Annotated in this window: 53 protein-coding genes and 1 pseudogene (2 of these 54 running past the window's edge); 40 read left to right on the top strand and 14 right to left on the bottom strand. The window is 65.9% G+C overall.

The window, feature by feature from the left end; translation table 11 throughout:
• From QQS52_RS00540 to QQS52_RS00485, 12 genes are all read left to right on the top strand, one after another.
• Window positions 1-49 carry the 3' portion of an ATP synthase F0 subunit C gene (locus QQS52_RS00540; protein ID WP_472772086.1) on the top strand. It extends 191 nt beyond the left edge of the window, so 49 of the gene's 240 nt are visible here — the last part of the coding sequence; its start codon lies beyond the left edge, outside the window; its stop codon occupies window positions 47-49.
• A gap of 44 nt (window positions 50-93) precedes the next feature.
• On the top strand, window positions 94-663 hold the full coding sequence (locus QQS52_RS00535; protein ID WP_472772085.1) for a F0F1 ATP synthase subunit B: 570 nt from the start codon (window positions 94-96) through the stop codon (window positions 661-663).
• Between the two features lie 6 nt (window positions 664-669).
• Window positions 670-1,488, top strand: a complete 819-nt coding sequence (locus QQS52_RS00530) for a F0F1 ATP synthase subunit delta (protein WP_472772084.1) — start codon at window positions 670-672, stop codon at window positions 1,486-1,488.
• Between the two features lie 81 nt (window positions 1,489-1,569).
• On the top strand, window positions 1,570-3,210 hold the full coding sequence (gene atpA, locus QQS52_RS00525; protein WP_472772083.1) for a F0F1 ATP synthase subunit alpha: 1,641 nt from the start codon (window positions 1,570-1,572) through the stop codon (window positions 3,208-3,210).
• A gap of 57 nt (window positions 3,211-3,267) precedes the next feature.
• On the top strand, window positions 3,268-4,257 hold the full coding sequence (locus tag QQS52_RS00520) for a F0F1 ATP synthase subunit gamma (protein WP_472772082.1): 990 nt from the start codon (window positions 3,268-3,270) through the stop codon (window positions 4,255-4,257).
• Window positions 4,258-4,260: 3 nt separating this feature from the next.
• Window positions 4,261-5,706: a F0F1 ATP synthase subunit beta gene (gene atpD / locus QQS52_RS00515; protein ID WP_070769004.1), complete on the top strand. Its 1,446-nt coding sequence runs from the start codon at window positions 4,261-4,263 to the stop codon at window positions 5,704-5,706.
• A 10-nt stretch (window positions 5,707-5,716) separates the two neighbouring features.
• Window positions 5,717-6,088: a F0F1 ATP synthase subunit epsilon gene (locus QQS52_RS00510; protein ID WP_472772081.1), complete on the top strand. Its 372-nt coding sequence runs from the start codon at window positions 5,717-5,719 to the stop codon at window positions 6,086-6,088.
• 222 nt (window positions 6,089-6,310) lie between these two features.
• Window positions 6,311-6,829 (top strand): DUF2550 domain-containing protein, encoded by a 519-nt coding sequence (locus QQS52_RS00505; protein WP_472772080.1) that lies wholly within the window; start codon window positions 6,311-6,313, stop codon window positions 6,827-6,829.
• Between the two features lie 122 nt (window positions 6,830-6,951).
• Window positions 6,952-7,644, top strand: a complete 693-nt coding sequence (gene nucS / locus QQS52_RS00500; RefSeq protein ID WP_472772079.1) for an endonuclease NucS — start codon at window positions 6,952-6,954, stop codon at window positions 7,642-7,644.
• Window positions 7,645-7,692: 48 nt separating this feature from the next.
• Entirely contained in the window at window positions 7,693-7,977 is a 285-nt protein-coding gene (locus tag QQS52_RS00495; RefSeq protein ID WP_472772078.1) for a hypothetical protein, read from the top strand.
• 39 nt (window positions 7,978-8,016) lie between these two features.
• Window positions 8,017-8,322, top strand: coding sequence for a thiamine-binding protein (locus QQS52_RS00490; RefSeq protein ID WP_070768999.1), 306 nt, complete (start codon window positions 8,017-8,019; stop codon window positions 8,320-8,322).
• A 44-nt stretch (window positions 8,323-8,366) separates the two neighbouring features.
• Entirely contained in the window at window positions 8,367-9,350 is a 984-nt protein-coding gene (locus QQS52_RS00485; RefSeq protein ID WP_472772077.1) for a co-chaperone YbbN, read from the top strand.
• 37 nt (window positions 9,351-9,387) lie between these two features.
• Here the strand turns inward: QQS52_RS00485 and glgB are convergent, their stop codons facing one another.
• Window positions 9,388-11,553 (bottom strand): 1,4-alpha-glucan branching protein GlgB, encoded by a 2,166-nt coding sequence (glgB, locus tag QQS52_RS00480; protein ID WP_472772076.1) that lies wholly within the window; start codon window positions 11,551-11,553, stop codon window positions 9,388-9,390.
• Between the two features lie 77 nt (window positions 11,554-11,630).
• On the bottom strand, window positions 11,631-13,649 hold the full coding sequence (locus QQS52_RS00475; protein ID WP_472772075.1) for a maltotransferase domain-containing protein: 2,019 nt from the start codon (window positions 13,647-13,649) through the stop codon (window positions 11,631-11,633).
• 58 nt (window positions 13,650-13,707) lie between these two features.
• Between QQS52_RS00475 and QQS52_RS00470 the strand changes: the two genes are divergently transcribed.
• The 12 genes from QQS52_RS00470 to QQS52_RS00415 all read left to right on the top strand — a co-directional run bounded on the left by QQS52_RS00470 (window position 13,708) and on the right by QQS52_RS00415 (window position 24,538).
• Window positions 13,708-14,625 carry an ABC transporter ATP-binding protein gene (locus QQS52_RS00470; RefSeq protein ID WP_472772074.1) on the top strand — a complete coding sequence of 306 codons (918 nt, stop codon included), beginning with the start codon at window positions 13,708-13,710 and terminating at the stop codon, window positions 14,623-14,625.
• 63 nt (window positions 14,626-14,688) lie between these two features.
• Entirely contained in the window at window positions 14,689-15,516 is an 828-nt protein-coding gene (locus tag QQS52_RS00465; protein ID WP_472772073.1) for an NUDIX hydrolase, read from the top strand.
• A gap of 85 nt (window positions 15,517-15,601) precedes the next feature.
• Entirely contained in the window at window positions 15,602-16,789 is a 1,188-nt protein-coding gene (locus QQS52_RS00460; RefSeq protein WP_472772072.1) for a THUMP-like domain-containing protein, read from the top strand.
• 80 nt (window positions 16,790-16,869) lie between these two features.
• On the top strand, window positions 16,870-17,667 hold the full coding sequence (locus tag QQS52_RS00455; protein WP_472772071.1) for an electron transfer flavoprotein subunit beta/FixA family protein: 798 nt from the start codon (window positions 16,870-16,872) through the stop codon (window positions 17,665-17,667).
• Between the two features lie 40 nt (window positions 17,668-17,707).
• Window positions 17,708-18,655 (top strand): electron transfer flavoprotein subunit alpha/FixB family protein, encoded by a 948-nt coding sequence (locus QQS52_RS00450; protein WP_472772070.1) that lies wholly within the window; start codon window positions 17,708-17,710, stop codon window positions 18,653-18,655.
• A 1-nt stretch (window position 18,656) separates the two neighbouring features.
• On the top strand, window positions 18,657-19,793 hold the full coding sequence (locus tag QQS52_RS00445; protein ID WP_472772069.1) for a cysteine desulfurase family protein: 1,137 nt from the start codon (window positions 18,657-18,659) through the stop codon (window positions 19,791-19,793).
• A gap of 60 nt (window positions 19,794-19,853) precedes the next feature.
• Window positions 19,854-20,135: a hypothetical protein gene (locus QQS52_RS00440; protein ID WP_472772068.1), complete on the top strand. Its 282-nt coding sequence runs from the start codon at window positions 19,854-19,856 to the stop codon at window positions 20,133-20,135.
• Window positions 20,129-20,980, top strand: a complete 852-nt coding sequence (locus QQS52_RS00435) for an alpha/beta hydrolase (RefSeq protein WP_472772067.1) — start codon at window positions 20,129-20,131, stop codon at window positions 20,978-20,980. The genes QQS52_RS00440 and QQS52_RS00435 overlap by 7 nt, the downstream gene beginning before the upstream one ends.
• Before the next feature lie 81 nt (window positions 20,981-21,061).
• A complete protein-coding gene (locus QQS52_RS00430) occupies window positions 21,062-21,310 on the top strand; it encodes a hypothetical protein (RefSeq protein WP_472772066.1) in 249 nt (82 codons plus the stop codon).
• Window positions 21,289-21,855 (top strand): hypothetical protein, encoded by a 567-nt coding sequence (locus QQS52_RS00425; RefSeq protein WP_472772065.1) that lies wholly within the window; start codon window positions 21,289-21,291, stop codon window positions 21,853-21,855. The genes QQS52_RS00430 and QQS52_RS00425 overlap by 22 nt, the downstream gene beginning before the upstream one ends.
• 632 nt (window positions 21,856-22,487) lie before the next feature.
• Window positions 22,488-23,330 (top strand): bifunctional lysylphosphatidylglycerol flippase/synthetase MprF, encoded by an 843-nt coding sequence (locus tag QQS52_RS00420; RefSeq protein ID WP_472772064.1) that lies wholly within the window; start codon window positions 22,488-22,490, stop codon window positions 23,328-23,330.
• 56 nt (window positions 23,331-23,386) lie between these two features.
• Window positions 23,387-24,538 carry a glycoside hydrolase family 25 protein gene (locus tag QQS52_RS00415; protein WP_472772063.1) on the top strand — a complete coding sequence of 384 codons (1,152 nt, stop codon included), beginning with the start codon at window positions 23,387-23,389 and terminating at the stop codon, window positions 24,536-24,538.
• On the opposite strand, the pseudogene QQS52_RS00410 reads toward QQS52_RS00415, so the two are convergent.
• Window positions 24,519-25,363: pseudogene (locus QQS52_RS00410) on the bottom strand (spermidine synthase). The gene QQS52_RS00415 and the pseudogene QQS52_RS00410 sit on opposite strands and share 20 nt — an antisense overlap.
• A gap of 159 nt (window positions 25,364-25,522) precedes the next feature.
• Between QQS52_RS00410 and mnmA the strand changes: the two are divergent.
• Together mnmA and QQS52_RS00400 are read left to right on the top strand one after the other, a co-directional pair.
• Window positions 25,523-26,608 carry a tRNA 2-thiouridine(34) synthase MnmA gene (gene mnmA, locus QQS52_RS00405; protein ID WP_472772062.1) on the top strand — a complete coding sequence of 362 codons (1,086 nt, stop codon included), beginning with the start codon at window positions 25,523-25,525 and terminating at the stop codon, window positions 26,606-26,608.
• 87 nt (window positions 26,609-26,695) lie between these two features.
• On the top strand, window positions 26,696-27,616 hold the full coding sequence (locus tag QQS52_RS00400) for a uroporphyrinogen decarboxylase/cobalamine-independent methonine synthase family protein (protein ID WP_472772061.1): 921 nt from the start codon (window positions 26,696-26,698) through the stop codon (window positions 27,614-27,616).
• Here QQS52_RS00400 and QQS52_RS00395 read toward each other — a convergent pair.
• Both QQS52_RS00395 and QQS52_RS00390 read right to left on the bottom strand, forming a co-directional pair.
• Window positions 27,613-28,767, bottom strand: coding sequence for an AAA family ATPase (locus QQS52_RS00395; protein ID WP_472772060.1), 1,155 nt, complete (start codon window positions 28,765-28,767; stop codon window positions 27,613-27,615). The two genes, QQS52_RS00400 and QQS52_RS00395, sit on opposite strands and share 4 nt — an antisense overlap.
• 128 nt (window positions 28,768-28,895) lie before the next feature.
• Window positions 28,896-29,567 carry an exonuclease domain-containing protein gene (locus tag QQS52_RS00390; RefSeq protein ID WP_472772059.1) on the bottom strand — a complete coding sequence of 224 codons (672 nt, stop codon included), beginning with the start codon at window positions 29,565-29,567 and terminating at the stop codon, window positions 28,896-28,898.
• Between the two features lie 107 nt (window positions 29,568-29,674).
• Between QQS52_RS00390 and ligA the strand changes: the two genes are divergently transcribed.
• Window positions 29,675-31,753, top strand: coding sequence for an NAD-dependent DNA ligase LigA (gene ligA, locus QQS52_RS00385; RefSeq protein WP_472772058.1), 2,079 nt, complete (start codon window positions 29,675-29,677; stop codon window positions 31,751-31,753).
• Between the two features lie 58 nt (window positions 31,754-31,811).
• Window positions 31,812-32,582, top strand: coding sequence for an HAD family hydrolase (locus QQS52_RS00380; RefSeq protein WP_472772057.1), 771 nt, complete (start codon window positions 31,812-31,814; stop codon window positions 32,580-32,582).
• Here the strand turns inward: QQS52_RS00380 and QQS52_RS00375 are convergent.
• Complete coding sequence (locus QQS52_RS00375) at window positions 32,579-33,265, bottom strand: ACT domain-containing protein (protein ID WP_070768979.1); 687 nt, start codon at window positions 33,263-33,265, stop codon at window positions 32,579-32,581. The two genes, QQS52_RS00380 and QQS52_RS00375, sit on opposite strands and share 4 nt — an antisense overlap.
• 208 nt (window positions 33,266-33,473) lie before the next feature.
• On the opposite strand from QQS52_RS00375, the gene QQS52_RS00370 reads away from it, so the two are divergent.
• The 4 genes from QQS52_RS00370 to QQS52_RS00355 all read left to right on the top strand — a co-directional run bounded on the left by QQS52_RS00370 (window position 33,474) and on the right by QQS52_RS00355 (window position 37,266).
• Entirely contained in the window at window positions 33,474-34,283 is an 810-nt protein-coding gene (locus QQS52_RS00370) for a sulfite exporter TauE/SafE family protein (RefSeq protein ID WP_472772056.1), read from the top strand.
• Window positions 34,284-34,446: 163 nt separating this feature from the next.
• The gene (gatC, locus tag QQS52_RS00365) at window positions 34,447-34,743 is read left to right on the top strand and encodes an Asp-tRNA(Asn)/Glu-tRNA(Gln) amidotransferase subunit GatC (protein WP_070768977.1); all 297 of its coding nucleotides are present in this window, start codon (window positions 34,447-34,449) and stop codon (window positions 34,741-34,743) included.
• Window positions 34,744-36,237, top strand: coding sequence for an Asp-tRNA(Asn)/Glu-tRNA(Gln) amidotransferase subunit GatA (gene gatA, locus QQS52_RS00360; protein WP_472772055.1), 1,494 nt, complete (start codon window positions 34,744-34,746; stop codon window positions 36,235-36,237).
• Between the two features lie 102 nt (window positions 36,238-36,339).
• Window positions 36,340-37,266: an META domain-containing protein gene (locus QQS52_RS00355; RefSeq protein WP_472772054.1), complete on the top strand. Its 927-nt coding sequence runs from the start codon at window positions 36,340-36,342 to the stop codon at window positions 37,264-37,266.
• Between the two features lie 126 nt (window positions 37,267-37,392).
• On the opposite strand, the gene QQS52_RS00350 is transcribed toward QQS52_RS00355, so the two are convergent.
• Entirely contained in the window at window positions 37,393-38,409 is a 1,017-nt protein-coding gene (locus QQS52_RS00350) for a formamidase (protein ID WP_472772053.1), read from the bottom strand.
• Between the two features lie 168 nt (window positions 38,410-38,577).
• On the opposite strand from QQS52_RS00350, the gene QQS52_RS00345 reads away from it, so the two are divergent.
• Complete coding sequence (locus QQS52_RS00345) at window positions 38,578-39,645, top strand: siderophore-interacting protein (protein WP_472772052.1); 1,068 nt, start codon at window positions 38,578-38,580, stop codon at window positions 39,643-39,645.
• A gap of 75 nt (window positions 39,646-39,720) precedes the next feature.
• On the opposite strand, the gene QQS52_RS00340 is transcribed toward QQS52_RS00345, so the two are convergent.
• The gene (locus QQS52_RS00340) at window positions 39,721-40,044 is read right to left on the bottom strand and encodes a hypothetical protein (RefSeq protein ID WP_472772051.1); all 324 of its coding nucleotides are present in this window, start codon (window positions 40,042-40,044) and stop codon (window positions 39,721-39,723) included.
• 94 nt (window positions 40,045-40,138) lie between these two features.
• Between QQS52_RS00340 and QQS52_RS00335 the strand changes: the two genes are divergently transcribed.
• Together QQS52_RS00335 and QQS52_RS00330 are read left to right on the top strand one after the other, a co-directional pair.
• A complete protein-coding gene (locus QQS52_RS00335) occupies window positions 40,139-41,575 on the top strand; it encodes an MFS transporter (protein WP_472772050.1) in 1,437 nt (478 codons plus the stop codon).
• Between the two features lie 10 nt (window positions 41,576-41,585).
• Complete coding sequence (locus QQS52_RS00330) at window positions 41,586-42,617, top strand: ATP-dependent 6-phosphofructokinase (protein WP_070768971.1); 1,032 nt, start codon at window positions 41,586-41,588, stop codon at window positions 42,615-42,617.
• A 55-nt stretch (window positions 42,618-42,672) separates the two neighbouring features.
• Here QQS52_RS00330 and QQS52_RS00325 read toward each other — a convergent pair whose 3' ends face one another.
• Window positions 42,673-43,464: a DUF4261 domain-containing protein gene (locus QQS52_RS00325; RefSeq protein WP_472772049.1), complete on the bottom strand. Its 792-nt coding sequence runs from the start codon at window positions 43,462-43,464 to the stop codon at window positions 42,673-42,675.
• A 66-nt stretch (window positions 43,465-43,530) separates the two neighbouring features.
• Here QQS52_RS00325 and gatB point away from each other — a divergent pair, with 66 nt between their 5' ends.
• A complete protein-coding gene (gatB, locus tag QQS52_RS00320) occupies window positions 43,531-45,036 on the top strand; it encodes an Asp-tRNA(Asn)/Glu-tRNA(Gln) amidotransferase subunit GatB (RefSeq protein ID WP_472772048.1) in 1,506 nt (501 codons plus the stop codon).
• A gap of 359 nt (window positions 45,037-45,395) precedes the next feature.
• Window positions 45,396-46,820, top strand: coding sequence for a YkvI family membrane protein (locus QQS52_RS00315; protein WP_472772047.1), 1,425 nt, complete (start codon window positions 45,396-45,398; stop codon window positions 46,818-46,820).
• 47 nt (window positions 46,821-46,867) lie between these two features.
• Here QQS52_RS00315 and QQS52_RS00310 read toward each other — a convergent pair whose 3' ends face one another.
• Window positions 46,868-47,578 carry a LysE/ArgO family amino acid transporter gene (locus QQS52_RS00310; protein ID WP_472772046.1) on the bottom strand — a complete coding sequence of 237 codons (711 nt, stop codon included), beginning with the start codon at window positions 47,576-47,578 and terminating at the stop codon, window positions 46,868-46,870.
• A gap of 69 nt (window positions 47,579-47,647) precedes the next feature.
• On the opposite strand from QQS52_RS00310, the gene QQS52_RS00305 reads away from it, so the two are divergent.
• Window positions 47,648-48,523, top strand: a complete 876-nt coding sequence (locus tag QQS52_RS00305; RefSeq protein WP_472772045.1) for a LysR family transcriptional regulator ArgP — start codon at window positions 47,648-47,650, stop codon at window positions 48,521-48,523.
• Between the two features lie 6 nt (window positions 48,524-48,529).
• Here QQS52_RS00305 and QQS52_RS00300 read toward each other — a convergent pair whose 3' ends face one another.
• Window positions 48,530-49,615, bottom strand: a complete 1,086-nt coding sequence (locus QQS52_RS00300; protein WP_472772044.1) for a glutathione S-transferase C-terminal domain-containing protein — start codon at window positions 49,613-49,615, stop codon at window positions 48,530-48,532.
• A gap of 149 nt (window positions 49,616-49,764) precedes the next feature.
• On the opposite strand from QQS52_RS00300, the gene QQS52_RS00295 reads away from it, so the two are divergent.
• On the top strand, window positions 49,765-50,994 hold the full coding sequence (locus tag QQS52_RS00295; protein WP_472772043.1) for a DoxX family protein: 1,230 nt from the start codon (window positions 49,765-49,767) through the stop codon (window positions 50,992-50,994).
• Window positions 50,995-51,158: 164 nt separating this feature from the next.
• Here QQS52_RS00295 and QQS52_RS00290 read toward each other — a convergent pair whose 3' ends face one another.
• Window positions 51,159-52,037: an HNH endonuclease signature motif containing protein gene (locus tag QQS52_RS00290; protein ID WP_472772042.1), complete on the bottom strand. Its 879-nt coding sequence runs from the start codon at window positions 52,035-52,037 to the stop codon at window positions 51,159-51,161.
• A 23-nt stretch (window positions 52,038-52,060) separates the two neighbouring features.
• Here QQS52_RS00290 and QQS52_RS00285 point away from each other — a divergent pair, with 23 nt between their 5' ends.
• Window positions 52,061-53,404, top strand: coding sequence for an IS256 family transposase (locus tag QQS52_RS00285; RefSeq protein ID WP_472772041.1), 1,344 nt, complete (start codon window positions 52,061-52,063; stop codon window positions 53,402-53,404).
• Window positions 53,405-53,795: 391 nt separating this feature from the next.
• Here the strand turns inward: QQS52_RS00285 and QQS52_RS00280 are convergent, their stop codons facing one another.
• Window positions 53,796-55,082: a glycosyltransferase family 87 protein gene (locus QQS52_RS00280; protein ID WP_472772040.1), complete on the bottom strand. Its 1,287-nt coding sequence runs from the start codon at window positions 55,080-55,082 to the stop codon at window positions 53,796-53,798.
• Between the two features lie 49 nt (window positions 55,083-55,131).
• Window positions 55,132-56,863 carry the 3' portion of a dihydroxy-acid dehydratase gene (gene ilvD, locus QQS52_RS00275; protein ID WP_472772039.1) on the bottom strand. It continues 122 nt past the right edge of the window, so only the last 1,732 of its 1,854 coding nucleotides appear in the window; the start codon falls outside the window, past its right edge; it ends in the stop codon at window positions 55,132-55,134.

Genomic DNA, 56,863 nt, shown 5'->3' with positions numbered 1-56,863 from the left:
CGTTGAGGCCCTGGCCCTGATCGGCCTCGTCGCTGGCTTCCTGTTCTAAAAGCGCGCGTTTCACACACAAACCCCTTTTAAGACTGGAGACTTATGAACAACGTCTTTTACTACCTTGCGGCGGAGGGTGAGGAGCTGCCAATGGAGGGCGGCAACTCGATCCTCCTGCCCAAGCTCTATGACATCGTCTGGTCTCTGTTCCCGTTCATCATCATTCTCTTGGTCTTCTGGAAGTTCGTTCTTCCGAAGTTCCAGGAGCTGTTGCAAGAGCGTGAGGACCGGATTGAGGGTGGCCTGAAGCGCGCCGAGGCCCAGCAGGCCGAGGCCAAGGCAGCCCTCGAGAAGTACAACGCGCAGTTGGCAGATGCCCGTGCAGAGGCAGCTGAGATTCGTGAGCAGGCGCGCGAGCGTGGCAAGCAGATCGAGGCCGAAGCCAAGGAGAAGGCCGAGGAGGAGTCCCGCCGCATTATCGCCAATGGCGAAAAGCAGCTGCAGGCTTCCCGCACCCAGGTCATCTCCGATCTGCGTTCCGACATCGGACAAAACTCCATCAACCTGGCTGAGAAGCTGTTGGGCGGCGAGCTTTCTGACTCCGCCAAGCAGTCTTCCACCATTGATAACTTCCTGTCCGAGCTCGACACTGTGGCACCGGCCGGAAAGTAGGAGGCTATGAAGGCAGCTAGCCGCGAAGCACTCGCTGGTGTGGAGTCGACCCTGGATAAGATCTTGGGCGAGTCCACCGCCGTAGCGATTGCCGCTCAAACCGGCCTCGAACTCTTCGAAGTTGTTGACGTGTTGGACGGGGAGCGCGAACTGCGCGCCAACCTGTCCGACGCCGCGGCTTCGGAAGACAGCCGCAAGAAGCTGGTCGCTGACCTCTTCGGCGGCAAGGTGGCCCCCAGCACCCAGCAGGTGCTGGAAGCGGCTGCCTCCGCTAAGTGGTCTTCGGGCCGGGACCTGGTTCGGGGCCTGGTGGCCCTGGGCCGGCGTTCCCTTCTGCGCGGCGCAGAGTCCGAGGGGAAGCTCGGCCAGGTGGAAGACGAACTCTTCCGCCTGTCGCGCATCCTGGACCGCGAGGGCGAGCTGACCCAGCTGCTTTCCGACCGCACTGCCAAGTCCGCCAAGAAGCGCGGGCTGCTGGCTAACGTGCTCTACGGCAAGGTCACGATGTTCACTGAGGCGCTCGCGCTGCAGGCCATCGGACGCCCGGAGCAGAACCCGATCGACGACGTTGCCAATCTGGCGTCGCTCGCAGCCGAGCTGCAGGGACGTGAGGTCGCACACGTGGTCAGCGCGGGTGAGTTGAACGAAGGCCAGCAGGCAGGGCTCGCTGAGAAGCTGGGCAAGATTTATGGTCGTGCGATGTCCATCCACTCTGAGGTTGACACCAGCCTCCTCGGTGGCATGACTATTCGTGTCGGCGACGAGGTCATCGACGGTTCCACGGCGGGCAAGATTGCCCGCCTGCGCACCGCGATGGCCAAGTAGAGTCGTTGACGGTCACTACGTGAAGACTACGACACAAACTTTAAGTAATTGCTGGACGATACTACCGAGAGTAGGAAGAACATGGCGGAGCTGACGATCTCCTCCGATGAGATCCGTAGCGCGATTGCGAACTACACCTCGAGCTACTCCGCGGAGGCCTCCCGTGAGGAGGTCGGCGTGGTCATTTCGGCAGCTGACGGTATTGCACAGGTTTCTGGCCTGCCGTCTGTTATGGCGAATGAGCTGCTCGAGTTCCCTGGCGGCGTAATCGGCGTTGCACAGAACCTGGACACCAATTCCATCGGCGTTGTGGTGCTGGGTAATTTTGAGACCCTCAAAGAGGGCGACGAGGTTAAGCGAACTGGAGAGGTCCTCTCCATTCCCGTGGGCGAGGGCTTCCTCGGCCGCGTTATCAACCCGCTGGGCCAGCCGATTGACGGCATGGGCCCGATCGAGAGCGAAGAAGACCGCGCTCTCGAGCTGCAGGCACCGTCCGTGCTGCAGCGCCAGCCGGTCGAAGAGCCGATGCAGACGGGTATCAAGGCTATTGACGCCATGACCCCGATCGGTCGCGGTCAGCGTCAGCTGATCATCGGTGACCGTAAGACCGGTAAGACCGCGGTCTGCATCGACACCATCCTGAACCAGAAGGCCAACTGGGAATCTGGCGACAAGAACAAGCAGGTTCGTTGTATCTACGTGGCCATCGGTCAGAAGGGTTCCACCATCGCTGGTGTGCGCCAGACCCTGGCCGACCACGGTGCGCTGGACTACACCACCATCGTGGCTGCCCCTGCTTCTGATTCCGCCGGCTTCAAGTGGCTGGCACCGTTCTCCGGTGCCGCTCTGGGCCAGCACTGGATGTACCAGGGCAACCACGTCCTGGTTATCTACGATGACCTCACCAAGCAGGCCGAGGCCTACCGTGCCATCTCCCTGCTGCTGCGCCGTCCGCCGGGACGCGAGGCATATCCGGGCGATGTGTTCTACCTGCACTCCCGCCTGCTGGAGCGTGCCGCTAAGCTCTCCGACGACATGGGCGCTGGCTCGATGACCGCACTGCCGATCATCGAGACTAAGGCAAACGACGTGGGCGCGTTCATTCCGACTAACGTCATTTCCATTACCGACGGCCAGGTCTTCCTGGAGTCCGACCTGTTCAACCAAGGTGTGCGCCCGGCTATTAACGTCGGTGTCTCCGTCTCCCGTGTCGGTGGCGCCGCGCAGACCAAGGGTATGAAGAAGGTTGCCGGTAACCTGCGTCTGGACCTGGCTGCGTACCGTGATCTGGAGGCGTTCGCTGCGTTCGCTTCCGATCTGGACTCGGCTTCCAAGGCTCAGCTGGAGCGCGGTCAGCGCCTGGTCGAGCTGCTGAAGCAGAGCGAGTCTTCCCCGCAGCCGGTGGAATACCAGATGGTGTCCATCTTCCTGGCAGACGAGGGCATCTTCGACGTCGTTCCCGTCGAAGATGTGCGTCGCTTCGAGACTGAGGTGCACGAGTACCTGCAGGCGAACACCCCGCAGGTCTACGAGCAGATCGCCGGCGGCGTTCCGTTCACCGACGAGTCCAAGGAGGCTCTGGTCTCCGCGGCTAAGGACTTCAGCCCGACTTTCCGCACCACCGAAGGCCACAACCTGGGCTCCGAGGCTCCGGTTGAGCCGCTCGATGCCGACGAGGTTAAGAAGACCGAGCTCAACGTCTCCCGAAAGGCTTCCAAGTAGGCACGCGCTTACGAGGACACACAAGTCGATTGATTAAGAAGGGAGGAAAGTAAAACCATGGCAACTCTTCGTGAATTGCGCGACCGTATCCGGTCCGTCAACTCCACTAAGAAGATCACCAAGGCTCAGGAGCTCATCGCTACCTCGCGCATCACCAAGGCGCAGGCCCGAGTGGAGGCATCCTTGCCCTACGCTCAGGAGCTCAGCGCAGTGATGAACCGCCTGGCGGCCGCCAGCTCGCTGGATCACCCGATGCTGCGACAGCGCGAGAGCGCCAAGGTCGCGGCCGTGCTGGTTGTTTCTTCCGACCGCGGTATGTGCGGTGGCTACAACAACAACGTGTTTAAGAAGGCCGCCGAACTAGAAGCTCTCCTCAAGAAGGAGGGCTACGAGGTAGCCCGCTACGTCACTGGCAACAAGGGCGTGGGTTACTACCAGTTCCGTGAGGAAGAAGTGGTCGGCAGCTGGTCCGGCTTTTCCCAGGACCCGACGTGGGACGAAACGCACGATGTCCGACACCACATCGTGGAAGGGTTCATCGCTGGTTCCGAAGGCACCACCAAGGCCCGCGAGGGCCTGCACGCCGAGGGCGAGGGCCAGCCGGTCCGCGGCTTCGACCAGGTGCACGTCGTCTACACCGAGTTCGAGTCCATGCTGACTCAGACCGCTCGCGCGCAGCAGCTGCTGCCCATCGAGCCGGTCATTGATACGGTGGAACTCAACCAGGGTGAGTCGGCGCTCTCCGATAACGGGGACACTGAGGAACTGAGCTCGGACTTCGATTTCGAACCTGACGCGTCCAGCCTGCTGGAAGCCCTGCTTCCGCAGTACGTTTCCCGCACCCTGTTCGCAATGTTCTTGGAGGCTTCCGCTTCCGAGTCCGCGGCTCGCCGTACCGCCATGAAGTCTGCGACTGACAACGCTACGGACCTGGTCAAGGACCTGTCCCGCGTGGCGAACCAGGCCCGTCAGGCGCAGATTACCCAGGAAATTACAGAGATCGTCGGTGGCGCTGGCGCGCTCGCCGAAAGCGCAGAAAGTGACTAGATTATGACTACAGCTCTGCAAGAGCAGAACACACAGTCGTCGGCTGCCGCCGGCCGTGTGGTGCGTGTCATCGGTCCGGTCGTCGACGTGGAATTCCCGCGCGGCGCAATGCCGGCACTGTACAACGCACTGACCGTCGAGATTGAGCTCGAGGCTGTTGCTAAGACCGTCACCCTAGAGGTCGCTCAGCACCTCGGTGACAACCTTGTCCGTACCGTGTCCATGGCTCCGACGGACGGCCTCGTCCGTGGCGCTACCGTGACCGACTCCGGCAACCCGATTTCGGTTCCGGTCGGTGACGTCGTCAAGGGCCACGTCTTCAACGCTCTGGGCGACTGCCTGGACGAGCCGGGCCTGGGCCGCGACGGTGAGCAGTGGGGCATCCACCGCGAGCCGCCGGCATTCGACCAGCTCGAGGGTAAGACTGAGATCCTTGAGACCGGCATCAAGGTCATCGACCTGCTGACCCCGTACGTCAAGGGCGGCAAGATCGGCCTGTTCGGCGGCGCCGGCGTGGGCAAGACCGTTCTGATTCAGGAAATGATTACTCGTATTGCCCGCGAGTTCTCCGGTACCTCCGTGTTCGCCGGCGTCGGCGAGCGCACCCGTGAGGGCACCGACCTGTTCCTGGAGATGGAAGAGATGGGCGTGCTGCAAGACACCGCCCTCGTTTTCGGCCAGATGGATGAGCCGCCGGGAGTCCGTATGCGCGTGGCTCTGTCCGGCCTGACCATGGCGGAGTACTTCCGCGATGTGCAGAACCAGGACGTGCTGCTGTTCATCGACAACATCTTCCGTTTCACCCAGGCTGGTTCCGAGGTTTCGACCCTGCTGGGCCGTATGCCTTCGGCCGTGGGCTACCAGCCCACCCTGGCGGACGAGATGGGCGTGCTGCAGGAGCGCATTACCTCCACCAAGGGTAAGTCGATTACCTCGCTGCAGGCCGTCTATGTGCCGGCCGATGACTACACCGACCCGGCACCGGCGACCACCTTCGCCCACCTGGATGCGACCACCGAGCTGGACCGCTCCATCGCCTCGAAGGGTATCTACCCGGCAGTGAACCCGCTGACCTCTACCTCTCGTATCCTCGAGCCGGGTATCGTCGGCGAGCGCCACTACGCCATCGCCCAGCGCGTCATCGGTATCCTGCAGAAGAACAAAGAGCTGCAGGACATCATCGCCATCCTGGGTATGGACGAGCTGTCGGAAGAGGACAAGCTGACGGTGCAGCGTGCCCGTCGTCTGGAGCGCTTCTTGGGCCAGAACTTCTTCGTCGCAGAGAAGTTCACCGGCCTGCCGGGCTCCTACGTCCCGCTGTCGGAGACCATCGACGCCTTCGAGCGCATCTGCAACGGCGAATTCGACCACTACCCGGAGCAAGCCTTCAACGGCCTGGGTGGCTTGGACGACGTCGAGGCTGCGTACAAGAAGATGACCGAGAAGTAGGGAGAGGCACATGGCTGACATCACCGTAGAACTCGTTTCCCCGGAGCGGTTGCTGTGGACCGGTAAGGCAAGCATCCTGACCGCGGAGACGACCGAGGGTGAGATCGGCGTGCTTCCGGGCCACGAGGCTATGATCGGCCAGCTGGTCGAGAACGGCGTCGTGACCTTCCGCCCGGTGGACGAAGAGCGTCGCTTCGCCGCCGTCCAGGGTGGCTTCCTGTCAGTGACTGATGAAAAGGTGACCGTCTTGGCCGACTGGGCCGTCTGGGCTGACGAGGTCGATAGCTCGCAGGCTCAGGAAGATGCCAAGTCTGACGACCAGATCCTCCAGTCCCGCGGCGAGGCCGGGCTTCGTGCTCTGCGCCGCTCGCAGGAAAAGTAGCGTGCGCTAAGGGCACGTAAGGGGCAGCAACTGCCGCCTTTCTACTCTCGTCATTTAGGCTTTGCGCCTGTAAGTGTTCCTTGACAAAAGGAACGGCTTACAGGCGCTTTGTCGTTTTTATGCGGTCTTTCGTATTAGCACTTTCCGCGGAATACCGACTAGACTCAGATCATCACTTGTGGCACCCACGCTAAACACGTTTTGCAGGGAAGGTGAGAGGTTATGAGCTCGACCGTGGTTTCTATCGTCCTCTGGGTCGTTCTCGCCCTAGTGGTCTGCGTGGTCCTCCTGGCGGCGGTGCGCTTTTTCACCCTGCGTTCCAAGGGCACGCCGATGTTGATGCGCTCGGTGCCCGCCAAGGACACCCGGGGTTGGCGCCATGGCGTCATCTCTTACGCCGGGGAATTTGTTGAGTACTACGAGCTGCGCTCTGTATCTCCCAGCTGTGACCGCCGTTTTAACCGCCGCGACATCGAAATCTTGGGCACCCGCGCCCTGGACGATGAAGAGGCGGTTTTTATTTCGTCTGGCATGAAGGCCGTCCATATAATCGTGCGCAACCAACAGTACGAATTGGCCCTGGCCCCGCACGCGCACATGGCCTTTTCCGCCTGGGTGGAGGCCGCACCCTCGCAGCGCCAGGAGCACCGCGACTTCCACCAGATGCGCAAGAAGATGGAACGCCCCATGCGCACCAACCTGCCCCACGACATCGCTAGCTGGCAGTCCTACTACGAATAGCCCGAAAAACGCCGCCCACTGTGCCGTTCCCGCCCGCTGTTAGGGCGGTTTTCGTGCGTCTGGGGGCTTTCCGCCCTGCCTGGTGTGCGGTGGGGTGGCGCTAAGGCGATAGGGTGGTAGCCATGCGTTTAGTAATCGCCTCCTGCAGCGTCGACTACGTCGGCCGCGTCGATGCCCACCTGCCGCTGGCAGACCGCCTGCTGTTGCTCAAGGCCGACGGCTCGGTCTCGATCCACGCCGACGACCGCGCCTACAAGCCCCTGAACTGGATGACTCCGCCGTGCACGGTCACCGAGTCCGTCATCGAGGACATTGATGGGGAGCCGACCGGGGACACCCTGTGGCTGGTGGAAAACCCGAAGGGGGAGCAGCTGCGCATCACCATCGCGAAGGTGCACCAGGACATCGAGGTCGACCTGGGCGAGGATCCGGGCCTGGTCAAAGACGGCGTGGAGGCCCACCTGCAGGAGCTGATCGCCGAGCACATCACGACGCTCGGGGAGGGCTACAGCCTCGTGCGCCGCGAGTACCCGACCGCCATCGGCCCGGTCGATATCATGGCGCTCGATAGCAACCGGGAGCATGTGGCGGTCGAGGTCAAGCGCCGCGGCGGCATTGACGGCGTGGAGCAGCTGTCCCGGTACCTGGACCTGCTCAACCGCGACGACCTGCTGGCCCCGGTGCACGGCGTTTTCGCCGCCCAGGAGATCAAGCCCCAGGCCCGCACCCTGGCCGAGGACCGCGGCATCCGCTGCGTCATCCTGGACTACCAGGACCTGCGCGGCATCGAGTCGAACGAGCTGCGCCTGTTTTAGCCCGCCTTGTCCAAGCCCCCACAGTGATGAGTCTCGAAGGAGGTAGACGTGCCGCGACGCAACCGCCGGCAACGCCCGAGCCCGCGCAAGCTACCCGCTGACGGCGCCGGTTTCTACGGCGCCCAGGTCCAGGAGGGCCCGCGCTGGAGCTTCGGCCAGCCCTACGTCGTGCGCCAGATTGGCGCGGCGCGGGCGGTCAAGAATTACGTGTGCCCGGGCTGCAACCACACCATCTTCCCCGGGGTCGCCCACGTGGTGGCGTGGCCGAAGGATGCTGGTGGTCAGTCTCACGATAGGCGGCACTGGCACCGTGGGTGTTGGGACCGCCGCTAACGGCCCACTGGTCGGCGCCCGGCGAGTAGGATGGTGAGCATGATTGTTGCCTTCTCTGTAGCTCCCGCAGTTGTTGATACCCCGGACGCCGAAATGGCCGACGCCGTCACGGAGGCCGTGCGCGTGGTGCGCGAGTCTGGCCTGCCGAACGAGACCAACGCGATGTTCACGCTCATCGAGGGCGAGTGGGATGAGGTCTTCGACGTCATCAAGCGTGCTACCGATGCCGTCCGCGCGGTCTCCCCGCGCACCTCGCTGGTCATCAAGGCGGACATCCGCGAAGGGCACACCGGGCAGCTGACTCAGAAGGTCGAGTCCGTCAACCGCCGCCTGAACCAGAACTAGCAGCCGGCGCAACTTAAGTCGAAATCAGCTAAGAAAGGACTAGTATGACGAATCCCCGCGGACCGCAGGTGGCCGGCGCCTTGGATCTGGGCGAGGTCAAGGCGCGTGCCGAGGCGCGTGCCCAGGCCGAAAAGCACGGCACCCAGTCGCCCGCCCAGGGCGCGGAGCAGTCCGGCGCAGGTGCCGGCCTCCGCGCCTTCTTTGAGGTCACCGAGGCCAATTTTGAGTCCGACCTGGTGCGCCGCTCCCTGGAGGTGCCTGTCGTCGCGCTCATCGGCACCGCGCGCTCCACGCAGTCGGAGGAGCTCAAGTCCAACCTGCGCCAGCTGGCCGAGCGCGGAGGGTTTAGATTCCTGGTGGGCTATATTGACGCCGACCAGCACCCGCAGATCGCGCAGGTCTTCGGCGTGCGCAACCTGCCGACCACCATCGCGCTGGGCGCGGGCCAGCCGCTGACCAACTTCGAGGGTTCCCAGCCTATGGAAGCCCTCGAGCAGTGGATGGACACTTTGGTCCAGCAGGTCTCGCCGCAGCTACAAGGCCCGGGCCCCGAGCTGCAGGCCGCCCAGGCCGGCCAGGCGCCGGCGGGCGAGGAGGAGGCTGCCCCGGCGGAGGATTCCCGTTTGAGCGAGGCGGAAGAGCAGCTTGGCAACGGTGACTTCGACGGCGCGATTGCCACCTACGAGGCTATCCTGGCCGAGGAGCCGGGCAACCAAGAAATCAAACAGGCCCGGGATACCACGCTGCTGCTCAAGCGCCTGTCCGCGGCCGGCCAGGGCGTGGACCACATCGGTCAGGCCGACGCGCACCCGAATGATATCGACGCCCAGCTCGACGCCGCCGACGCCGAGGTTGTCGCCGGCCGCCCGGAGGCCGCCTTCGAGCGGCTTATCGCGGGCATGCGGCGTACCGCCGGCGCGGACAAGGACCGCCTCAAGGAGCGCCTCCTTGAGCTCTTCGGGCTCTTCGACGCCGCCGATCCGCGCGTGCTGTCCGCCCGCACCCAGCTGGCCAGCGCCCTGTACTAGGGCGCCCTGCACCCGGGCCCCGGGGGAGGGGCCGGGTTTAAGACTCGGTGCCGCGGTAGAGGTACCACTGCACCGAATTGGCCGGCAGCAGGACCCGCAGGAAGTTGTTGCCGTCGCGGCACACCGTCTCCACGTGGCGCGGCAGGTCGTTGGCGGCGCCGGAGTAGACGCCGTCGTCGGTGTTGAGCACCATCTCCCAGGCGCCCGCGTGCGGCACCCAGACCTCGTAGCCCGGGTGGGAGTTGCCCGCGAGGTTCACCACTGCTAGCAGTGTTTGGCCGTTGCGCGCGTAGCGCAGGTAGCCGAGCACGTTGCGGGCGGCGTCGTCGCCTACCACCCACTGGAAGCCGGCCGGATCGAAGTCCTGGTCCCACAGCGCCGGGGTGTCGCGGTAGATTGCGCCGATGTCGCGGGCCAGGCGCTTTATGCCCTGGTGGTACTCGTGCCCCCAGCCCTGCAGGTTGGCCCAGTCCACGGAGGAGCCCTCCGACCACTCGGTGACTTGGCCGAACTCGTCGCCCATGAACAAAAGTTTCTTGCCCGGGTGCGAGTACATGTAGCCAAAGAGCGCGCGCACCCCGGCGGCCTTGTTCCAGTCGTCGCCGGGCATCCGTGTCCACAGCGTGCCCTTGCCGTGGACGACCTCGTCGTGGCTAAAAGGCAGTACGTAGCGCTCGGAATAGGCGTAGACCATCGAGAAGGTGATCTCGTGATGGTGGTGGCTGCGGTAGATGGGATCGCGGCTGAAGTACTCCAGGGTGTCGTTCATCCAGCCCATGTTCCACTTCAGGTCGAAGCCTAGCCCGCCGTGTTCGGTGGGGGAGGTCACCCCCGGCCAGGAGGTGGATTCCTCGGCGATGGTGAGGATGCCGGGGCTGACCCGGTGGACGGTCGCGTTGGTTTCCTGCAGGAGGCGCACGGCCTCCAGGTTCTCCCGGCCGCCGTGCACGTTCGGCAGCCAATCGTCGCGGGAATAGTCCAGGTAGAGCATGGAGGCCACCGCGTCGACGCGCAGGCCGTCGACGTGGAATTCCTCGGCCCAGTAGAGGGCGTTGGCCACCAGGAAGTTGCGGACCTCGTTGCGACCGAAGTCGAAGACGAAGGTGCCCCAGTCCGCCTGTTCGCCGCGGCGCGGGTCGGGGTGCTCGTAGCAGGGGCGCCCGTCGAAGCGCCCGAGGGAGAATCCGTCCTTGGGGAAGTGGGCGGGCACCCAGTCGATGATGACGCCGATGCCGGCGCGGTGGCAGGCATTGATCAGCGCACGCAGCTCGTCCGGGCTGCCCCAGCGCGCCGACGGGGCATAGTAGCCGGAGACCTGGTATCCCCAGGAGCCGCCGAAGGGGTGCTCGGCCACAGGCAGGAACTCGACGTGGGTGAAGTTGTGCTCCAGCAGGTAGTCGATGAGCTCGGCCTGCAGGGTCGCGTAATTAGAACCAATCTTCCAGGAGCCGACGTGGACCTCGTAGATATTCATCGGCTTGTCGAGGTTGCTATCGCGGGCGGCCAGCCATTCGGCGTCGGTCCAGTTGAAGGTGGTTCTGGCCACGACGCTGGCGGTCTCCGGCGGGGCGAGCGTGGCCTTGGCCAGCGGATCGGCCTTGTCGATGCGCCCGTGCTCCCGGGACTGGATGGCGAACTTATAGCGCTCGCCTTCGCCCACGCCCGGGATGAAGACCTCCCAGATGCCAGTCGCGCCCAGGCTGCGCATGGGGTACTGGGTGGGGTTCCAGCCGCAGAAATCGCCCACCACGGCCACGCCCAGCGCGTTGGGCGCCCACACGGCAAAGGCCGTGCCGGTCACGGTGCCCAGCTGTGTGTCGTACTCTTTCAGGTTGGCGCCCAAGATCTCCCAGAGGCGTTCGTGGCGGCCTTCGGCCACCAGGTGCAGGTCCAGCGTGCCCAGCGTGGGCAGGAAGGCATAGCCGTCCGCCACGGTGCGGTTTGCGCCCCCGGGGTAGCCAACCCGCAGGCGGTAGTCCTGCTGCTCGGGCAGGTCGGCCTCGAAGATGTCGTGGCCGGCCGCGCGCATGGGGGTAGTCCCGGCGGCGGTGAGCAGCTCGACGGACTCGGCCCCGGGCTGGCGGGTGCGCACCGTCCCGTTGTGCCAGCCGTAGAAAGCGTGAGGGTCGTGGTGCTGGCAGTGGTCCAGCCGGCTGAGGTCTTCGGCGGCGATGGTGGGCTCGAAATCTGGGCTGGTATCCATGGCTAAGACTGTACGTCAGTTCCTTCGGTTTCGGAGGGTGAATGCGGACCCGGGCGGCCGGGCGCAGACCGCGGGGCCTAGGCGCGGTAGTCGGTGACTTCTCGCCAGGCCAGCTGCTCGCACAGGTCCGGCTCGGCGGGCGGGAGAAGGAAGATGTGGGCGACGTCCCGCATGGGCTCAAGCCGCACGAAGTTGCGCTCGGACCAGTTGTAGGCGGCCCCGGTAACCATGTCCTGGACGGTGAATACATCGCCGGGGTTGCGCCCCAGGCGGCCCAAGTCCAGATCTACGGTGGCCTCCTGCGGGTTGCGCGGATCCAGGTTGATGACCACTAGCACCACGTTGCCCGTGACCGCGTCCGCCTTGGAGTAGGCAAGGATGTTCGGGTTGTCGGCGGCGTGGAAGTGCAGCGTGCGCAGCTGCTGTAGCGCCGGGTTTTCCCGCCGAATCTGGTTGAGCAGGCGTAGATAACCCTCCAGAGAATCTCCGGAGTTGACGGCGGCCTGGAAGTCGCGGGGGCGCAGCTCGTATTTCTCCGAGTCGAGGTATTCCTCGCTGCCCGGGGCGAGAGGAAGGTGCTCGTAGAGCTCGTAGCCGGAGTAGACACCCCACAGCGGCGACAGGGTGGCCGCCAGACTGGCGCGGATGGCGAACATGGCCCGCCCGCCGGTCTGCAGGGAGGCGTGCAGGATGTCCGGGGTGTTGACAAAGAAGTTGGGGCGGCAGATATCGGCCTGATCCACGTGTAGCTGGGCGAACTCGGTGAGCTCTTCCTTGGTGGTCTTCCACGTGAAATAGGTATAGGACTGGCTAAAGCCGAGCTTGGCCAGGCCGAACAGGCGCGCCGGGCGGGTAAACGCCTCCGCTAAGAAGATGACCTCCGGGTGGTCGCGGTGGACCTCGGCAATGATCCAGGCCCAGAAATTGGCTGGCTTGGTGTGCGGGTTGTCCACGCGGAAGGTTTTCACGCCCGCCGCGACCCAGAACAAGACCACGTCCAGGATCTCTTCGTAGAGTGCCGCGGGGGAATTATCGAAGTTGAGCGGGTAGATGTCCTGGTACTTCTTGGGCGGGTTTTCCGCGTACGCGATGGTGCCGTCTGCCAACACCGTGAAGTATTCCGGGCGCTTTTTAGCCCAGACGTGGTCGGGGGAACACTGCAGGGCCAGATCCAGGGCCACCTCGAGGCCGAGCTGCTCGGCGCGCTGTACCAGGACACGGAATTCGTCCAGGGTGCCCAGCTGCGGGTGGGTGGCCCGGTGGTCGGCGATAGCCCACGGCGACCCCACGTCGTCGGGCCCGGCGTTCAGGGTGTTGTTCTTGCCCTTGCGGTGGACCTGGCCGATGGGGTGGATGGGAGGGAAGTAGACGGTGTCAAAACCCATCGCCGCCACGCGGTCCAGGGCCTGAGCGGTCGTGACGAAGGTGCCGTGGACGGGCTCGCCGTGAGCGTCGCGGCCGCCGGTCGAGCGCGGGAAGAGCTCGTACCAGGAGTTGTAGAGCGCGGCCTGGCGCTCCACGTAGACCTCCCGCACGGTGTCTTCGACGACCAAGTCGCGCAGGGGTTGCTCGGCCAGTGCCTGGGCAACGGCCGCGGACAGGGCCGGCGATACCCGTGCGTTAACGTCCCGGGTGGCATCCCGCAGGGACTCGGCGGCCTCCTTGTAGAGGGAGGCGGAATTCTTGCGGGTCATGGCGGCGCGGTCAAAGAGGTCGGCGCCGTGGCGCAGGTCGTTGTCCAGCTCCGCGGCGGACTGGCCCGCGGCCAGCTTCTTGGTGACGGCATTGGTCCAGGTGGCTACCGGATCCGACCAGGCCTGGACCTGGAAGCGCCAGGTGCCCGGCTTGTCGGGCACGAAGACGCCGTGGACGCGGTCCTGTTCTTCCGGATCGTCGCTCAGGCGGGTGTTGAACGCGGGGTTGGACAGGGTGGCATCGTCAGGCGAGTACACCACGAGGTTGGCGGCCACCGCGTCGTGGCCTTCGCGCCAGACTAAGGCGGTGACGGGAATGACCTCACCGACTGCTCCTTTGGCGGGTAGGTTTCCGTGATCGATTACGGGCCGGACGTCGTCAATACCAAGGCGGGTCGTCATGGAAATTAGCGTAGTCGAGGTGTTTCAGTGTCGCCTGGCAACTGGAAAATCAGCCACAATGGGACACGTGAGTTCCTCGATGTTTAGCCAAGAACAAATCGCCGCCGCCCGCGCAGCCGCCCAGTCCGCCCGCGGCACCGCCGCCTCTGCCGCGACGGGGGCGGCAGAGACGGCCGCCGCAGAAACCGATCAGGATTGGCTGATCGACTTCCGCGGGGTCGAGCTACGCCGCGGCGGCAAGACCCTCGTGGGCCCGGTCGACTGGCAGGTCGAGCTCGACGAGCGCTGGGTCATCATCGGGCCTAACGGCGCGGGCAAGACCTCGCTGGTGCGCATGGCCGCGGCCGAAGAATTCCCGTCCACGGGCACGGCCTTCGTGATGGGCGAGCAGCTCGGCAAGACCGACATGCGCGATTTGCGCGCCATGATCGGCATCTCCTCGGCCGCCGTGCAACACCGCATCCCGGACAACGAGCGCGTCGACGACCTGGTGGTTTCCGCGGGATACGCGGTCCTGGGGCGCTGGCGCGAGGACTACGGGGACATGGATTTTAGCCGCGCGAACCGGATCATGGAACAGACCGGCTGCACCCACCTGGCCGAACGCACCTGGGGCACCCTGTCCGAAGGCGAGAAGAAGCGCGTCATCCTGGCTCGCGCGCTCATGCCCAACCCGGAACTACTCATCCTGGACGAGCCCACCGCCGGCATGGACCTGGGCGGCCGCGAGGACCTGGTGGGCTACCTGGGGGACTTGGCCTTGGACGCCGACGCCCCGGCCATCGTCATGATCACCCACCACGTCGAGGAGATCCCTTACGGCTTCACCCACGCGATGATCCTGGACGAGGGCGAAGTCGTCGCCAAGGGGCTTATCAACAGCGTGCTCACCTCCGACAGCCTCACCCGCGCCTTCGGCCAGCCCATTCAGGTCGACCGGATCGGCGAGCGCTACTTCGCGCGCCGGGTACGCTAGGAGGCCACGACCTCCCTAACTGGTGGACGAAGAATTCGCCGCGCCCAAGTCCCGGTGGAGAAGATGAGCAAGATAAACCCCTTAGATGTCATTGACACGACCGACACAACCGGCTTCAACGGCGGCCGGCTGTCGGCGTCAGTGCTGCTCATTCGCGACGAACCCGACGGGCTCAAGGTCTGGGTCCAAGAGCGCGTGGCCACCATGCGCAACTACCCGGGCCACGCCGTCTTCCCGGGCGGCGGGGTAGACCCCCGCGACTTCCCGCCGCGCAGCTGGGACTCTGGCAAGCTCTGGGCCGGCGCCTCCCTGGTTTCCAAGGCCCGCCGGCTGGGGGTGACCAAATACAAGGCCCACGCCCTGGTCTTCGCGGCGGCCCGGGAACTGTTCGAGGAAGCCGGCACGCTCCTGGTCGTCGACGAGAAAGGCCGCGTCGAGTCCAACGCCGCACGCTTTCACGCCGAACGCCTCCAGCTGGAAGGCCACGAGCTGTCTTTTTCCGACTTCTTGAGCCAGGAGTCGCTGCGCATGGACTCTGACCGCCTGCTTCCCTGGGGCCGCTGGGTCGGCCGTTCCCCGGCCGGCCACTGGTTCGACACCTTCTTCTTCGTCGCCACCCTGCCGCCCGGCCAGGAGCCCGACGGCAACACGGGCGAGGCCGCCGATGCCGGCTGGTTCTCTCCGCAGCTGCTCATCGACGGCTGGCGCGCCGGACTGGTGCGCTTGGTCGCGCCGACCTGGGCGAACTTGCAGCGCCTGTGCCGGCTAAGCACCGTGCAGGAGGTCCTAGACGACGTCGATTATTCCGACATGCGGCCGGTGGTGGGCGAGCCGGTGGATGACCCGCGCTACCGCGAGTTTTTCACCACCCGGCCCGTCGACCGCATTTAGGCCGAGCAAGCTGCCTGCCGCCCAAATTAATTTTTACCTTTACCCCTCTTTCCTCCCGACCCGTCGAGAAAGGCACCGCTGCACCGTGGCATTCGAACTAGCCGACATCCGGTTCTTCCAAGACAACGCCGCCGACATCCGGCAGGCCAGTCAGCAGCTGGAGGGAGCCCGCGCCAAGGCGCTGGCCGAGGCCGAGTTCCTGCGCGAGCGCTTCGGCGAGCACGGGCGTGCGGTGGGAGAGCTGGCCGACGCCCGCCGGCGCGCGCTGCGCACCGCGAAGTTCGCGGACACCTGGTTAAGCGACGTCGACGCCGTCCAGCAGGCCACGCCCGCGCCGGTGGCTCGGGCTCGGGCCCGGCACCTGGCCGGTATGGGCGTGGACTTCGTCCACGACGTCACCTGCTCGGTGGGCACCGAGGCCCCGGCCCTGCAGGCAGCCGGCATCGGCTACCTGGGCAGCGACCTGGATAGGCCGCGCGTGGCGATGGCCCAGCACAACGTGCCCGGCGTGCCCTTCGTAGTCGCCGACGCCTTGGCGCCGGTCAGCGCGCGCGGGGTGGTCGTAGCGGACCCGGCCCGGCGGGCAGGCGGGCAGCGCATCACCAAGGTGGAACAGCTGCTGCCGACCCTGCCGGACCTGCTGGCCGCCTACCCGGGCCGCCCCATGGCCGTGAAGTGCGCGCCCGGCCTGGACTACAGCGAGTGGGCGGGCCCGGTGGTGGTGGCCAGCGTCGACGGCGCGGTCAAGGAGGCCTGCCTCTACACCCCGGATCTGCAGCAGCGCTCGGCCCCGGACGGCCAGCCGGTGCGCGCGGCGTGGCTGCTTCGCGGCGGCGCCGACTCCCGCGACGGAGACGAGACCATCAGCAGCACCGATTTTGCCGCGGGCGAGCTGCCGGCGGCCGGGGAGGTGGGCCGCTACATCGTGGACCCGGACGGCGCGGTGGTGCGCGCGGGCCTCGTCAAGCACTACGCGGTGCGCCACGGCCTGTGGCAGCTGGACGAGAAAATCGCCTACCTGACGGGGGAGGCAATCCCACCGGGCCGGTCGGGATTTCCATTCATCGAGCAGGTGAGCCTGAAGCGCTTGAGCTCGTGCCTGAAGTCCCTGGACGCCGGCAGCCTGGAGATCCTCGTCCGCGGTGTCAACATTGACCCGGACCAGCTGCGCAAGAAGCTGAAGCTGCGGGGATCGCGCCCTCTGGCGGTGGTCGTCACGCGGCTGGGCCGCGGTGCCGTGGCGCTGGTTTGTGAGCCACGCCAATGGAATTAGTCCCGCCTTCGCTACTACTATGGCGCGGAGAATAAGTTTCTAGAACGCTTCAACCAAATTGACGGAAAGGTCGAATACCCATGCCCACTATCGTGGCTCTGGTCAAGTACGTACCCGATACGTGGTCCACTAAGACGTTGGAAGAGGACAACACGCTAAACCGCGACGCTGTGGACAACATTATTGATGAGGTCAATGAGTATTCGGTGGAACAGGCGCTGCGGCTGCGCGACGCGAACCCAGAAGCCGGTTACCGCGTGGTGGCCCTGACGATGGGCCCGGCCGGCGCCGAGGAGGCCCTGCGCAAGGCTTTGGCCATGGGCGCCGACGACGCGGTCCTGCTCAGCGACGAGGCGCTGGCGGGCTCGGATGCCATCGGCACCGCCTGGGCGCTGAGCAACGCCATCAACACCCTGGACGGCGTTGTCCTTATCACCATGGGTACGGACGCCTCCGATTCGCAGACGGGCCTGCTGGCCGGCCTGCTGGCCGAGTACCGCCAGATCCCGGCGCTCACGCAGCTGCACGCGGTGAGCCTGGCTGAGGGCACCGTGCGCGGTACCCGCGAGGACCACCGCGGCACCTGGGATCTGTCCGCCCCGCTGCCGGCCCTTATCGCCGTGGGAGACAAGGCCGACAAGCCGCGCTTCCCGAATTTCAAGGGCCTCATGGCGGCCAAGAAGCACCCGATCACCACGCTGGATCTGGCCGCTATCGGCGTCGACCCGGCGCAGGTGGGGCTGAACTCGGCGACCACCCAGGTCACCGAGGTCGCCCAGCGCCCGCCGCGCACCGCCGGCGAGCTGGTGGAGACTGGCTCTGCCGAGGACAAGGCCGCCAAGATTGTCGAGTTCCTCGAGTCCAAGAACCTGCTCTAACACCCGCTCGCCGCGAACGCTTATAAGGAGTTTTCTTTTCATGTCTCACGTTTATGTTTTGGTCGAGCACACCGGTGACCAGCTGAGCCCGGTCACGGGTGAGTTGATTACCGCTGCCCGCCAGTTGGGCACCGTCTCCGCCGTCGTGGTCGGTCCCGCCGGCACCGGCGACAAGCTGGCCCCGGAGTTGGCCCGCTGGGGTGCGGCCCAGGTCGTGGACGCCCAGGCTGCGGACTATGATTCCCGCCTGCTGACCCCCGAGGTCGACGCTCTGCACGGGCTGGGCGCGGCCAACCCGGCCCCCATCCTGATTGCCGCGTCCGCCACCGGCAACGAGATCGCCGGCCGCGTGGCCGCCCGCTTGGCCTCCGGCGTCTTGTCGAACGTCTCCGGCATCCGCCCGGACGGCGCGGCCCAGCACGCCATCTTCGGCGGCTCCTACGACGCTTATGCCACCGCGGCCGGCCTCTGCCCGATCTACACCCTGCTGCCGGGCAGCGTGGCCGCCGAGGCCGAGGCCAGCGTCGGCGAGGTGGCCGCCATGCAACTGCCGGCCGCGACCGACCGTGATATCAAGGTCGAATCCTTTACCCCAGCCGAGAAGTCCGCCCGCCCGGACCTGCCGTCGGCGGCCACCGTGGTCGCCGGTGGCCGCGGCGTGGGCGATGAGTTTGCCGGCGTCGTCGAGCCGCTCGCCGACGCCCTGGGCGCGGCCGTGGGCGCTACCCGCGACGCCGTCGACGAGGGCTTCTACGACGCGGCCTACCAGATCGGGCAGACCGGCGTGACGGTGACCCCGGACCTTTACATCGGCCTGGGTATCTCCGGCGCCATCCAGCACACCTCGGGCATGCAGACGGCCAAGAACATCGTCGTGGTCAACCAGGACCAGGACGAGCCCTTCTTCCAGATCGCTGATCTGGGCGTGGTTGGGGACCTGCACGAGATCGCCCCGGCGCTGACCGAGCAGCTGAAGAATCGCGCCTAAGATGTCCCACTATTTCGATTACGCCGCCACCCAGCCCATGCGCCAGGCAGCCATCGACGCCTGGGTTGCCGCCGCCGGCAGCGTCAACTCCGGCGCCCAATACGCCTCCGGGCGCAAGTCTCGTTCGGTGCTCGACGACGCCCGCGAGAAGGTCGCCGAGCTGCTGGGCTGCGAGCCCATCGAGGTAATCTTTACCGCCTCCGGTACCGAGGCGGACAACATCGCCATCCAGGGCCTCTACCGGGCCGCCGAACGCGGGCCGGAGGAGCGCCGCACCCGGCGCATTATCTCCACCCCGATCGAGCACCCGGCGGTGCGCGACACCGTGGCCACCCTGGAGCGCCAAGGAGCGACAGTGGAGCTGCTGCCGGTCGACCGGCACTCGCGGGTCAGCGACTTGAGTGCCCTGGACACCCCGGCGGACCTGGCGACCTGCATGTGGGCCAACAACGAGATCGGCGCCCTCCAGCCGGTGGAAGATATCGTGGCGCGCGCCAGCGCCCAGGAAATCCCGGTCCACATCGACGCGGTGCAGGTGGTCGGCAAGCTGCCCATCAACTTCGTGGAACTGGGAGCGACGACCCTGGCGGCCAGCGCGCACAAGTTCGGCGGCCCGCGCGGCATCGGCCTGCTGCTGGCCCGCCGTAGCCCGGCGCCCCAGCCCATCGCCTACGGCGGCGGCCAAGAGCGCGGTATTCGCCCCGGCACCGTCGACGTGGCCAGCGCGGCCGGCTTGGCCGCGGCCCTGGACGAATCCGTGGCCGAAATCCCCGCCGAGTCCGCGCGCGTGGGCGCCCTGCGGGACCGGCTGCGCGAGGGCATTCTGCGCGAGATCGACGACGTCGTGGTCAACTCCAGCGAGCCCGCCTTGCCGTCGCACCTGCATTTGTCCTTCCCGGGCACCGATGGCGACAGCCTCATCATGCTGCTCGACCAGCTGGGCATCGAGGCCTCGACAGGCTCGGCCTGCTCGGCCGGCGTCAACCGCATGTCCCATGTCCTCGAGGCCATGGGCGTGACCGAAAGCGAGGGGATTGGCTCCCTTCGCTTCACTCTGGGCCGCAACACCAGCGACGAGGACGTGGACTACGTCTTGGCGCACCTGCCGGAGGTCATTCGTCGGGCCCGGAGCGTATAGACACCATATTCCCAGCTAAGCCCCAGTGATTCTGGGGTGGGGCAGTCCTATGTTGAGAGGGTGAACTTTCTTTCTGACCTGCCCTTGGCCGAGCCAGTCGATGCCGCCATCTTCATCGGCATTTTGGTCATCGCGGCCGGCGTCGTGGTGTGGCAGCACCGCTGGTGGCCGGTGGCCGTTGCCGCGGTCATCTGTCTAGCCGCCGGATTCTTCCTCCAGCGCTGGGACGTGCCTTTCTTCCTCGTGGCGGCCGCTGCCGTCCCGCTGGCCGCCCTGATTCGCAAGCCGAAGGTGCCCACGGTGCTCGCCGGCGTTTTCTCCCTGCTGGCCACCGTTTGGTAGGTCAACATCGAATACCAGACCTACCCGGCGTCGGGTCGTTCGACCCGACGCCGGTGGCCAAGGAGATGAGCCTGGCCGAGTTCCAGTCCGCCCAGGGATTCAAAGACGCCGTGATCGTGCACCTGGACCTGCCGGGCACGCGCTCGCAGTTCGCGGCACGCCAGGCCATCGCCTACGTCCCGCCGGCCTACTGGCGCGGCGAGAACCTCCCCGTCGTGGTGCTCCTCCACGGCAACCCCGGTGGGCCCGACCAGTGGTTCGGCTCTGGCGAGGCAGCCCAGACCGCCGACCAGTTCCAGGCCGCCAACGACGGGAGCAGCCCGATCATCGTGGCCGTTGATTCCACTGGCTCGGAGACCGCCAACCCTATCTGCGCGGATTCTAGCCTGGCCCACGTCATGACCTACCTGTCCCAGGACGTGCCGGCCGGGATCAAGCAGGCCTTCCGCGTGCACCAGCACCAGTCTCACTGGACCGTCGCGGGCTTAAGCTACGGCGGCACCTGCGCGCTGCAGATCGCCACCAACCAGCCCACCGCGTACGGCTCCATCGTGGATATCTCCGGCGAGGCCGAGCCGACCATCGGCAGCCACCAGGCCACCGTGGACAAGTTCTTCATCGCCGACGATGACGATCATGCCTCGGTCGCGGCGCTGAGCTCCCTATCCCAGCAGGCCCGCGCGGCGGGGATGCGCACCTTTAACGGCACCCGGCCCGGCGGGCACAGCTTCCAGGTGTGGCGCCCGGCCTTGCGGGAAGTGCTGGCCTGGGCCGCCCAGCGCGGCGGGATGAAACTCGACAAAGACCCCTTCGACGGAATTGAGGACCAGGATGTACGTGCTTAAAAGCGCACTGGTCTGGGTGTTAAAGACACTGCCGCGCTTCTCGGTGACGCTGGTGGCGCTGGCGGTGATGTGGGTTTGCAGGTGTGGCCCGTCGCGGGGCTCCAAACCATCGGCTTAACTGTCGGCCACGTCGGCGGGGCAGTGGTGCTGACCATTCTGGCACTGGCCTGGGGCGTGCCGGCGGAATGGCAGCTGGGTTCGCTGCGCTACGCCGCCATCGGGGTGGTCGCGCAAGTAGTCTCCACGCTGCTGGCCGTCTACGCCGCCCGCGGGGTGGAGCTGGCCGGGCTGCCCCGTGGGGCGACGACTTGCTGCACGCCAGCTTCCTGACCCCGGTGGGCTTTATCGCGGGGGCGGGGGCGTTTTCCTCCGCCCAGATGCCGCGCCTGTGGCGCCGCCGGTTGCGCCTGAGCATCATTGCCCTGACGCTAACCTTCGTGTTGTATTCGGGGACCTTGGCGGACGTGCAAGCAGTCGTGGCCATGGCCCTGGGCCTGGCGGCCGGCCAGGCGCTCTACCGGCCGCACCGGGTGGAGGCGTTGGTGGCCGAGCGGCGCGTGCTGGTGGCGGTCGTGGTGCTCTCGGTGGCCGTCGGCCCGTTCTTCGTGGCGCTGGACCCGCTGGCCGAAGGGCCTTTTAGCGTGGTCACCCAGCTGCTGTGGTCGGCGGACCTATCCCGGATCGAGGTGGCCGAGCTGTGCACGGCCAGCCCGTTGAGCGACGAGTGCTTGAACGCCCTCGACATCGCTCGGGCCCACGGGATAGGCCCCGTGGTGGCCAACCTGATGCCCTTTATCGTCCAGCTCGTGCTGGCTTTCGGCCTCATCCGCGGCCGCCGCCTGGCCTGGTGGCTGTCGCTGGCCTTCCAATTCTGAGTGATGGGCGTGCTGGTGGCCCAGCTGTGGGCGCCGGGCGAGGTCGACCTGCTGGTCATCAACCTCGCGCTGGTGCTGCTGCCGTGGATTATAGCCACGGCCGTGCTGGTTGCCACCCGCTCGCTCTTCCACGTTGCGACCAACCCGGCGCTGCTGCGGCGGGCCGGGGTGCTGGTGGCCGGCGTCGCGCTCGCTGGGGCGGGGGACCTGGGTGGCCGTGGCGCTGCTCTACCCGGAGGGGTTTATCACCATCAACACGGCAGGCGACGTGCTGGCGGAGCTGCCGCTGCGCTTCCTGCCGACGGTCGTTTCCCTCATCGGGCCCCACTACAGGGGCCCGGCAACGTGGTTTGGCTGGCTGGTCTACGAATGGGTCGGTATCCTCGCCTGGGTGGCTCTGGCTTGGCAGCTGTATACCTGCTTCGCGCGCCCAGCGGATCCGGAAAACGCCGCCGACCGCGCCTGCGCCCGGGAGATCCTCGGCTCTACCAGCGGTGACCACCTGTCGTTTATGACGCTCTGGGAAGGCAACCGCTATTTCTTTTTCGGCGGGTCTTACGTGGCCTACCGCGCGGGCAGCGGGATTGCCCTGACCGTCCGGGCGCCGGTGGGCCCGGCGGGGGAGCACAGCCGTGCGCTTCGAGGAATTCGCCCACCACCAGGGACTCAGCGTTGCCTGGTACTCCGTCGACGTGGATTTCGCCAACGCTCACCCGAGGATCAAGCGCGTCAAGGCCGCGGAGGAGGCCGTGCTCAGCTGCGCCAACACCGAGTTCAAGGGCAAGAAGTTCCAAAACATCCGCACCGCGCGCAACAAGGCGGCCAAGCAAGGGGTGGAAACCGTCTGGACCACCTGGGACGAGCTCGACCTCGCGGTGGCGGCGAAGATCACGGCGCTGAGCGAGGAGTGGGTCTCGGACAAGCCGCTGCCGGAGATGGGGTATACCCTGGGCGGCCTTAAGGAGATGCAGGTACCTGGCACCCAGATTCTCTACGCCATCGACGCGGAAGGCGTACTACACGGGGTTACCAGCTGGCTGCCGGTGCGCCGCGACGGCGAGGTGGTCGGCTACACCCTGGACGTGATGCGCCGGGCCGCGCACGGCTTCCAGGGCGTCATGAAGCTTGTGATCTCGGAGTCGCTCATTATCGCCGCGGATCGCGGCTGCGAGTGGATTTCGCTATCCGGCGCGCCGCTGGCCGGCGCGGCCGAGGACCCCAGATGGCTGGACCAGGCGCTGTCCCGGGTGGGCCAGGAGCTGGAGCCGCTCTACGGCTTCCGCTCCTTGGCGGCCAGCAAGCGTAAGTTCCTGCCGGAAGAGCACCCCTGGTTCCTCTGCTACGACGACGAGTTGAAGCTGCCGGCCATCGGCCTGGCGGCGACGAACGCCTACCTGCCCGAGCTCAACGTCGGGCAGGCCCTGTCCGCGGTGCGGACAGGGACCCAGGCGCGGCGGCCGGAGAAAGAAAAATGATCTGAAACGCGTGTTATTTATGTGACTGTTGTGGTTTAGTCGGTACACTCGCCGGCATGACCGTCACTAAGTCGCTCAAGCCCGCCCTGACCGCCGTCGTCGCCAGCGTCCTCGTCGCCACCGCCGCCCCCGCGCACGCCGCTCCGCTGAGCACGTCTGCGCCCGCGGGCGTGGATGTCGCCGCTCACCAGCACCCCGGCGGGGTGCCCATCGACTGGGGCCAGGTGAAGTCCGACGGGCAGTCCTTCGCCTTCGTCAAGGCCTCCGAAGGCGAGGGCTTTAGCAACCCGCACTTCGCCGTCGACGCCAACGCGGCCGCCGCCAGCGGGCTGAAGGTCGGCGCCTACCACTACGGGCGCCCGAACACGGACCCGAAGAAGCAGGCCGCGCACTTCGCCTCCCAGCTGGCCCTGGTGGCGGATCAGTCCCTGCCGCCGGTGCTCGACATCGAGGTCACCGACGGCAAGAACCCGCAGCAGATGCAGGCCTGGGTCCGCGAATTTACCGATGAGCTCAAGAAGCTCACCGGGCGGACCCCGATGATCTACACCTACAAGTACTTCTGGGAAGTGGAGATGGGCAATACCACCCAGTTCTCGGAGTACCCGCTGTGGCTGGCCGCCTACCAGGACGCCGCCCCGCAGCCCGTCGGCGGCTGGGACAAGCTGTCCTTCTGGCAGCGCTCGGGCTCCGGCAAGGTCGCCGGTATCCCCACCCAGGTGGACATGAACCTGTTCAACGGTACCCACGCCCAGCTGGATTCCTTCAGCGCCGGCAACTACGTCGACTTTGGCGGGGTCCTCGAGGACCTCGTGGTGACCGGCGCCCCAGACCTGGGCAAGGACTCGACCGCCCTGGTGGCCGCCATCCTAGCCATCGCCGCCGGCGTGGCCGCCGCCCCGCGGCTGGCCGATGCCGCCGGTGAGGCGGGCATCGACCGCGACGCCGCCGAGGGCCTTATCGGCTACGTCGAAAAGCTCAACGCGGAGGGCGCCCTGCCGGTCGAGCAGCTCGAGGCCATGGCCGCGGGCGACTACTCCGTCGGCGACCTGGCGCTGCTGCTAGAAAACGCCGGGCACACCGCCGGCATCGAGGTCGACGAGCAGACGGTCGCGGACGCCACCCAGGCCGCCACGGCCGCAGGCGCCAACGGCGGGCAGCTGGACGTGCAACAGCTGGCGGGCATCGTCAGTCGCGTCGTGGGCTAGCCCCGCCGATAAACTGGCGAGTAAAAGCCTCGTCCTTGTAGTGGGGGGCACCGCCCCGCCCAGCAGCCGCTTGGCCAGGGCGGCGGCCTCGACCGATCCGGCCGCGGGCAGGGGAGACTCCGAGCCAATCAGGATGATGTTGCCGTAGCGGCGGCCCTTGAGCATGGGCGGATCCGCGATGACGGCCAGATGGTCGAAGACCTCCGCCATGCCGGCCAGCTCCGCCTTGGCGCCCTGCAGCTCCGAGTGATCGCCGCAGTTGGATACGTATAGCCCCGCGCCCGCCAGGGCCTTTCGGCACGCGGCGAAGAACTCAACCGTGGTCAGCGGCCGCGGCGTGGTGGCCCCGGCGAAGACATCGCGGATGATGATGTCCCGGCTGGCCGGCTGGAAGGCCATCGTCTCCGCGCGGGCCTCACCCGCCCTGATCTTGACCGTGGGCGCACGCGGCACGTCGAACAGCGTGCGGGTCAGCTCCGCGAGCTTGGCGTCCAGCTCCACGACGGTGTGGCGCGAGTGCGGCCACAGGTCGGCGAAGTAGCGGGGCAGCGAGCACCCCGCCCCGCCCAGGTGGGTAACGCGCAGCGCCACCGGGTCGACGGGGTTGAGCACCTCAACGGCGGCGGCGATCCACCGCATGTACTCGAATTCCAGTTCGCCCGGCGAACCGAGCACAATGTGGCTGCTGGGCACCCCATTGACGTTGAGGATATAGCCGTCGCGGCGGAACTCGTCCGCGACCACCTCCGCCTGGCCCGTATCAATGTCGTAGAGGCCGATAATCCCTGCGCCAGCCTCACTGGCTTGGTTCCGTTTCCTACCCATGACCCCTTACTGTAGACACCGAGGGGAGGCAGACCAATGCCCGGCCCGATGCGGGCGGGAATGGCGATGGTTATCCCTGCGTTGAGCCGAGAGAGTAGACTTTTGAGCCGCTTTAGATAATCCGGCAGGCGGCAGTAATGGAAAGAAAGGTGGCGCGGCGTGCGAGTACTGGTGGCGATGAGTGGTGGAGTGGATTCCTCCGTGGCGGCTGCCCGCGCGGTCGAGGCGGGCCACGAGGTCGTCGGCGTGCACCTGGCGCTGCACAAGGACGCGCAGCAGACCCGGGAGAAAGCCCGCGGGTGCTGCTCGCTGGAGGACTCCGCCGACGCCCGCCGTATCTGCGACAAGCTGGGCATCCCGTTCTACGTCTGGGACTTCTCGGAGCAGTTCAAGGAGGAGGTCATCGGGGACTTCGTGGACTCCTACGCCCGCGGCGAGACCCCGAACCCCTGCCTGCGCTGCAACGAGAAGATCAAGTTCCGCGCGCTGCTACAAAAAGGCATGGCGCTAGGCTTCGACGCGGTGGCCACCGGCCACTACGCGACACTGGACCAGCACGGCTACATGCGCCGGTCCAAGGACGAGAACAAGGATCAGTCCTACGTGCTGGGAGTTATTTCCGCCGAGGAGCTGGAGCACTGCTATTTCCCCATCGGGGACACCCCGAAGCCACAGATCCGCGAGGAGGCGGCCGCCCACGGCTTCTCCACCGCGAAGAAGCCGGACTCCTACGACATCTGCTTCATCCCGGACGGCAACACCCAGGCCTTCCTGGGCGCGCGGATCGGCCTGCGCCCGGGCATGATCGTGGACCAAGAGGGGCAGGAGCTTAAAGAGCACGCCGGTGCCTGGAACTACACCATCGGCCAGCGCAAGGGCCTGGACATCAAGCAGCCGGCCGCTAACGGCCGGCCCCGCTACGTCACGGATATCGACGCCACCACTGGCACCGTCACCGTCGGCGCCCGGGAGGACCTGGCCGTGACCTTCATCGGCGCGGACCGGCTGAAGTACCTGCACCCGGCCATGGACGGCACACTGGAGTGCGAGGTCCAGGTGCGTGCCCACGGCTCGGTTGTGCCGTGCACCGCGCACATCGACCGCGCGGCCGATCAGATGCGCCTGGAGCTGCACGGGGAGCTCTCCGGCGTAGCCCGGGGACAGGCCGCCGTGCTCTACTTGCCGACCGACGACCAGCTTGGCGATATCGTCTTGGGCTCTGGCACGATCTGCGAGACGGCCTAGGCACCCCTTTGAGCGCCGGCGGGCCTTCGACTCGAGGCACCCAACGAAGGAGATGGTGACAGCGTGACAGGATTCGGGCTAGGCCCCATGCCGGGAACTTCCATGCCGGAGGCCGCCGATATCGTGCTGGGGGAGACCGGCGATCTGCCGCACCTAGCGCAGCTGCCCGACCGAGGGCTGGGCTCCGACGCTATCGGCCGGACTGCCGGCTTAGTGGAGTTCGTGACCGTCGACCGCGGGCCGCGCGCCTGGCAGATGACCGACCGTCCGCAGCTGCTTACCCGCCGGGTCTGGGACCGGATGGAGCGCGATCTGGACGAAATCCAGACCGTCTGGGGAGCAGGCGTGCCCCAAGTCAAGATCCAGGCCGTAGGGCCGTGGAGCCTTACCGCCACCATCGAGCTGGCCAACGGGCACCGCGTTATCACCGACAGCGGCGCGCGCCGCGACCTCTTCCTCGGCCTGCAGGAGGGCATTTCCCGCCACGCCGCCGACGTGGCGCGCCGCTTCGGCGCGCAGGTCGTGCTGCAGTTGGACGAGCCCTACCTGGGCCAAGTCCTGGCTGGCACGCTGCCGGGGGTGACCGACTTCGAGGACATCGCGGCGGTGCCCGCCGAAGTCGCCGCGGACACCCTGGGGCTGTTCCAGGCCCGGTACCTGCACCTGGACCAGCCGCAGTGGGAGTTGGCACGCACCGCTCAAACGGTGCTGCTCGACCTGCCGCGGCTGGACAACCCCAAAGACCTGGATGGGCTGGGCCAACACCTGGATTCGGGCGCGCGCGTGGGCCTGGGCATCACGGCGGGGGATGCCGTGGCCGGCCAGCCGGATGCTGCCCGCGGCGTGGCGATCGCTATCGCGCGCCTGCTCGATCGGCTGGGCCTGCCGCGCACGCTACTGACCCACGCGGTGGACGTCTACCCAGCCCGGCCTAACGAGCCCGCCAGGGACTACCGGCTTGCTCATCGAGTCGCAACAATGCTCGAGCGCGACGCGGGCGACCTTTAGCTAACCCGCCCGCCGGAGTCCCGCGCGAGCAGGTACTCGCGCAGGTAGGGCAGGGTGAAGTTGAGCTCGCCGTAGCGGGGAGATTCGATGATGTCGGCGTCGATGAGCCGCTGGCGCGTGCCGGAGAGGGAACGCAAGGTCCGGCCCAGCGCCGCGGCGATATCGTGCACCGGCACTGGGTCGGCGGGCGCTGCCTGGGCCATGGCCTCCAAGAATTCCCGCAGCGCCGGGGAGAGCTCCTTGACCGCCGGCTGGTGGACCTGGGTGCCCATGAGGGAGATCGCCTGGGGTGCTATCTCAGCGACATCGGCCTCCGTAACGGCGGCGCTGTCCTCACCGCCCGTCCGCAGGGCCGCCTGCTGCCAAGACAGCGAGCCGACCAGCTGCACGAGGTAGGGGTAGCCGTGGGAGAGCCCCACCGCGGCCTGGATGCCGTCCGGGCTGAAGCTGATCCCACTATCCCGGGCAGTCAGCTCGAAGGCCTCCGCCGTCAGGGACTGGTTCAACGGGCCTAGCAGGTATTTCTCCGCCCGCCGCAGGAAGGTAGCTCCCGGCAGGCTCAGCAGCTTGTCGATGCCTTGGGGCAGGCCAGCCACCACCAGCGCGACGTTGAGGTCGTCGCGGATTAAGTCCTGGTAGGCGACGGCAATGGTGGTGAGATCTTCCAGCGAGGCGTCCTGGGCCTCGTCGATGCTGATGAGGACGCCTGTGCCGGTGAGGTGGCCGGACAGTTCGCGCAGCCGGGTGTTGAGGTTGTGTTTGTAGGGCGCCTGGTCGTCGGTGTCGAAGCCGATGCTGGCCACCTTGCCGAGGCCCACCTGCTTGACCCGCATGGTCGGGCGCGGGCTGATGCCCTCGATGGCCGCGGGGATGGTGGTCTCGACGAAGTCTTCCACGATGGGGCTGCGGCCCGAGGCACGCAGCACGATCCAGCCTTGGGCGCGGGCGCGATCCTCGAGCTCGTTGAGCAGGACCGTCTTGCCGATTCCGCGGGATCCGCTGATGACCAGGGAGCGCCCGGGAGTGCCGGCGGTGCCGACCAACGCGCGTTCGAAGGAACGGAGGATGACCTCGCGGCCGACCCAATACAGGGGAGCGGCGCCGAAGGTGGGGCGGAACGGGTTGTCCCGTGGGAGGGAGGGTGCAGACATGGCCCGGATCCTATCAGCTGGAGACTATGGAGAAAGTGGAGACTGGGGAGACTTATGAAGGGCTTGGAGACTCTGGAGATTCTGGAGAGTTGGGGAGTCGTGAGGCTTTCGGCGCGGTGCGTCGGGCCCTAGCTGATCATCGGCCAGGCAGTAGAGACGCTCTCGGCGTCTCGGCCCTTGCCCTCCAGGTACTTCTTGAAGTCCATCCGGTCGTGGTACCAGCGTACGGCCTGAAATTCCATCAGCTCGTTGACGTCCTTCTGGGCCAGCTCCGGGAAGACCTGGCGCACCTGCTTCCAAGCCACGCGCGCGGCGGCGAGGGCGTCCGCGGTCGCCTCGTGCGCGTTGTCCAGGCTGACCCCGTAGTGCTCACAGACCGCGCCCAGGGTTCGCTTACCCTTGCGCCACTTGTCCATGACCCGGTCGATGACGAAGGGATCGTAGACCGGGCCGGTCACAGTAAAGTCCCCGGTCAGCGCGCGCAGGACCGAGAGGTCATAAGCCGCGTTGTAGACCACCAGGGTCAGGCCGTTGTCCCAGGCCTGCTTGATGGCGCTTACGGTTTCTTCTAGGACCTCATCGTGCGGCCGGCCCTCCGCGCGGGCCTTTTCGGTGGTAATCCCGTGGACCTGGGCGGCGGCCTCGGGGATCTCGACGCCGGGATCCGCCAGCATCTCCTTCTTGTCCACGTGGCGCCCGTCGATAGTGACCAGCGCGGAGGTAACAATGCGGGCGGATCGGGGGTCGGTCGAAGTGGTTTCCAGGTCAAAGGAGAGCATGCGGGTCGCGTCGAAGTTCATGGCTTTCACCTTAGTCGCCACCCCGGACACACGAGGCTGACTGGGCAAATGCGGCGGCTTTACCCGCCGGGCGGGAAGCCTCGCCTAGGCGACTAGACTGGAGCACCGTGACTAATCCAGTAGATGTGCAACGCGAATGGAACGAGCTCGCCCAGGAAGTACGGCGGCACCGCCAGCTCTATTACAACGAGCAGCCGGTGATCCCAGATGCCGATTTTGACAAGCTCTTCCGGCGCTTGCAGGAGCTGGAGGAAAAGCACCCGGAGTTGGCGGTCCCGGACTCGCCGACGCGCGAGGTGGGCGCGGCCTCACCGTTCGCCGACGTCGAGCACCTCGAGCGCATGATGAGCCTGGACAACGTCTTCAGCGAGGCGGAGATGCGCGACTGGCTTAACCGCACCCTGGCCAAGACCTACCTGACCGAGCTGAAGATCGACGGGCTCTCCATCGACTTGGTCTACCGCTCCGGGCGCTTGGTCTCCGCAGCCACCCGCGGCGACGGCCAGATCGGCGAGGACATCACGGCAAACGCCCGGGTCATCGAGGACATCCCGCAGCAGTTGCAGGGCACCGCGGACTTCCCGGTACCGGAGCTGGTCGAGGTCCGCGGCGAGGTCTACATGCGGCGGGAGGACTTCGCCGAGATCAACGCTGAGCGCGTCGAGGACGGCAAGCCCGCGTTCGCCAACCCGCGCAACTCCGCGGCCGGCGGGCTACGGATGAAGGACCCGGCGGAGGTGAAAAAGCGCCGGCTGAAGATGGTCTGCCACGGCATCGGCGCCCGCGAGGGCTTCAGCCCGGATTCGCAGTATCACGCCTACCAGGCCCTGGCGGCCTGGGGGCTGCCGGTCTCGCCGTACACCGAGCAGGTGGACTCGGCGGAAGAGGTAATAGAGCGCGTGAACTACTGGGCCGATCACCGCCACGACGCCATCTTCGAGATGGACGGCCTCGTGGTCAAGGTCGATGACTTGGCGTCCCAGCGGCAGCTGGGCGCTACCTCCCGGGCGCCGCGCTGGGCGATCGCCTACAAATACCCGCCCGAGGAGGTCACCACCGTCCTGCGGGATATCCAGGTCGGTGTGGGCCGCACCGGCCGCGTGACCCCGTTCGCGGTGATGGACCCGGTCTTCGTCTCCGGCTCGACGGTCTCCATGGCCACGCTGCACAACCAGTCCGAGGTCAAGCGCAAGGGCGTGCTGGTGGGGGACACCGTGGTCATCCGCAAGGCCGGCGAAATCATCCCCGAGGTCTTAGGCCCGGTCTTCGAGGCCCGCGACGGCAGCGAGATCGAGTGGACCTTCCCGGACAACTGCCCGTCCTGCGGGACCCCGCTCGCCCCGCAAAAGGAGGGCGACGCGGACTGGCGCTGCCCGAACACCCGCTCGTGCCCGGCGCAGCTGTCGGCGCGGCTGGAGTACTTGGCCTCCCGCAAGGCTCTCGACATCGAGGCGCTGGGGGAGAAGGGCGCCTGGGATCTCATCGAGCAGGGCATCCTGGAAGACGAGGCAGAGCTTTTCGAGCTGACCGAAGACAAGCTGTTGGCTTCCGATGTCTACACCTCCAAGGCGGATAAGAAAGCAAAGGGTCCGAAGTCCGCAGACAACATTGCGGTCAACACGGTCGGCCGCGCGCTGCTGGACAACCTGGGTGAGGCCAAGAAGCGCGACTTCTGGCGCGTGCTGGTGGCCCTGTCCATCCGGCACGTCGGGCCCATCGCGGCGCGGGCGTTGGCCACCCGCTACGGCTCGATGGAGGCGCTGCGCGCCGCCGACGTCGAGGAGCTGGCGGAGACCGAGGGCGTGGGCACCATCATCGCTGAGTCCTTCAAGTCCTGGTTCGAGGTCGATTGGCACGTCAACATCGTGGAGCGCTGGGCCGCCGCGGGCGTGCGCATGGAGGTTGCGGCCGAGTCCCGCCGCCCCCAGACCCTGGAGGGACTGACTATCGTGGTCACCGGCACCCTGGAAGGCTACAGTCGCGACGAGGCCAAGGAAGCCATCGTCAGCCGCGGCGGGAAGGCCACCGGCTCCGTGTCCAAGAAGACCGACTTCCTAGTCGCCGGGGAAAACGCCGGATCCAAGGAACAGAAGGCCCAGGACCTGGGCGTGCCCATCCTTAACGAGGCCGGCTTCGAGGACCTTTTGGTCCACGGCGCGCCAGCCGGCGAAGACGCGGACCGATAGGCTTAAGGCTTATCACGCCGCAAGCGTTACCGCCGAAGCCTGGAGGACGACCAACAGCATGAAGATTGCCGTTTTCGATTTTGACTGGACCATCTACTTCCCCGATGGGCTTGACCCGGATATTGCCGAGGCCATCGCCGAGTGGCAGGCGGCCGGCAATATCGCGATCGCGGCGACGGGCAAGTCCTACAACGAGGCCTACCGGGCGCTGGCCGGCTCCGGCGTGGAATTCGACTATTCCATCTTGGCAACCGGCGCGGTCATCGCGGACAAGAACCGGCAGGTAGTCCACCACGCGGGTCTGGACAGGGAAACGGTGGCCCAGCTGGTCCACGGGTTGGTCGGGAACCCGGGCACGAACGTCTACGGCATTTCCTCTACCGGGCTGGACTACTGCTTCCGCGAGTGCGTGAGCACGGCAGATACCGGCGTCATCACCGAGGTTGCCTACGCCTCCCCGGAGGCCATCCCGGACCAAGACTTCGTGGCGGTGGCGACCTGGACGCCGGATAACCCGCAGGTGCAGGACGCAATCCACCGCTGGGCGCGCGAGAACTTCGCCGTGGAGTCTACCAAGAACCAGGGCTTCGTGGACATCCTGCCGGCCGGCACCACCAAAGGAAACGGCGTGGAATGGGTGGCCCAACACGCCGGCTGGGACCGGGAGGAGATGGAGATCTGCAGCTTCGGGGATTCCTGGAACGATCTGTCCATGTTCCGGCTTTCCCGCCAGGCGTTTTCCTTCCCCTGGGCCCCGCGGGACGTCCAGGAGGCCGCCGGGACCGTCGTCGGCAGCGCGGCAGAGGGCCTGCGCCAGCTGCTGGCCTAGTGCGCGGTGCCCGCGCGGCCGTCGCTGAGGAAGGCGCCCAGGATGGTGCCCAGGTTGCCCAGGTGCTCGACCTCGGAGGCCAGGTAGTCCGGCCCGCCGGTGCGGCCGATGGCCATGACCAGGCCGGTGTCCCCGATGGGGGCGGCCGCAAGTGCCGAGTCCAGCAGGGACCAGGACGCCGGGATCCAGGAGTCGACCTCCGGGTTGAGGGCGCGGGCCTGGGTGACCTCGATGTCGTGCGGGGTGGTCCCGTCGTCCTCCGGGGCGGCGTCGGAGCTGGCGATGCGGTGGATCGGCTCGTTGTTGTCGATGACGATGGCCCAGGTCGAGGTCAGCGCCTTCGGGATGGCGGCGACCACCTCGGTCATCGCGGCGCGCACGTCGTGCAGGTGGGAGGCCACGCGGGCCAGCAGGGCAATCTGGCCGCGGCGGTCCACCCGGCCCGAGAACGGGCGGATGGAGTCCACCTCGACGCCGTCGACGGTGCTGGCGGCGGTGATGAGCGAATCGGCCATACCGCCGGCGGCGAGCTCGACCACGATGTCGTCCATGACGGTGCCGTCGGGGAAGTTCTCGACGATGTCCACCGACTGGATATTGCCGTCTACCATGCCGATCGCGTCCGCCAGTTGGCCCAAGCTGCCCGGGGTGTCGGGAAGAAGAACGCGGATGAGGAAGGACATGACAGTAGGTAATTCTTTCTGTGGCCAGCGCGATGAAGACGGGATGTTTTCCCGTAAATATTACCCGCCGGGTGTCCCAAGTCTCAATACCCTGTGCCCTTATATTTTTATCTACGCGGAAACTAGTAGCGAAAACGCAGTGTGTGGACACTACTATGTGAGGCACGTTAAATAGCGCGCGTGCGTACCCCGGCGAGAGGAGTCCATCATGTCCGTTGTCAGCGGCGCATTGTTGTTTGTCATGGCCGTGCTGGCCGGGATCATCAACTCGGCGGTGGGTTCGGGCTCTTTGCTCACCCTTCCGGTCCTGTTGGCCCTGGGCGTTCCGCCCGGGGTGGCGGTGCGCACTAATACCACCGGCATTATGTTCGCCTCGGTCGGCTCGGCGTGGGGTTTCCGCAAGGAAATCCGGCGCGAACTGCCCTACCTGGGCCCGCTGGTCCTGGTGACCATCGTGGCCTCGGCCGCCGGCTCCCTGTTGCTGCTGGCCTCGCCGTCGCACGCCCTCGACTTCGTCATCCCCATCCTCATCGTCGTGGCCCTGGTGATGGTGACCTTCCAGCCCAGGTTGACCCGCTGGCTCGCCGCGCGTTCCCAGGCCGGACAGGTAGCTGCCGGCAATGCCGCCTCGGCCGCCGAGGTGGGCCAGGCCTACCGCCGGCCCCGGGTGGTGGCTCCCATGGGGCTGGCAGCGGTCTACGGGGGCTACTTCACCGCGGCCCAGGGGATTTTGTACCTGGCCATCCTGTCGGTGATGACCGGGCGCAGCCTCAAGGCCATCAACCCGGTGAAGAACTTCCTGTCCCTGTTCGTCAACGTCACCGCCGCGCTGGTCTACCTTGTAGCCTGGGCTTTCTTTGGCTCCGAGATCCTGTGGATCGGGGTGGCGGTGGTAGCCGCCGGGGGACTCGTCGGTGGCTTGGTCGGCGCCCAGGTGGCCAAGCGCCTGCCGAACCAGGTGCTGCGCGCGGTGATCGTCGTCGTCGCGCTGGTGGCGCTGGTGCGGCAGTTCGTCTAGGCGGAGACCACCTACGCGGCTGGCGCGGGCGGTGCAGTAGCATGGTGAGGAGCAAAAGCTTGAAATAGAAACTACCGTGCGCTTGCCCGGTCCACTGGTCGACTGCCCGCTGGGTGGGACGGGCCGGCGCGGGCGGCGCACATAGAGAAGGGATGGAGTTCGCGTGTCGGAGATTTCGCGTGACGAGGTCGCGCACTTGGCTAAGCTTTCCCGCTTGGCCTTGAGCGAGGAAGAGCTCGAACAGTTTGCTAGCCAGATTGATGAAATCGTGGACTCGGTCTCTGCGGTAGGCAAGGTGGACACCGACGGCGTGGAGCCGATGAGCCACCCGCACTCGCTGAACGCCACCATGCGCGAAGACAAGGTGGTCCGGACCCTGAGCGCCGAGCAGGCGCTGGATCAGGCCCCAGCCGCAGAGGACGATCGTTTCGCGGTTCCGCAGATTCTGGGAGGAGAATAAATGAGCACTTTCATCACCCCGAATGAGGGGATTACCTCTCTGAGCGCCGCCGAGTTGGCGGACAAGATCCACTCCCGGGAGCTGACCTCCCGCGAGGTCACCCAGGCCTTCCTCGATCGCATCGCGGAGACCGACGACGAGCTCAACGCCTTCCTCCACGTCGGCGCGGAGGAAGCGCTGGCGGCCGCCGATGCCGTCGATAAGGCCCTCGACGCCGGTGAGAAGCCGGCCTCGTCCCTGGCCGGCGTCCCGTTGGCGCTCAAAGACCTGCTGACTACTACCGATGCCCCGACCACCGCCGCCTCCAAGATGCTCGAGGGCTGGGTCTCGCCCTACGATGCCACCGTGGTTACCAAGCTGCGCGAAGCCGGCATCCCGATCTTGGGCAAGACCAACCTGGATGAGTTCGCCATGGGCTCGTCCAGCGAGAACTCCGCTTTCGGCCCGGTGCACAACCCGTACGACACCGAGCGCACCCCGGGCGGTTCTGGCGGCGGCACCAGCGCGGCGCTGGCCGCCGGCCAGGCCCCTCTGGGCATCGGCACGGATACCGGCGGCTCCATCCGCCAGCCGGCCGCCCTGACCAACACCGTGGGTGTGAAGCCGACCTACGGCACCGTCTCCCGTTACGGGCTCATCGCCGCGGCGTCCTCCTTGGACCAGGCCGGCCCGTGCGCGCGCACCGTCCTGGATACCGCCCTGCTGCACGAGGTCATCGCCGGCCACGACGCCTTCGATGCCACCAGCGTGGACAAACCGGTCGCCGACGTCGTGGCCGCGGCCCGCGAGGGCGCGCAGGGCGATCTCAGCGGCGTCAAGGTGGGACTTATCAAGCAGTTCGAGCGTGACGGCTGGCAGCCGGGCGTGATGGAGGCCTATCACCAGGCCGTGGACCAGCTGGTCGCCCAGGGTGCGGAGACCGTGGAGGTCGACTGCCCGCACTTCGACGACGCCCTGGCCGCCTACTACCTGATCATGCCCTGCGAGGTCTCGTCTAACCTGGCCCGCTTCGACGGCATGCGCTACGGCCTGCGCGCGGGCGACGACGGCAGCCACTCCGCCGAGCAGGTCATGAGTATGTCCCGCGCTGAGGGCTTCGGCCCCGAGGTCAAGCGCCGTATCATGCTGGGTACCTACGCGCTGTCCGTGGGGTATTACGACGCCTACTACCTGCAGGCCCAGCGCGTGCGCACCCTGATTGCCCAGGACTTCGCCAAGGCCTTCGAGCAGGTCGACGTGCTGGTCTCACCGACCACGCCGACCACGGCGTTCAAGCTGGGGGAGAAGGTCGAAGATCCGATGGAGATGTACAACTTCGATCTGTGCACCCTGCCGCTGAACCTGGCGGGCCTGTGCGGCATGTCCGTGCCGTCTGGCATGGCCAGCGACTCCGGCCTGCCGACCGGCCTGCAGATCATGGCCCCGGCCTTTGCTGATGACCGTCTGTACAAGGTGGGCGCCGCCTACGAGGCCGGCCGCAACTCCGCGGACTAACCGCCGCCGGTTCCTGAAGGTTCCCTGTTTTTTCCATAGAGGGAACCTTCTTTTTGTATCGGTTGGGTTGCGTGTGACGAATGTGACGGTAGGTTATGGTACATGGTTTCCAAGAAAATCAAGACCCTGACCGCTTCGACCGCCGTGGCCGCCGGCCTTGCCCTGTCGGCCCCGGTAGCAATGGCCGCGCCCGCCGATTCTCAAGAACCTGCCCAGGAACCGTCCGCCGTGAACCAGCTGTCCAGCGTCGTGACCCCGGAGTTGCTCGAGCAGCTGCTGGGTCTGAGCTCCAACAGTGAGGCCGCCTCGACCGCCGCGGACGCCGGCACCGAGTCGACTGAGTCTGCGACGTCCACTGACTCGGCAGCGTCCACTGACTCTGCCGCGACCGCCACCCCGTCCGAGGACGGCGAGGCAGCAAAGTCTGAGCTGGTGACCACCCTGCCGGAGCGTGCTACCAAGCTTCAGCCGAAGGAAGGCAACAAGACCATCTCCGGCAAGCTGGTCTCCACCGTCAGGCCGGAGGCTGTCAGCATCACGCTCCAGGACGACGGCACCTTGAGCTTCGAGGACGGCTGCAACGGTGGCACCGCCGAGTACAGCTTCGACTCCGAGGGCGCTCTCGAGGTCGGCTCCATCGCCTCGACCCGGATGGCCTGCGAGCCGGCCGCCATGGCCGATGCTGCCGCCATCACCAAGATCCTCGAGTCCAAACCGGCCATCTACCAGCTCGACGACTCCACCCTGGCCCTGGCCGCCGGCGACGACGCCATCGAGTTCAAGCCCGTCCAGGCCGAGGAGAGCGGCGACGGCGCCCCGGCCACCCAGCCGGTGGGCCCGAGCGAGCCCACCGCGCCGGAGGCTGCCGGCACGGCAAGTGACAAGACCCCTGCCACGGGGGCAGAAGTGAACCAGGATGCATCCCAGGCTGGGAACACCGGTGCCGAGACTGCTAACGTAGACGACGAAGGCGTCGTTCAGCCGGACACCACCGCCGACCAGACCGGTCCGGCAGGTGCCACGGCCTAAGGCGTTCTTCGCACGCGGATATTGACAGTCCCGCCGCGTAATTCCTCAATTTGACCCCTCCCGCCAGGTTGCGGGAGGGGTCAAGTGTGCTCTGGGGAAGGCTAGCCCCTATTGGCGTTCGTCGTCTTATTTGTATTCGTCCGGTAGCGGGCCCAGCTGCGGGCCGTCCGGGTAGTACTTCCATCCGTCCTTGATGCGGACCTCGTCGTCCCACGGCAGCTTGTACTCGCCGTTGGCCAGGTCGCGGACCCAGGTCAGGTAGTTCTCGGTCTTTCCGCCGGGGTAGCCGACGTAGCCGCGGTTGCCCAGGTCGTAGATGTTGTTCTCCAGCGCCCAGTTCTTGCGGGCGTCGTCGGAGAGCGCGGGGTAGATCTCCGCGGTGACGATCTCGCCCGGGTTGCGGCGGCCCTCGGAAATCATGCCGCCGTCGTAGTTACAGACGTTGCCCTCGCCGAAGTAGTAGAAGGTGCCGTCGTAGCCGGCCAGGTTCACCGACGCGGTGAACATAAGGTTCTGGTAGGCGTTGGAACGGTTGGTCATGATCCAGGAGTCCTGGGTCTGGGTGGAGTAGCCTGAGATGCGGATGTAGACGTTCGCGCCCTTGTAGGCCGCCTCGCGGGCCAGCTCCGGGAACATACCGTCGTGGCAGATGTTTAGGGCAATCTTGGAGCCCTTCGGGCCGTCGGCCACCGGCATGCCCAGATCGCCCGGGTACCAGGGCTCAATCGGGGTCCACGGCTGCAGCTTCCGGTAGTGCAGGGCAATTTCGCCGGTGTTGTCGATCATGATGGCGGTGTTGAACGGCGGCTTACCCTCCTCGTGGTTGGGCTCCATGATGGAGAACACGCCCCAGACATCATTGTCGCGGCAGGCGGCCTTGTACTGCTCGACCTTGGGGTCGTCCAGCCCGATGAGGAACTCGTCGTAGGACCAGATCTTGGTGTTGAGCCCGGAGGAAGAGTACTCGGGGAAGACAATCAGGTCGAGGCCCGGGTAGCCGGCCTTGGTGCTGGTGACCATGCGGCAAATCTCATCGACGTTGCGCTGTACGTCGTCGGGGTGGTTGACCACGGGGACGGGGTACTGGATAAGGGCCAGCAGCAGGCCGTTGGGGGAGGCGCTGACGCTACCGGTGCTGGACATGGGAATCTCTCCTTTGGAAAATCGAATACGGGTGCAGGCCCCAAACTACGGTGTGACGGCCGGCACAGTGGCTCCTGCGGGCGGGGAATCATCTGGGTTTCCAGACTGCCCAGTTCTGGGGCCCTAAACCTCTAGCGAGAAAAAGTTTCGTAGGGTAGCCTTACACAAATGAGCGAGAATTCTGCTTACGCCCCGGACGAGCCCTACCGTGCCGGTTTTCAGGCCGGCTTCACCCAAGGTTTCGGGGCCGGCTTTGAAAACGGCTTCGACCGCGGTTTCCAGGCCGGGCAGTCCCAAGCCCACTATGATTCCCGCCGCGCCCGCAAGGAAGAAAAGCGGGCGGAGAAGCTGCGGCGGCGCGAGGAAAAGGCCACCGCGTCCGCCGGCCAAGCCCCGGCAGCGGCCCCACGCAAGCCCAAGCGCAAGGCCCACGGCGCGACCGTCACGGCCAAGCGCCAGATTTCCCCCGACATGGTGCGGCTGACCATCTCAGCGCCGGACCTGGTCGGCCAGGAGCTCGACAAGACGGATCACTACATCAAGATCCTCTTCGTGCCCGAGGGTGCGGACTACGCCTGGCCCTTCGACCTGGCTGAGGCCCGCGCCAACCAGCCGCGTCAGCTGCGCCCGGTCACCCGCACCTACACCCTGCGCAGCATCAACACCGAAACAGGGGAGTGCGAGGTCGACTTCGTCCTACACGGCGATACCGGACTCGCCGGCCCCTGGGCCCGCGACGTCGAGGTAGGCCACGAGTTCGGCTTCGCCGGCCCCGGCGGCAAGTGGAAGCCCGAGCCCGGCTACGACGCCTTCGTCCTGGCCGGCGACGAGGCCGCCGCCCCGGCCGTGGCCGCCGCGCTAGAGAAGCTGCCCGCCGACGCGCAGGCAACCGCCTTCGTGGAGGTCGAGGCTCCGGGCCACGAAATCGAGATGCCCGAGCGCCCGAACGCCACCATCCAGTGGGTCTATCGCAGCGGCGCGACCCCGGGCGCGCCGCTGGCCGCCGCGGTCCGTAAGAACGGCATCCCGGCAGGGCACACCAGCTGGTTCATCCACGGTGTGGCCGAGATGATCAAGGACCTGCGCCGCTTCCTGTTCAAGGAAAACGGCGTCGATAAGGAAGATGCGTCCATCTCCGGCTACTGGCGCCTCGGCATGACCGAGGACCTGTGGCAGTCCACTAAGGGCGAATTCGTCGCGGCCATGGAGGCCGAAGAAAAAGGCGCGGTGGATTAATTCATCCCACCGCGGGCACTTTTCCTCTTATTACTCAGCGTCTTATAACTTAGCGCCGCGCTGCTGGGCGCTGCCTTATTTGGCGTCCGAGAGGGCGTAGGCGGCTCCGGCGGTCGCGGCGGTCACCGCCAGCACGGACGGCCACGCGCCGATCTTCTTGGCCAACGGGTGCGAGGCGCCGAACGCGCCCAGGTAGAGCGCCGACAAGCCGGCGGTAGTGGCGGCGTTGGTCTTGGCCGCCCAGGACCGGCCCGCCCACAGGCCCGCAGCGCCCAGGATGACCCCGCCCAGCGGGCGCACACCCGTCTCCTTGGCCGTGACCCAACCGCCGACCAAGCCCAGGGCAACCGTCGTGGCGGTGCTGACGTTTTCTGGCTTCTTGATATCAATCATTCCCATGCCACCACACTAGTCCCGCTTCCGACCCGCGGTAAACAAGAGCGTGGACCGCGCAGCGCCCCGGCCTTCCCGCTGGGGGCTAGACTCGTTGACCATGACGCGTGATACGACCCCGCCGCAGCCCGCGGCATCGACGGTTCTGCCCGAACCGCAGGCGTGGCGCGCGATGATTGCGCTGAGCCTCGGGTTCTTCATCTCCTTGCTGGACCAGACCACGGTGGCCGTGGCCCTGCCCGCCATCGCCGTGGACATGGGCGCGACCCTCAACCAGGCGATGTGGGTCTCGTCCATCTACCTGCTCGCCGTCGTGGTCCCGCTGCTGTTTACCGGTCGCCTGGGCGACATCTACGGACAGCGCCTGATGTTCCGCCTCGGCGTCGGGCTCTTTGCCCTGGGCGCGTTGCTGTGCGCGCTGGCGCCGGGCATCGAATGGCTCATCGCCGCCCGTGCCGTCCAAGGCCTGGGTGCGGCCATCCAGATGCCGCAGACGATGTCCGTTATCAACCGCGTTTTCGCCCGGGAGCGCCGTGGCCGGGCACTCGGGGTGTGGGGTATTGTCGGCTCACTAGCCTCCCTAACCGGCCCCGTGGCCGGCGGGCTCGTGGTCAGCCTGGTCGGCTGGCACGGCGTCTTCTGGCTCCACCTGCCCTTCGCCGCGGCCGCCATCTATCTGGCCACCCGTTGGGTGCCGAAGCTGCCCACGGTCGCCCGCGCTATCGATACCACCTCCGCCGCCGTCTCCCTCCTTTCCATGGCCGCCATCGTCTTCGCCATCCAGCAGGGGCCCGAGCACGGCTGGCGCTGGTGGATCTGGGCGCTCCTGGCCGTCGGCATTGCCGGGCTCTGCCTTTTCGCGCGCCTACAAGTCACGGCCCGCCGGCGCGGCACCGAGCCGCTCATCCCGCCCGAGCTTTTCGCTGACCGCAACTACCGCCTGGGCGTGGCCTCCATTTCCAGCATGGGCTTTATGGCCGCGGCGATGATGTTGCCGATGATGATGTGGATGCAGGACGTGCAGGGTCTGCCGGCCAACCAGGCCGGACTCATCGTGGTCCCCATGGCGGTCGTCTCCATGCTGGTGACCCCGTTTGCCGGAATCTTAGTGGACAAACTGCACCCGCGGGCACTGTCGCAGTTCGGCTTCGCGGTCTCGCTGGGCGCGTTCATAATCGCGTGGTGGGTGATGCTTAACGGGCAGGCGCCGGCGTGGCAAGCCCTGCCGCTGGGACTACTAGGCCTGGGCCAGTCGTTTATCTGGGGTACGAACTCCGCGACCTCCATGCGAGACCTCCCGGCCACGCTCATGGGCGCGGCCTCCGGCGCCTACAACACCGCCCGGCAGGTCGGCTCAGTCATCGGCGTGGCGGTCGTCTCGGCGGCCATGCAGGCCGGGCAGGCCGCCTTCGGGCTGGGCGCCGGTCTGGCACACTCCCTCTGGGCGATCATCGCGGCGCTGGCCGTGGGCCTGGTGACCGTCAGCTTCTTCCGGGATACGCTCCGCGGCGGGGCAGCGGAGGCCAAGAGGCGTTAAGCTGGTTAGCATGCGACTTGCCACCTTGACCTCCGGCGGCGACTGCCCCGGGCTGAATGCAGTAATCCGCGCCGTGGTGCGCACCGCCTCTAGCGAATTCGGCGACACGGTGGTCGGATACGAAGACGGCTGGGTAGGGCTCATGGAAGACCGCCGCCGCGACCTTTACGACGACGCCGAGATCGACCGCATCCTCCTGCGCGGCGGCACCATCCTGGGAACTGGCCGCCTGCACCCGGACAAGTTCAAGGCCGGCCTGGATCAGATCAAGGAAAACCTGTCTGACGCCGGGGTGGACGCGCTCATCGCCATCGGCGGCGAGGGCACCCTCAAAGGCGCGCAGTGGCTGGCGGACAACGGCGTCCCGGTCATCGGCGTGCCGAAGACCATCGATAACGACGTCAACGCCACCGACTTTACCTTCGGCTTCGACACGGCCGTGTCCGTGGCCACCGACGCTATAGACCGCCTGCACACCACCGCCGAGTCCCACAACCGCATCCTCATCGTGGAGGTCATGGGCCGCCACGTCGGCTGGATCGCGCTGCACGCCGGGATGGCCGGCGGCGCGCACTACACCGTCATCCCCGAAGAACCCTTCGACATCGCTGAAATCACCAAGGCCATGGAGCGTCGCTTCCAGATGGGGGAGAAGTACGGCATCATCTGCGTGGCCGAAGGCGCCCTCCCGAAGGAGGGGACCATGGACTTCACCGAGGGGGGCACCGACCAGTTCGGGCACCAGACCTTCAATGGCATCGGCCAGGTCATCGGCGACGAGATCAAGCGCCGCACCGGCTACGACGTGCGCACCACGGTGCTCGGCCACATCCAGCGCGGCGGCACCCCGACCGCCTACGACCGCGTGCTGGCCACCCGCTACGGCGTCCACGCCGCCCGGGCCGCCCATGCCGGCAAGTCCGGCCAGTGCGTGGCCCTGCACGGCGAGAAGATTGAGCTGGTCCCGCTTGCCGATGCCGTCGGCGAGCTCAAGGTCGTCCCGCCCGCCCGCTACGCTACCGCCAAGGCTCTCTTCGGCTAGCGTGGCCCCGGCCGTGCCGACGGGGGCAGGCGGTAAGCCGGCGGCAGGGCAGCGCCTACGCGACGTCCAGGCGCAGCGCCGGCAGCTGCGGGTCAACCACCCAGCTGTCCTCGGCAACGGTGATGGCCGGCCGGTCCTCGGCGATAGTCAGGGAGTCGCCCGCGCGGACGGTGTTGCCGTCTAGGACATAGGAAACGAGCCCGCGCAGCACCGCGTAGAAGTCGTTGGGATCCCCGGGCGCGTTCCGGATCTGGACCTCCGGGTGCCCGGCCTGGATAAGCCCGACGGAGTAGGCATACCAGTGGTCAGCATCCTCGGAGGGGCGTACCCAGACGCCCGCGGCCGTCATCGCCAGCTCGCCGCTGTCGGCCAGCTGGATAAAGCGCGGTGCGCTAATGGTCACCCCGGCCCGCGGCACCAAGGCCGCCAGTGCCCCCGGGGCCTTGAGCGCGGCCAGCGTGGCGACCGACAGCATGTTGAGCTGGCGTAGTCGGTCCTCCCGGTACTTCGTGCCGCGCTCGAGGTGGGCGTTTTCGGGGAATACCGTGACCAGCAGGTAGCTGGCGGCGCTGGCCACATCGACCGCGCCGTCGTTGAGCTCCGGGTGGGGCTCGACCTCGCTGAGAGCCGGGGCGGCATCGACAAGTTTGAAGGAAATGGCACAGTCGTGAGCCTGGGCCACCTGCAGTTCCGGCGAGGGGCCGGGTTTCAGCGGGCTGAGCCGGTCGCCGAAGGTGTCGTGCACGGCTGCGGCTAATTCTTTCTCGGTGGGTAAGGTGCGGCAATAGACGACGTTGACCAACGGGGCGTTGACAAGGTCGGCGGCTACGCTATTCGGGGTATCCATGCGCCCCAGCATAGGCAAAAAAGACCAGTTGCCGGCGAAGAAAAATAACGTACTAAGATGGCTCGCATGACTGCTGCGATGTATGACCTGATGGACTTCGATGAGGTCTTGGAAAAGTTTGAACCCGTCATGGGCATGGAAGTGCATGTCGAGTTGGATACCGAAACCAAGATGTTTTCCACCTCGGCCACCAATTTCAGCGCCGCCCCGAACAGCAACGTGGACCCGGTGTCCCTGGGGCTGCCGGGCGCGCTGCCGGTCGTTAACGCCAAGGGCGTGGAATGGGCCATCAAGATTGGGCTGGCGCTGAACTGCTCTATCGCGGAGTCCTCCCGGTTCGCCCGGAAGAACTACTTCTACCCGGACCAGCCGAAGAACTACCAGATCTCCCAGTACGACGAGCCCATCGCTTACGACGGCTACCTGGACGTCCAGCTCGAGGACGGCACCGAGTGGCGCGTGGAGATCGAGCGCGCCCACATGGAGGAAGACACCGGCAAGCTGACCCACCTGGGCGGCGCCGACGGACGCATCCACGGCGCGACGAAGTCCCTGGTGGACTGCAACCGCGCCGGCATCCCGCTGATTGAGATCGTCACCAAGCCGATCATCGGCGCCGGCGAGCGCGCCCCCGAGGTCGCCAGGGCCTACGTCTCCGCCCTGCGCGACCTGGTGGCCGCCCTGGGGGTTTCCGATGCCCGCATGGACCAGGGCTCCATGCGCGTGGACTCCAACCTGTCCCTGCGCCCCATCGGCCAGGAGGAGTTCGGCACCCGCACCGAGACTAAGAACATCAACTCCCTGAAGTCCGTCGAGCAGGCAGTGCGCTTCGAGATGCAACGCCAGGCCCAGGTCATCGAGGACGGGGGCGAGATCGTCCAAGAGACCCGCCACTACCAGGAGGCCGACGGCACCACCTCTAAGGGCCGCCCCAAGGAGACCGCCGAGGACTACCGCTACTTCAACGACCCGGACCTGCCGCCTGTCATCGCCCCGCGCGAATGGGTTGAGGAAATCCGCGCCACGCTGCCGGAGCTGCCGTGGGTTCGCCGCGCCCGCATCCAGAAGGAGTGGGGACTGAAGGACGAGGAGATGCGCGACCTAGTCAACGCCGGCGCCCTCGACCTCATCGTGGACACCGTCGAGGCCGGCGCGCCGGCTTCCGATGCCCGCTCCTGGTGGGTCGCCTACCTCTCCGGCAAGGCCAACGAGGCCGGCCTGGCGCTAGCCGAGCTGTCGATTACCCCGCAGCAGGTCGCCCGCGTGTGTGCCCTAGTGGCCGAGGGTAAGCTGACCACCAAGCTGGCCCGCCAGGCCGTCGACGGCGTGCTGGCCGGCGAGGGTGACGTCGATGAGGTCGTCGCCGCGCGCGGTCTCGAGGTCGTCCGTGACGACGGCGCCATCGAGAAGGCCGTCGACGACGCCCTAGCAGCCAACCCGGACATCGTGGAGAAGTACCGCGCCGGCAACAAGAAGGTCACCGGCGCCATCGTGGGCGCGGTCATGAAGGCCACGCAGGGTAAGGCCGACCCAGGCCAGGTCAACAAGTTGATTGCGGAAAAGCTCAACTAGACCACACAGCGGTCTGCCAGGACTCGCGGATGTTATCAAAAGGTATCCGCGGGTCTGTGGAGTATTTGGCGACCTTTCCTGCCGAAAGGCCCTGCTAAACGTTAGGTTTCTCACAGGTAGGGGTGAACTGGCTGCACCGCACACGGGTTGGTTGGTGCTGGTGCGTTATGCTTTTAATTGACAGCGCGCGCCACTTCGCTGCGCCATAGGTTGAGCTACATGCTTGCTCCCTCGGGCCGCGGCGGGCACAGGCTGACCGGCCCCGCCGGCTTTTCGGCCGGGCCCCTAGCCGACTGTGCGCGCTTGAGACTTGATCATTGTCTAGCAGAACTAGGAAAGTTGTGTCTATTACCAAATCAATGAGCATCGCCTTGGCCTTCGTCGGCCTGCTGGTTGGCGCCGGCTTCGCGACGGGCCAGGAGATTGTGCAATACTTCACCTCCTTCGGCACCAACGGCGTGTGGGGCATCATCATCGCCGGCATCATCATGACGCTGGCCGGCACCGTCTTCTTGCAGCTGGGTAGCTACTTCCACGCCTCGGAGCACAACACCGTCTTCCGCCGCGTGACCCACCCGATTGTCTCCAAGCTGCTGGACATCGCCGTGGTCATCACGCTGTTCGCTATCGGCTTCGTGATGCTCGCCGGAGCCGGCTCTAACATGGAGCAGCAGTTCGGCTGGCCGGCCTGGGTCGGCTCCCTGCTGATGCTTGTCCTCGTGTTGGTCTGCGGCATGTTGGACGTCGACAAGGTATCCAAAGTCATCGGCATGCTGACCCCGACCATCATCATCGCGGTCATCTTGGTTTTCATCTACACGCTTTTTAACATGCCCGATAACGTCAGCTTGGCCATGGAACACTCCGCCCAGATCGATTCACCCATCGGCAACTGGCTGGTTTCCGCCCTCAACTACAACGGCCTAGCACTCATGCTGGCCGTGTCCATGTCCCTGGTCATCGGCGGCGACAACATCAGCCCGCGCGAGGCCGGCATGGGTGGCATTATCGGCGGCGTCATCTACTTCATCATGATGGGCATGGCGGGCTTCTCCCTGCTGATGAACGCCGACAAGATCGGCGACTCCGACATCCCGATGCTCATGCTCGTCGACGAGATGGGCTCCGTGCTGGGCGGCATCATGGCCGTCATCATCTACCTGATGATTTTCAACACCGCCATCGGCATGTTCTACGCGCTGGGTAAGCGCCTGTCCGCGGGCCACGAGGGCCGCTACCGCGTCATCTTCGTCGCGGGCTGCCTGGCCGGCTTCGCGGTCTCGTTTGCCGGCTTCAAGACCCTGATGAACTACGTCTACCCGGTCATCGGCTACATGGGCATCGTCATGGTGGCCATCCTGGTCTTCGCCTGGTTCCGCAGCCAGTCCCAGATCAAGGACGAGGGGGTGCGCCGCGAGCGCATCCGCGCCCTGCTGCACTTGAAGCTGCATCCGGATAAGGAATACGACGCCGCTCGCTACGACGACGAGATCGGCCAGCAGCTGGTCGACTCCAACCTGGAGCATGAGGAGCTCTACAACGACATCGTCGAGGAGGTCACGGGCGACCTTGACAGCGACGATGAAGTCGACTTCGACCTTAAGGACTACGACAAAAACCGCAACGACGTCAGTTACTACACCGAGCGCGACAACGTTGAGGAAGGCCGCTCCGAGGAAGAAATCAAGCAGTGGATCGAGGAAACCGGCGCCTCCGGAGACCCCGAGGCCGACGATGTCGAGACCACCGGCACCGACGCTTCTGCTAGCGAGCAGAAGAACTAGCTTGATGACCTATTGGCCCCGCGGAGACGTACTCTCCGGCGGGGCTTTTAGTGCATCAGGAGCTTGATGGTCAGGCCAATCATGATGCAACCGATGGCGAAGTTAATGACCCGCCAGACCTTCGATTGCGCCAGAAAGTCGGAGAACTTGGCCGCGCCGTAGCCGATGGTGGGGAACCAGACCAGGCTAGCGCAGATGGCGCCGGCGGCGAAGAGCCAGCGGTCGTCGGGGCCGTACTGGTTGGCCACCCCGCCCAGCATGACCAGCACGTCGACGTAGGCGGCCGGGTTAAGCCAGCAGATGGCCACGGCGGCCAGGGCGGGCTTGAGCCAGGTCTTTTCCTGCATCTTGCGGCGGATGACGCGGCGGGTCTTCGGTGCCACTGTGGTCACGCCGCCGCGGGAATCGGGGGACTGGCCGAAGGATTCGATCTCCTCGGTCTTGTTGGGTGTCGCGCCGGCGTCCAGGGCCTTGCCGTCGGGGGTGAGGGCGTCGCGGAAGCACAGGAACGTGAAATAGGCTAGGTAGGCCGCGCCCGTGTATTTGAGGATGGTCAGCACCCAAGGGAATCGGTCGACCAAGAAGCCGACGCCGGCGGTGCCGCCGAGGATCATTATGATGTCGCTGGCCGCGCAGGTAGCGATCACTACGCCGATAGCGTGGCGGCGGATGCCCTGTTTCAGAAGGAGGGCATTCTGGGGTCCGATGGCGACGATGAGGGAGATACCCAGGGCGAAACCAGCTACGATGATCGACATACCTTTAGTGTGCCGCTGGGACCAAGTGAAGTCTAGTTAATTAGACTAAATCTAGTTAAGCTATGCTTCATGAACCCGCTTCATCTGGAAACCATGCTGGCAATTGTGGACGAAGGCAGCTTCGACGGCGCCGCCCGAGTGTTAGGGGTATCACCCTCCGCCGTCAGCCAACGCGTCAAGGCCCTGGAGACCAGCACTGGCCGCGTCCTGCTGCGCCGCTCGACTCCCGTGATGGCTACCGATGCCGGCGAAGTCCTCGTCCAAGCCGCCCGCCGCATGGCCCTCGTCCAGGCCGAGACCAACGCCCGCCTGCAAAAACGACTGGCGCGCGTGCCCCTGTCCGTGGCCGTCAATGCCGACTCCCTGGCGACCTGGTTCCGCCCAGTGTTGGAGGACGTGGCTGACGGGGGCAATGCATCGTTGCGCCTGCTTATCGAGGACGAGGCCCGCACGCTGGCGATGCTGAGGCGCGGCGACGTCCTCGGCGCGGTAACCCGCGAGGAGCTGCCGGTCAGCGGCTGCGAGTCGACGTATCTGGGCAAGCAGAGGCTGGTGGCGGTGGCGGCGCCGGGGCTGGCGCGGCGGCATCGGACGGCGGAGGGCATGTCGTGGACGCAGATGCCGGTGGTGATGTACGGCCCGCACGACCAGGTGCTCGACGATGCTATGCAGGAGCGCTTCATCGACTCGCATGTTATCCGGGCCAATATCTCGGAGATCCCATCGGCGGAGGGCTACGTCGAGGCGGTCCGCGCGGGCCTGGGCTGGGGTCTGGTGGCCGAGGCCCAGGCGCGGCCATTGCTCGACAGCGGGCAGGTGGTGCTGCTCGACGGTGACCCGCTGGACGTCGATCTGTACTGGCAGCGCTGGCGGCTTGAATCCGAGGTGCTTGAGGAGCTTACGGACTCCGTCGTGCGCGCCGCCGGGGAGGGGCTCGTTGCCTAGCGCGGCTTAGCCGAAGAGCTCTTCCTGGAAGGGCTCTGGGTTCTTGAGCTCCTCGCCCTTCGGTAGGGCGCCGGGCAGCGTGGTGCCCTCGGCGAAGGGGCTGCCGCCGAAGCGGTCGCGGTCGTGCGGCTGGGCCAGCCAGGACATGTCCGGACCGACCGAGACGACCTGGGTGGGGTTTACTTCCTTGTGCACGATGAAATAGTGCTGCTTGATTTCGGTGAAGTCGGTGGTGTCGCCGAAGCCCGGGATCTGGAAGAGCTCCTGCAGGTAGCCCCGGATGTTCGGCAGTTCGGAGGTCTTGTGGCGGGAACACTTGAAGTGGGAGTAGTAGACCGGATCGAAGCGCACAAGCGTGACGAAGAGGCGGATATCGGTCTCGGTGACGTGCTCGCCGACCAGGTAGCGCTGCTGGCCCAAGCGCTCTTCGACCCAGTCGAGGGCCTCCCAGAGGTCCGCATAGGCCCTTTCGTAGGCCTCCTGGCTGCCGGCGAAACCGCAGCGGTAGACGCCGTTGTTGATGTTGCGGAAGATGTAATCGTTGAGCTCGTCGATTTCGGCGGCGTGCGCGGCGGGGTAGAGGTTAGGAGCGCCGGCGCGGTGGTAGTCGGTCCACTCGGTGATGAAATCGCGCACGATGGAGTTGTAGTCGTTCGTCACGACCTTACCACTGGCCACCTCCACGATGGCCGGCACCGTGATCCCGCGCGGGTAATCGGGGAAGCGGGCGAAGTAGGCGTCCTCCAGGCGAGGGATGCGCAGGACCGGGTCGACGCCGTCGGGATCCAGGTCGAAGGTCCAGGAGCGCACGTCGTGGGTTGGGCCGGCCAGTCCCAGAGAAAGGGTGCCCTCCAGGCCCACCAGGCGGCGAGTGATGACGGAGCGGTGCGCCCAGGGGCAGGCGCGGGCGGCGATGAGACGGTAGTGATCGGCGGCCATTGGCCAGCTGACGGTGCCGTCGTCGTTGTTGTTGTGGCGCTCGGTGAGTCCAGCGACAAAGCGGTCGGTGATGTAGTTGGTGTCGCGGACGAATTCGCCGTCCGAGGAGGCGTTGTGCGGGTCGCCGGCCCAGTCTTGGTCCTTGTCGGTCATGGTTCCTCCTAGGTCTTGGCTAATGACCCTAGTGTACCCACAAGCGTGACGCGTCAACAAAGGTGGGAGGGTCTCGATTTGCACACGATGTCGCGGCGCGCCGAGGGAGGTGGTCCGCGCGGACGCTCAGCTGGCCTAAGTTGGCAGTTATGACCCAGAACAACAAGCCAGATAACGCCCGTGACCTAGGCGATGACTTTGACGACGTTCCAACCTACACTGGGCCCTCCCAGTCTTCCGGCCAGGGCACCGCGCGTCCCCTAAAGCGAGACGATGCCCCGGAGACCACCGAGTTCGGCCAGGCCGCCAAGCCGGGCGAGATGGCCGAGTCCGTCCAGGCCGGCGCCCCGGGCAAGCCCGCGCCGAAGTGGAGCTCCCTCTTCGAGCGCGCCGGCCGCGCCCAGCCGCAGAACATCGAGCCGCGCGCTGCCGCCGCCGAGCCGGAGACAGAGGACGCCGCTGGGGTCTCGGCGGCAGGCAACGAGGCCGAGACCACCACCTTTAGCGCCTCCGGTGCGCCGGCCGCCGCACCGGCTTCCGCGGCGGACCCGACCGTCCAGCTCGACCGCGGGGCACGCGATCCTCGCGGCTCCCGCGACTCCCGCGAGTCTGAGGCCTATGCCGATCGCGACTTCGCCGAGCGTCGCGCCGACGAGCCCGCCACCCGGTACCAGCCGGCCGCCACGCCGCAGGAGACCATGGCGCTGGATCCGAATGAGCCGGACTACGCCGCGACCGCCCAGGTCCCGGCCAGCGAGCAGTACGCTCCCGACGGACAGCCCCTCTACGCCGGCACCACCGATGCCTCCTATGCTCCCGACGTGGCCGAGGCCCCCGAGGCTTCCGAAACCGCCGCCTCTGCCAAGCGCGGCACCATTGACTTCGGCCTGCTGCTGGTCCGCCTCGGCTTGGGTGTCTACCTCATCCTGGCGGGCCTGCGCCCGCTGCTGCAGCTGGGCGATTCCGCCGGTCTGAGCGAGGTCACCGAGCAGTTCGCCGGCTACCCGTGGGCCGACATACTGGGCGTTGGCGTCCCGGTCGCGCAGTTGGTCGCTGGCGCCTTCCTGGTCTTGGGCCTGTTGTCGCCAGTCGCCGCGATGCTAGCAACCGTCGTCACCGGCTTTACCGCTCTGCACGCCCTCGCTGTTTCTGGGGGCGGGCTCAACGTCTTTAACTGGCCGGAATCGGTGTGGCTGTCGGTCGTGTTGTTCGTTATCGCTCTGGGTGTTCAGTTCACCGGCCCGGGCGTTATCTCGCTGGACTTCGGCCGCTCGTGGGCGCGTCGTCCGCTGGCGTCCTCGTGGGTCTTCATCGTTCTGGGCTTGGTCGCCCTGGGGGCCATCTGGTGGTTCGGCGCAGGGCTAAACCCGCTGAACTAGCCTAAACGCACGCCGAATAGGCACGCCGAGTGGGCGCTACGGAGTGGTTTCCGTGGCGCCTTTTCGCGTGTTTAGGCAGTCGTGGGGTTCGGCTGGCCTTGTTCCTTGTGGCGGCCTCTCGCGGCTGACCCCCGTGTCAGCCGTTGGCCGTGAGCCGTTGGCCGTTAGGGCCTGTTGCTCCAGGGTGGGTCCCAGGTGACTGTGCCGTGTCTTCGGGTGATCCTGCCGTGTCTGGGGTAGGCCGGGTCGTCGTCGTTCCAGGAGTTGTGGAACTCGCACAACAGGGTGAGGTTTTCTTGGTTGGTTTCACCGCCGTCTGCCCAGGGGTGGATGTGGTGGACTTGGCACTCGTCGGCTGGTTTGCGGCAGTTCGGCCAGGCGCACCGGGTGGTTTCGGCTTTGGCCATGTCTTTTTGCTTGGGCGAGGCGTGCCGTTGGTAGCGGTATTGGTTGACCGGCCCGCGCCTCGGGTCCACCAGGGTGGCTAGGCCGGCATCGAGTAGGCATTGGCGGATGTAGTCGGCTCCGGTCATGGTGGTGCCGTTGCTGAGCTGCAGGGTGATCTCGTCGCCGTCGCCGGTAAGGATGCGTACCCAGTCGGGTAGGGAGATGACCACGTGGGTGGTTTTGGGTTGTTTTTCGAGGCCGCCGCTGAACAAGGCTTCGACGTCGGGGATGGTTTTAATTGATGCCCAGAGGTTTTCTATCAGCTGCGGGTCCCCGGTAATGGAGAAAGTACTGGGCCCGTCCTTGCGGCGGGTCACGCGTACGCCTTCGGTGGGTGGGGTCGGGCGGTTGAGCTCCAAGACTTTTTGGTTGGCTAGGCGGCGCAGTTGTGTGGTGGTGCCGGGGGTGTTGCACAACTCGATGAGCATGGCCCAGGCGTCGGCCTGGTTGCGTACTCGGCGGAAGGCGTTGTCCAGCACTAAGAGGGTGTCGAGGTGGTGTCCGGATTCGGCGGCGGCTTTCCGGGCGGCGGCTTGCTTTTTCGTAAAGGATGTCGTCCCGAGAGAGTGTCTGATGGTTTGTGTGTGGGTTCCCAACCTGCATGAGGAGATGGACCAGAATGACAACTGTGGCACGACGAGATCCGGCTGATAAGGCCAAAATTGATGCGATTGAAAAGAAGCTGCTTGCTAACCCTGAAATCGCGAAACTCATTGATGACCTAGGCACGTCGACAACGGATGCCAACGACCTGGTTCGGGGCATGTTGCAGGCCTCGATTACTAGGGGACTCAACGCTGAGATGGATGCCCACCTTGGCTATGAGTCTGGCGACAGGAGCGGCAAAGCTGCTGCTGGGACAGACAATCACCGCAACGGGTCGTATTCAAAGACCGTGGATTCTCACTACGGGCCAGTCACCGTTGATATCCCGAGAGATCGAGCGGGCACATTCTTGCCGACTATGGTCCCTAAAGGCTCGAGGAGACTGACCGACGTCGATGACATGATCGTCAGCTTGTATGCCGGTGGGATGACCATTAGGGACATCCAGCACCATATGGCAACTGCCATGCGGGTTGATATCTCTCATGAGACGGTTTCTGCGGTTACTGACGCCGTCTTGGATGAGGTCATGGTCTGGCAAAACCGCCAGTTAGACGAGTTCTACCCGGTCATTTTTCTCGATGCACTACGTATTAAAGTCCGCGACGGTGGCCGGGTAGTCAACAAGTCCGCGTATATGGCAATCGGTGTGGATCTTGACGGTATCAAGCACATTTTAGGATTGTGGATCGCCAAAGAAGAAGGCGCTTCATTCTGGGCGCAGGTATGCGCCAATCTTTCCAATCGTGGGGTCAAGGACGTCTTTATCGTCTGTTGTGACGGGCTGAAAGGCCTGCCAGAGGCAGTGGAGGCAACGTGGCCGAACTCGATGGTGCAAACCTGTATCGTGCACCTGATTCGTGCCGCTAACCGGTGGGTAGCCTACGGGGATCGCCGGGGCGTATCGGCGGCGTTGAAAAAGATTTACACCGCCGCGGATGAACCCACAGCTAAGGTTGCTTTAGACGAATTTGAAGCCTCTGAATTGGGAGAAAAGTATCCACGCTCAGTCAAGGTCTGGCGAGATGCTTGGGCGCGTTTCGTACCGTTTCTGCAGTTCCCACCAGCGGCCAGAAAGGTTATCTATACGACGAATTCGATTGAATCATTCAACAATGAACTGCGTAAAGCTACCCGCAACAGGGTGCAGTTCACCAACGATGAATCAGCGATGAAGACGCTGTGGTTGATGATCTGTAATATCGAAGACAAACGAGCCGCCAAGAGGGCGAAGCAGGGCAAACGAGTCTCAGCAACAGCCGGCAGACTCATGGAAGGAGCCCGAGTTTCCGGCTGGAAACAAGCCATTAACCAAATGGCCGTGGCCTACCCCGACCGCTTCGATAAGTACCTATAAACCTAACCTCACACACAAACAACTTGACACGCTTCGTCCCGAAGAAGGTGTGGCAGGCACGACAGTGCGCGGTGGCGGCAACGTCGGACATGACCGCCTTCAAGCTAGGCAGGCTGAGCTGGCGGCACAGGTCCAAATACTGGATCCCGTCCGCGAAGATGGCGTGCGCTGCTTTTACAGTGTCCAAGGCTGTCGTTGCTGTCATGCCTCACACGCTAGAAGCGGCTGACCACCCCGACAAGGGCCGAAATACGGATCTGTGGATAACTCGGGGCGCTATAACCGTCTTGCGCCAACCATCCACAGGCCGAATACGGCCGTTTTCGTGGCGCCACCTGCCCAAAGGCCGAAAAATGGAGCAATGTGCCCAAGTAGGCATCGTCAGGCAAATTTAGGCAGAAAGAAGCCCCCGAGGGTGGGATTCTGTGGACAACTCCCGCCGCGACTGCTTCAGCGCGCAGTAGGCGTACAGGGCGCCCGCGATGACAATGAGCCACACGAAGTCACTGACGAGGAACTTCTGCATGGAGTTGAGCCCGTAGACGTCGATGTCGTCGCCGAACCACCACTTGGGTGGCACAGTCAGCAAAAGGAAGGCCCAGGCGGCCACCACGGCGATGAGGCTGCCGGCGACCCAGGTCTGGTGCCGCCACGACCACGCGCGGTAAGTCAGCACTGGCAAGATGAGCGCCAGCCAGACCCAGTGGTGCGACCAGGAAACCGGTGAGATGAGAAGCATGACGACGGCGGCGGTGAGGGCGGCATCGATGTCCAGGCCGCGGCGGAAGAGGCCACGCATGAGCCAGGCGCCAGCCCCGACGATGACTAGGACCCCGATAAGCCACGCCACGTTGATGAGCGTGCTGTGGGCCTCGGCGGCCTCGGCGGAGCTGAACGCGCGCTCGAGCACGCCCTTCCACGAGCTGTTGGATTGGTAGGCGGTGCCGACGCCGAAATCATCGCCAGACCCCATGGCCAGCATTTTGCCGAAGAAGAACTCCACGAAGACGTCCCAGCGCACCGCCGCGGCCAGGGCGGTCGCGATGACGCCGGAGACGGCGGCGGTGATAATTGGCTTGGCTTCCTTGCGGACGAGGAAATACAGCAGCATGGCGGCCGGGGTCAGCTTAATGGCGGCCGCCACCCCGATGAGCCAGCCCTGCGGCAGGTAGCGCTTGCGCGGCACGAGGTCGAAAACCACCAAGGTCATGACGACCATGTTCACCTGCGCGAAGCCGTTGTTGAGCTCGACCGGCTCGAAGCCCAGCAGAACGGCCCAGACCAAGCAGACGACCGCCAGGAAGTTGCGGCGCGTCATCGCCGGCAGGATGGAGCGGGCGACGAAAAAGAGACACGCGAGCAACAGCAGATCGGACAGCACGATCATGATGTCGCCGGCCAGGTCATCGCTCATCCAGTCGAAGGCGGCTAGCGGCACCATCATTAGCGCGCCGAAGGGCGGGTAGATAAATGGCAGCGCGATATCGCCGGCGTACATGGGCTCCGAATAGACCTCGCCGCCGGACAGGAAGGCCTTGACCCCCTCGCGGTAGATGATCATGTCGACGGGGAAGTCGGTGATCAGGGTATGGGCGATCATTTTGCCCACGCCGCCGAGTAGACCGGCGGCGATGAGCAGGTAGGCCAGAAGCGGCGGGACGCGGCGTTGGGTAGTCACCCCGGAGAGTTTAGGCCACTTGTCCGCGCCTCGGGGCGATCGACGTGGCCTAGTGGACGTGGCCGTCCACGACGCGCACGGCGCCGCGGTCGGCGGAGGTCGCTAGGGCGGCGTACGCGCGCAGCGCCTTGGTCACCGGCCGGTTGCGGTCCACCGGGGTGAACGGGTGCTCGCGCTCCAGCTGGGCGGCGTGGCGGCGGGCCAGCTGGTCGTCGGCGACTGCCAGCTCCAGGCGGCGGGCGCGCACGTCGATGTGGATGGTGTCGCCGTTTTCGATGAGCCCGATGAGCCCGCCGTGCGCGGCCTCCGGCGAGATGTGCCCAATGGACAGCCCCGAGGTGCCGCCGGAGAAGCGCCCGTCGGTGATCAGCGCGCACTTCTTTCCCAGCCCGGCGCCCTTGAGGAAGGACGTCGGGTGGAGCATCTCCTGCATGCCGGGGCCGCCGGCGGGGCCTTCGTAGCGGATGACCAGGACCTCCCCGGCCTGTACCTCTTTGTTGAGGATGGCGGAAACGGCCTGCTCCTGGGATTCGACCACGCGGGCCGGGCCGCTGAAGGTCCACAGCTCCTCTTCGACGCCGGCGGCCTTGATGACGGCTCCGTCGGGGGCCAGGTTGCCGCGCAGGACTACGAGTCCGCCGTCGGCGGAGTAGGCGTGCTCGGCGGAGTGGATGCAGCCGTCCTTTTGATCGGTATCCAGCGAGGACCAGCGGTTCGACGTGGAAAACGGCTCGGTCGTGCGCACCCCGCCGGGCGCGGCGTAGAACAGTTCCTCGGCGGCCGGGATATGGGCCCCGCCGCGGATGTCCCAGTCGTCGAGCCACTGGTTGGCGTCGTCGTAGCAGACGGTGTGCACGGAGGTGTCGAGGTGGCCGGCGCGGCGCAGCTCGCCCAGGATGGCGGGGATGCCGCCGGCACGGTGGACGTCCTCGATGTGCCACACGCCGTTCGGCGCGACCTTGGATAGGCAGGGCACGCGGTCGGAGATGGCCTCGATGTCGCGCAGGTCGAAGTCGACGTCGCCCTCCTGGGCGGCCGCCAGCGTGTGGAGGATCGTGTTGGTGGACCCGCCCATGGCCATGTCCAGCGCCAGGGCGTTGGTGAACGCGGCCTTGCTAGCGATGCTCCGCGGCAGCATCCGGTCGTCTTCCTGACCGTAGTAGCGCTGGCACAGCTCGACGATTGTCTCGCCGGCCTGCTCGAACAGACGCCGGCGCTGGGCGTGGGTGGCCAGGGTGGTGCCGTTGCCGGGCAGGGCCAGGCCCAGGGCCTCGGTCAGGCAGTTCATGGAGTTGGCCGTGAACATGCCGGAGCAGGAACCACAGGTGGGGCAGGCGGATTCTTCGACGGTGGTCAGGGCGGCATCGGAAACCGCGTCGGAGGCCGAGGCCGTGATCGCGGTGATGAGATCGGTGGGCTGGTGGGCCACGCCGTCGACGACCACGGCCTTGCCGGCCTCCATTGGCCCGCCGGAGACGAAGATGGTGGGGATGTTCAGGCGCAGCGCGGCGTTGAGCATGCCCGGGGTGATCTTGTCGCAGTTGGAGATGCAGACTAGGGCGTCGGCGGTGTGCGCGTTGACCATGTACTCGATGGAGTCGGAGATGATCTCGCGGCTGGGCAGCGAGTAGAGCATGCCGGAGTGGCCCATGGCGATGCCGTCGTCAACGGCGATGGTGTTGAATTCCTTGGGCACGCCTCCGGCGGCGCGCACGGACTCGGCGACGATGTCACCGACGTTTTTCAGGTGCACGTGGCCGGGAACGAACTGGGTGAAGGAG

Source organism: Corynebacterium sp. 1103A, from assembly GCF_055700955.1.
Note: the sequence above shows the minus strand (reverse complement) of the source record. Positions and strands in the feature narration are given on the sequence as shown.

Bases quoted from the DNA above. Each gene is read 5' to 3' on its own strand.
- QQS52_RS00535 (WP_472772085.1), top strand. From the start codon at position 94: ATGAACAACGTCTTTTACTACCTTGCGGCGGAGGGTGAGGAGCTGCCA.
- QQS52_RS00530 (WP_472772084.1), top strand. From the start codon at position 670: ATGAAGGCAGCTAGCCGCGAAGCACTCGCTGGTGTGGAGTCGACCCTG.
- atpA (WP_472772083.1), top strand. From the start codon at position 1,570: ATGGCGGAGCTGACGATCTCCTCCGATGAGATCCGTAGCGCGATTGCG.
- QQS52_RS00520 (WP_472772082.1), top strand. From the start codon at position 3,268: ATGGCAACTCTTCGTGAATTGCGCGACCGTATCCGGTCCGTCAACTCC.
- atpD (WP_070769004.1), top strand. From the start codon at position 4,261: ATGACTACAGCTCTGCAAGAGCAGAACACACAGTCGTCGGCTGCCGCC.
- QQS52_RS00510 (WP_472772081.1), top strand. From the start codon at position 5,717: ATGGCTGACATCACCGTAGAACTCGTTTCCCCGGAGCGGTTGCTGTGG.
- QQS52_RS00505 (WP_472772080.1), top strand. From the start codon at position 6,311: ATGAGCTCGACCGTGGTTTCTATCGTCCTCTGGGTCGTTCTCGCCCTA.
- nucS (WP_472772079.1), top strand. From the start codon at position 6,952: ATGCGTTTAGTAATCGCCTCCTGCAGCGTCGACTACGTCGGCCGCGTC.
- QQS52_RS00490 (WP_070768999.1), top strand. From the start codon at position 8,017: ATGATTGTTGCCTTCTCTGTAGCTCCCGCAGTTGTTGATACCCCGGAC.
- QQS52_RS00485 (WP_472772077.1), top strand. From the start codon at position 8,367: ATGACGAATCCCCGCGGACCGCAGGTGGCCGGCGCCTTGGATCTGGGC.
- glgB (WP_472772076.1), bottom strand. From the start codon at position 11,553: ATGGATACCAGCCCAGATTTCGAGCCCACCATCGCCGCCGAAGACCTC.
- QQS52_RS00475 (WP_472772075.1), bottom strand. From the start codon at position 13,649: ATGACGACCCGCCTTGGTATTGACGACGTCCGGCCCGTAATCGATCAC.
- QQS52_RS00470 (WP_472772074.1), top strand. From the start codon at position 13,708: ATGGGACACGTGAGTTCCTCGATGTTTAGCCAAGAACAAATCGCCGCC.
- QQS52_RS00465 (WP_472772073.1), top strand. From the start codon at position 14,689: ATGAGCAAGATAAACCCCTTAGATGTCATTGACACGACCGACACAACC.
- QQS52_RS00455 (WP_472772071.1), top strand. From the start codon at position 16,870: ATGCCCACTATCGTGGCTCTGGTCAAGTACGTACCCGATACGTGGTCC.
- QQS52_RS00450 (WP_472772070.1), top strand. From the start codon at position 17,708: ATGTCTCACGTTTATGTTTTGGTCGAGCACACCGGTGACCAGCTGAGC.
- QQS52_RS00445 (WP_472772069.1), top strand. From the start codon at position 18,657: ATGTCCCACTATTTCGATTACGCCGCCACCCAGCCCATGCGCCAGGCA.
- QQS52_RS00415 (WP_472772063.1), top strand. From the start codon at position 23,387: ATGACCGTCACTAAGTCGCTCAAGCCCGCCCTGACCGCCGTCGTCGCC.
- QQS52_RS00400 (WP_472772061.1), top strand. From the start codon at position 26,696: ATGCCGGGAACTTCCATGCCGGAGGCCGCCGATATCGTGCTGGGGGAG.
- QQS52_RS00395 (WP_472772060.1), bottom strand. From the start codon at position 28,767: ATGTCTGCACCCTCCCTCCCACGGGACAACCCGTTCCGCCCCACCTTC.
- QQS52_RS00390 (WP_472772059.1), bottom strand. From the start codon at position 29,567: ATGAACTTCGACGCGACCCGCATGCTCTCCTTTGACCTGGAAACCACT.
- QQS52_RS00380 (WP_472772057.1), top strand. From the start codon at position 31,812: ATGAAGATTGCCGTTTTCGATTTTGACTGGACCATCTACTTCCCCGAT.
- QQS52_RS00375 (WP_070768979.1), bottom strand. From the start codon at position 33,265: ATGTCCTTCCTCATCCGCGTTCTTCTTCCCGACACCCCGGGCAGCTTG.
- QQS52_RS00370 (WP_472772056.1), top strand. From the start codon at position 33,474: ATGTCCGTTGTCAGCGGCGCATTGTTGTTTGTCATGGCCGTGCTGGCC.
- gatA (WP_472772055.1), top strand. From the start codon at position 34,744: ATGAGCACTTTCATCACCCCGAATGAGGGGATTACCTCTCTGAGCGCC.
- QQS52_RS00355 (WP_472772054.1), top strand. From the start codon at position 36,340: ATGGTTTCCAAGAAAATCAAGACCCTGACCGCTTCGACCGCCGTGGCC.
- QQS52_RS00350 (WP_472772053.1), bottom strand. From the start codon at position 38,409: ATGTCCAGCACCGGTAGCGTCAGCGCCTCCCCCAACGGCCTGCTGCTG.
- QQS52_RS00345 (WP_472772052.1), top strand. From the start codon at position 38,578: ATGAGCGAGAATTCTGCTTACGCCCCGGACGAGCCCTACCGTGCCGGT.
- QQS52_RS00340 (WP_472772051.1), bottom strand. From the start codon at position 40,044: ATGGGAATGATTGATATCAAGAAGCCAGAAAACGTCAGCACCGCCACG.
- QQS52_RS00335 (WP_472772050.1), top strand. From the start codon at position 40,139: ATGACGCGTGATACGACCCCGCCGCAGCCCGCGGCATCGACGGTTCTG.
- QQS52_RS00330 (WP_070768971.1), top strand. From the start codon at position 41,586: ATGCGACTTGCCACCTTGACCTCCGGCGGCGACTGCCCCGGGCTGAAT.
- QQS52_RS00325 (WP_472772049.1), bottom strand. From the start codon at position 43,464: ATGGATACCCCGAATAGCGTAGCCGCCGACCTTGTCAACGCCCCGTTG.
- gatB (WP_472772048.1), top strand. From the start codon at position 43,531: ATGACTGCTGCGATGTATGACCTGATGGACTTCGATGAGGTCTTGGAA.
- QQS52_RS00315 (WP_472772047.1), top strand. From the start codon at position 45,396: ATGAGCATCGCCTTGGCCTTCGTCGGCCTGCTGGTTGGCGCCGGCTTC.
- QQS52_RS00310 (WP_472772046.1), bottom strand. From the start codon at position 47,578: ATGTCGATCATCGTAGCTGGTTTCGCCCTGGGTATCTCCCTCATCGTC.
- QQS52_RS00305 (WP_472772045.1), top strand. From the start codon at position 47,648: ATGAACCCGCTTCATCTGGAAACCATGCTGGCAATTGTGGACGAAGGC.
- QQS52_RS00300 (WP_472772044.1), bottom strand. From the start codon at position 49,615: ATGACCGACAAGGACCAAGACTGGGCCGGCGACCCGCACAACGCCTCC.
- QQS52_RS00295 (WP_472772043.1), top strand. From the start codon at position 49,765: ATGACCCAGAACAACAAGCCAGATAACGCCCGTGACCTAGGCGATGAC.
- QQS52_RS00285 (WP_472772041.1), top strand. From the start codon at position 52,061: ATGACAACTGTGGCACGACGAGATCCGGCTGATAAGGCCAAAATTGAT.